Source organism: Streptomyces sp. NPDC003016, from assembly GCF_053591455.1.
In genome coordinates, this window is record NZ_JBSFTV010000018.1 from 110,784 (window position 1) to 154,346 (window position 43,563).

A 43,563-nucleotide genomic window follows, 5' to 3' on the forward strand; every position below is an offset into this window, starting at 1 on the left:
CGGACGTGCCCCGCGGTCGGCTCCGCACTGAAGTACGGGCGGCCGGGCGCGATGGCGACGCCCGCCCGGAGCGCCGCCGAGACCACGGCGTTCTCGTCCGCGCCGTCGGGCAGGCGCAGCCACAGGTGGTAGCCGCCCGCCGGGATGTGCGGCAGGGCGAGTTCGGGAAGACCGAGCCGCAGGGCGGCGGCCATGGTGTCGCGGCGGCCCCTCAACTCGGCCGCCACGGTACGCAGATGGCGCGGCCAGGCCGGGGAGCCGACGAGTTCCACGGCGGCCTCCTGGAGGGGCCGGGGCACGAAGAAGCTCTCGACGACCTGGATGGCGCGCAGCCGCTCCAGCACCGGGCCGCGCGCCGCCAGTGCGCACACCCGGAAGCTGGGCGAGGTCGCCTTGGTGAGCGAACCGACGTGCACGACGACGCCGTCGTGGTCGTCGGTGGCGAGCGGCCGGGGCAGCGGCCCCGCGTCGTCGTGCACGAGGCGCCGTACGAAGTCGTCCTCGACGACGAAGGCCCCGGCCTCACGGGCGATCCGCAGCACCTCGGGCCGGCGCTCGGCCGAGAGCACCGCGCCGGTCGGGTTCTGGAAGAGCGGCTGGCAGACGAAGACGCGGGCGCCGGTGGCCCTGAAGGCCGCGGCGAGGAGTTCGGGGCGCACCCCGTCCGAGTCGGCCGGTACCGGTACCGGCCGCAGTCCCGCCGCGCGGGCGATCGCCAGCATGCCGGGGTACGTCGGTGACTCGACCAGTACCGGCGCGCCGGGCGGGGCGAGGGCGCGCAGGGCCGTCGTCAGCGCGCTCTGGCCGCCGGCGGCGACGAGAACCTCGGCGGCGGTGATGGCGCCGCCGATCCCCCGGGCGAACCATTCGCGCAGTTCGGGGATGCCGTCGGTGGGCGGCCGTCCCCAGGCACCGGGGCGCCGCCCGGCCCGGGCGAGGGCGGCCGCCATGGCCCGCTCGGGCTGGAGGGAGGCGTGGAGGTAACCGCTGTTGAACTCGATGACGCCGGGCGGCGGGGCGGCGAGGGTGACCAGGACACCGGAGGCGTCGACCGAGCGCGGCACGAGTTCGGTGGCTCCGTCGGCGCTGAGCGCGACCTCCTGCCAGGAGGTGTCGCCCGGCGCCGCCGTGTCCGTACGGGGCCGCGTCCGGAAGGCGCCCGCGCCGGGCCGGGTGACGACCAGGCCCTCGGCGGCGAGCTGGGCGAGGGCCCGCGAGACCGTCACCGGGCTCACCCGGTAGCGCTCCACCAGTACCCGGCTCGACGGCAGCTTTCCACCGGGCGAGTAGCGGTCGAGCTCCCGCTTAAGGGATTGGGCCAGTTCGGCAACGCTGCTACGCTCGTGCATGACAGCACAGAATAGCGCTACTCGCGATAGGGCAGTAGCAGTCAGCAGCGGCAGCGGCCCGAACGTGGCACAGGGGTCCGGCCCGGCGGTCAGGGCCGGCACCGCCCGCAGCGGAACGCTCCTCGCCGCGCTCGGTGTCATCGCCTTCTCGCTCACGTTCCCGGCCACCGCCTGGGGCCTCGAAGGCTTCGGCCCCTGGTCGCTCGTCGCCGTACGCAGCGTCCTCGCGGCGCTCGTCGCGGGCGCCGCGCTGCTCGCCCTGCGCATACCCGTACCGGCCCGCGGTCACTGGGCGGGGCTCGCCGTGGTCGGCGGCGGCGTGGTCCTCGGCTTCCCGATGCTCACCACGCTCGCCCTCCAGACCTCCACCACCTCGCACGCCGCCGTGGTGGTCGGCCTCCTGCCGCTGACCACCGCCGCCCTCTCGGCGCTGCGCACCGGGGCCCGCCCCTCCCGGGCGTTCTGGATCGCGGCCCTCGCCGGCGCCGCCGTGGTGATCGCCTTCACGGTGCAGCAGAGCGGCGGCGCCCTGTCCACCGGCGACCTGTACCTCTTCGGCGCGCTGCTGGTCTGTGCCGCGGGCTACACCGAGGGCGGCAGGCTCGCGCGGGTGATGCCCGGCTGGCAGGTCATCGGCTGGGCCCTGGTCCTCTGCCTCCCGCTCACCGTGCCGACGGCCGCCGTGGCGCTCGCCTTCGAGCCGGTGCACCTCACGGGTCACAGCGTCGCGGGGCTCCTCTGGGTCGCGGTCGGCTCGCAGTTCCTGGGCCTGGTCGTCTGGTACCGCGGCATGGCCGAGATCGGCGTGTCCAAGGCCAGCCAGCTCCAGCTCGCCCAGCCCCTGCTGACCCTGGTCTGGTCGGTCGCCCTGCTCGGCGAGCACCTCTCCCCCGCGGCCCCGCTGGCGGCCGCCGGCGTGCTCGTCTGCATCGCGGTCACCCAGCGCGCGCGGACCTGAAGCGGACCTGAAGCGGACCTGAAGCGGACCTCGAGCGGGCCTCGAGCGGGCCTCGAGCGGGCCTCGAGCGGGCCTGGGCGAGAGCGCGAGAACGGGTCGACCGCCGCCCCCGGCCGTAGACTGGCCGTACACGACACCAGCCTCAAGGAGGTCACTCCCGATGCAAGCAAGCGTGGGCGACCGGCTGCTGATGCACGGCAGGACCGTCGGGCACGAGGACCGGGTCGCCGAGATCGTCGAGGTCCTGGGATCCGAAGGCACACCCCCGTACCGCGTCCGCTTCGACGACGGGCACGAGGCACTGATGTCGCCGGGCCCCGACTCCGTCGTACGGCACACGGACACGGACCCGGCGAAATAGCGCGAAGCAGCCCCGACCAGCCCCAGCCCCCAGCCCCAGCTCCCCGCTCCAGCCCCTGAGAAGCCGAGCCGGTACACCCCGGTCCGGGCAAGGCCGTCAGCGGGGCGTCCGTACCCGGGCCGGGTAGTGGTCCGCCACCACCCGGTCCATCGCCCCGATACGGTCGGCCGCGACCTCCTTCGCCGAGAAGAAGACGTGGCCGCGCACCTCGGCGAAGTCCTTGGCGAGGGTCAGGTGACGGGAGAGTTCGGCCGGGTCCTGCCAGGCCGCGGGCTGGGCCGGGTCCCCCGCCTTGTAGAGCGCCTCCCCGGCGTACAGATCGACGCCCGTGCCGCGCACGGTCTCCGCCCACCAGGGCAGCAGCTTGGCGTAGTCGGCGGCCTCGAAGCCGATGTTCCAGTAGAGCTGGGGCACGATGTGGTCGATCCAGCCCTCCTTCACCCACTTGCGGGTGTCGGCGTGCAGATCGTCGTACGTCTGCACCCCGGCCCGCGTCGGCGAGCCCAGCGGGTCGGTGGCGGCGTTGCGCCACACCCCGAAGGGGCTGATCCCGAAGCGGACCTTCTTGCCGCCCTTCTCCGCGACCGCCTTGATCCGGTCGGACATCTCCCGCACCAGCCGGTCGGTGTTGTCGCGCCGCCAGGCGGCCCGGTCCGGGAATCCGGCGCCGTGGCGCGCGAACGCCTCGTCGTCGGCGAACTCCTGCCCCGCCACCGGGTACGGGTAGAAGTAGTCGTCCCAGTGCACGGCGTCGACGTCGTACCGCTCCACCGCGTCCATCATCGCGTCCTGCACGAAGCTCCTGACCTCCGGCAGCCCCGGGTTGTAGTAGAGCTTCCCGCCGTACGGCAGCACCCACTCCGGGTGCACGCGCGCCGGATGCGCCGCCACCAGCCGGGACGGGTCCGTGTGGTTCGCCACCCGGTACGGGTTGAACCAGGCGTGCAGTTCGAGGTCCCGCCGGTGCGCCTCCTCCACCGCGGTCCCCAGCGGGTCCCAGCCCGGGTCCTTGCCCTGTACGCCGGTGAGGTACTGGGACCACGGCTCGTGCGGCGAGGGCCACAGCGCGTCGGCGGTCGGCCGCACCTGGAACACCACCGTGTTCAGCCTGCGCCGCACCGCCGTGTCCAGATGGGCCAGGAGCTCGGCCTTCTGCTGGTCGGCGGTCAGCCCCGCCTTGGACGGCCAGTCGCGGTTGGCCACGCTCGCCAGCCACATCCCCCGCACCGCGCGTTCCGGGGCGCGGCGGCGCCGCCGGCCGGCCGCGGCGGCGTCCCCGGAGACCGCCAGCGCGGACAGCGCCCCGGCCGCTCCCGCCAACAACCCTCTTCGACCGATCTGACCCATATGTCGACCCCTGTTCCGTGGTGACGTGCGTACGTCCTGTCGTGTCCGCAGAGCATGCCCGCCCCGGCCCGTCACGTACCCGCGGGTCGGGAGTAACGTCGGGGCCGAGGCGGGCACCGGCAACGGCCGGGGGCCTGCCGAACTGTTGATCAGCGAAAGGCACGATGTGACGGACTCCATGGCGGATGTGCAGCGCGTCGGAGTAGTGGGCTGCGGCCAGATGGGCGCAGGCATCGCCGAGGTGTGTGCCCGCAGCGGCCTCGAGGTGAAGGTTGCCGAGACCACGGGCGAGGCCCTGGAGATCGGCCGCACCCGGCTCTACAACTCCCTCTCGAAGGCCGCCGAGCGCGGCAAGATCACCGAGGAGGAGCGCGACGAGACGCTCGCCCGTCTCAGCTTCACGACCGACCTCGGCGAGTTCGCCGACCGCGACCTCGTGATCGAAGCCGTCGTCGAGAACGAGTCGATCAAGACCGAGATCTTCCAGGTCCTCGACCAGGTGGTGACCCGCCGGGACGCGATCCTCGCCTCCAACACCTCCTCGATCCCGCTGGTGAAACTGGCCGTCGCCACCTCCCGGCCGGACCAGGTCATCGGCATCCACTTCTTCAACCCGGCCCCGGTCCAGAAGCTCGTCGAGCTGATCCCGGCGCTGACCACGTCCGAAGAGACGGTCAAGCGCGCCGAGGCCGTGGTGCAGAACGTGCTGGGCAAGCACCCGATCCGCGCCCAGGACCGCTCGGGCTTCGTGGTCAACGCGCTCCTCATCCCGTACCTGCTCTCGGCGATCCGGATGTTCGAGTCGGGCATCGCGAGCCGCGAGGACATCGACAACGGCATGGAGCTGGGCTGCGCCCACCCGATGGGGCCGCTCAAGCTCGCGGACCTCATCGGCCTCGACACGGTCGCCTCGGTCGCCGACTCGATGTACGCCGAGTACAAGGAGCCGCTGTACGCCGCTCCCCCGCTGCTCCAGCGCATGGTGGACGCGGGCAGGCTGGGACGCAAGACGGGCTCCGGTTTCTACCCGTACGCCTGAGCCTTCTGATCCGCGATTCGCCATTCGCGGTCCGCGATTCGCACGGAGTGTGCGGGGCGTACCCGCATATGCCCCGCACACACGCTCCCGCCATGGGCACAGGGCGAGTTGGCTCTGTGTCACATGCACGGGGTCGTCGGACGGCCCCGTCGGAAGAAGGAGCGGACCGTGAGTATCGACCCCGACCAGACCGTGGTCGCAGAGGAGTACGCCGAGTTACGTCGCTGCCTCGACGTGGGGCTCACCAGGATCGAAGGGCATCTGGCGCTGCTGGCCCACCGGGGCGACCAGGCCGGCAGTGACCTGGCCGACCTGGCCGCGCGGGTGACGGCCCTGGAGCACAACCGCTGGCCGCTGCCCACCGTCTCGGCGCTCACCGCGGCCGGAGCGCTCGCGGTGACCGTCTGGCAGGCCGTCGGCCGCTAGAGCCGCCGGCCCTGGTGCCCGGACCGGCGGTTCCGGCCCGGGCGCTAGCCCAGGTGCAGGTGGTGGAGCATCAGCAGCCCGGCCGCCATGTTGGCGGCCGGGACCTCACCGCGGGCCACCATGTCGGGAACCAGTTTGAGCGGGACCCACTCGCGCCGTGAGGACTCGAAGTCGTCCTCGGGGTGACCGGTGTACGTCGCCTCCTCGGCCCAGTAGAGGTGGTGCCGGGCGTCGGTGAGGCCGTTGGACGGCTCGACGGTGAGGAGGGGGCGCAGCGGTCCGGGCCGCCAGCCGGTCTCCTCCTCCATCTCACGCGCCGCGGCGGCCTCGATGTCCTCGCCGTCCTCGACGACTCCGGCCGCGAGTTCCCAGCCCCAGCTGTCGGTGATGAAGCGGTGCCTCCAGAGCATCAGCACCTCGTTGGCCTCGTTGACCACCGTCGCCACGGCCACCGGGCGCAGCCGTATGACGAAGTGGTCGAGGTGCCGGCCGTCGGGGAGTTCGACATCCGCGAGGTTGACCCGGAACCAGCGGTTCTTGTAGACGTTCTGTTCGCTTAAGTTCGTCCACTGCACTGTTGTGCCACCTTTCGACAAGTAGGTGACAACATCGCAGCAGGAGCACGGTCACAGCGGAACGCGCAGAGCCCCGTCGATCAGTTCGGCCGCCTCGTCGGCGCCCGCGCATCCGCTTCCCACCAGATGCTCGCGCACCGCCCGCAACCGGTCGCGCAACCGCTGCGACTCCATTCCCCGCGCCCGTTCGGCCATCTCCGTCGCGATCTCCACGGCCCGGTCCGCCCTGCCCTGGCGCAGCTCGATGTGGGTGAGCATGGCGAGCCGGTGCACCCGTCCCCGGTCGTGGGTCGCGGGAGAGCCGACCGCCGCCGTCGCGTGCTCCCGTGCGGCGGGCAGATCACCCAGGCTGAGCAGGGCCTCGGCCACCTGGACGTTCACCAGGCCCGGCTGGACGTACCCCGTCTCGTCCGGTTCGCTGCCCGGTCTGATGCACTCGGCCTCGCTCTCCGCGCGCCGGATGCAGGACAGGGCGCCCTTGCCGTCGCCGAGATGGGCGTACGCCTTGGCCTGCATCGCGTGCAGATCGGCGGCCAGCGCCGGGGTGATCTGCGTGCCCGCCGTGCGCAGCGCCGCCTCCGCGAAGGCCACCGCCTGCCGGTACTCGGCCATGAACAGGGACTGGTTGACGAGCAGCGCGATGATGTACGCGCCGAGCCCCCGGTCCCCGCTGGCCTTGGCGAGCCGCAGGGCCTGGTGGAAGTAGCGCTGGGCGAGCCCCTGGGCGTCCGAGTCGTACGCGCAGATGCCGGCCACCGCCACCAGGCCGCCCGTCGCCCGGTGCAGCTGGCGCCCCATGGCGTTGGAGTAACTGCCGCGCAGCAGGGGGGCGGTCTCGGCGTTGAGGAAGCCGACGACCCGTGCCCGCGTCGCGATGCCGCCCGCCTTGCGGTACATCAGCTCGTAGTGCGCCCGGGCCGCGCGCAGCATCTGTATGTCGGCGACGCTGACGCGCGTCTGTCCCTTGCGCGAGACGTCCGCGTCCTCCGGCGGGTTCTCCCACTCCCACACGGGCATCACGGCCGGTGTCCCGGTCACCGCGGGCGCGCCGAGGACGTGGGGCCGCTGCTGTTCGTCGGAGCGCCACAGCGCGGTGGCGCGCTCCACGAAGCCCGTCAGCGGGGAGCCGTGCGGCATGCCCGTTTCGCCCGGCGAGCCGAACCCGATGTCGTCCAGCGTTATCGGCCGGTGCAGCCGGGCCGCGAGGACCTCGCAGATCAGGTCGGGCACCTGGCCGCGCGGGCGCTGGCCCTTCAGCCACCGCGCCACGGCCGTGTGTTCGTATCTCAGCGCCAGACCTCTCGCGCTGCCCGCCTGGTTCACATGGGCGGCGAGCCCCGCGTGGGAGATGCCCGCCTCGTCGAGCAGGGCGTCGAGCAGAGTATTGGGCTGCATGGCCTCTCCGGTGGCTCGGTGCGGGCGCAATAGGCCAGCGTAGTGGAGCCGCGTTCACACGGGGTGTGAACCGAATGCCCGCGTTCGTGCCCCGCGTGCTCTCCCGCGCGCACGCTGCGACCGCTTGACTTCACACGCCTCTCCAGGAGGCGGCCGGGCCGCCTGCTCCCCCCTCGTTACAGCGCGGCGGCCCGGCCCCGCTCCGTCCGTCCTGCCGGTCTGCCCGACACTCCACGGCACGGCGGACGGAGCGGACCCCGGGCTCCGGGGCGACGGCCGGTCAGCGGTGGGCGGATCGCGGGCGCGAGGGGCACGGCTCCTGGTCCCCGGGGGGCGCCGGTGACCGCCAGCGGTCATTGCGCAGGACGAGCAGGGCCACGTCGTCGGTGAGCCGCCCGCCCGTGTGCCGCAGTAGCGCCGTGTGCACGCGCCGCACCAGCGCGGCGGGCGAGACCGGCGGGCCCGGAGCGGCGGCCTCGGTGAGCGCCGTACGCAGGCAGAAGAACGTCCCGTCGCCGTCGCGGGCGTCCTCGGCACCGTCGGTGTGCAGGACCAGCACGTCGCCGGGGAGCAGGCGCGTACAGCGGTGCGCGGCCAGGCCGTCGGGCAGCGGGAACGGACCGAGCGGCGGCAGCGGGTCCCCGCCCGCGAGCGGTTCGGCGGACTCGCGCAGCCGGTAGGGCCACGGGTGGCCGCAGTTGACCGCCAGTACCTCGCCGTCCTCGTGGATCTCCAGCAGGAGTACGGTGACGAACTCCTCGGCCAGCGGACTGTCCGGGTCGGTGCTGCTCACCGACGGGTGCTCGGACCGCGACCGCTCCCGCAGGTGCCGTTGCAGCGCCCGCTCCAGTTTGCGCATGACGCCCGCGAGGTCGGCCTCGTCGTGCGCCGCCTCCCGGAAGCTGCCGAGCAGCGCGGCGACCGCCCCGATCGCGGCCAGCCCGTGGCCCCGTACGTCACCGATGACGACCCGCACGCCCCCGGGGGTGGCCACGGCCTCGTACAGATCGCCGCCGACCGTCGCGCCACGGCTCGCGGAGAGCTGGCCCGCGGCGACGGCGAGCCCGTCGAGCCGGGGCGGCAGCGGGCGCAGCAGCACCTGCTGGGCGGCGTGCGCGACCTCGCGGACCCGGCGCAGCTCCCGGACCGGACCGAGCCTCATGCCCGTCAGCAGATAGGCGACCAGCGCCAGGAAGGCGGCGCACGTCACGAAGCGGGGCGCCATTCCTCCGTGCGAGCCGAACGGGCAGGCCAGCTCCCAGACGGTCGCGGCGACGAGCCAGACGGCGGGAAGCCCGAAGACGAGGACGCGCCGCACGGAGAACACCCCCGCGCACGCGCCCCGCCAGGTCTTGGTACGGATCATCCCGACGGCCCCCTAGGCCCTGGCCCTGTACGACGTACGACGCGTGGCCCTCGCAGCCGGAATGATTGTGCCGACCGGCCGTACCGGTTTGCGCACCCTGCCCCTACTTCTCACCCAAATGAGTGAGGGGCGTATCCGTAACCTCGAATACGCCCCTCAGCACTGCTCCACCGGGTGTTACGCCCCGCGCAGCACCGCGCCCGTGCGCTCGCCGGCGAGCGCGACGGCGGCGTCGCGGGCGGCCGTGGCCTCCTCGACGGTCAGCGTGCGGTCGGCGGCGCGGAAGCGCAGCGCGTACGCGAGCGACTTCCTGCCCGCGCCGAGCTGCTCACCCGTGAACACGTCGAACAGCCGCAGCGATTCGAGGAGTCCGCCGGCGCCTTCGCGCAGCGCGGCCTCGACGTCCGCCGAGGGCACACCGTCGGAGACGACCAGTGCCACGTCCTGGGTCGCCACCGGGAAGGCGGAGATCCGGGGCGCCTGGAGGACTCCGGCACCGGCCCGCTCCAGTACGTCGGTCTCGATCTCCATCGCGCAGGTGCGCTCCGGGAGGTGGAGCGCCTTGATGACACGCGGGTGCAGCTCACCGGCGTGCCCGGCGAGGATCTCCTCGCCGTTCACCGTGACGTACAGCGCGGCGCAGCGGCCGGGGTGCCACGGCGCGTGCTGGTCGGCGCGCACGGTCAGCTCGGCGCCGGCCTCGCGGGCGAGCGTACGGGCGGCCTCGACGGCGTCCGCCCAGGTGCCCGGGCGGCCCTTGCCCCACCAGCCGGCCTGCTCGCGGGCGCCCGCGAGGACGACGGCGGCGTGGTGCGGCTGACGCGGCAGTGTGGCGTCGAGGCCGGCGATCTCCTCGTCGGTCGGCCGGCGGTCGACGGGCAGCCGCGCGGCCTTGTGCTCCTCCCCGGTCGGCCGGAAGACGAGACCGGTCTCGAAGAGCGCCAGGTCGTGCGAGCCGCGGCCGTCGTTGCGGCGCAGCGCGCCGAGGAGGCCGGGCAGCAGCGTGGTGCGCAGCGCCGGCTCCTCGTCGGAGAGCGGGTTGACCAGCTCGACCGTACGGCGGCGGGCGTCGTCGGCGTCCAGGCCCAGCTGGTCGAGCACGGCCCCGCCGAGGAACGGGTAGTTCAGCGCCTCGACGTAACCCGCGCCGGCCAGCGCCCGGCCGATGCGGCGGTGCAGCCGCTGCCGGTCGGTGAGCCCGCGGCCCGAGGGCGGCGTCGGCAGGGTCGACGGGAGGTTCTCGTACCCCTCCAGCCGGATGACCTCTTCGGCCAGGTCGTTCGGGAAGGCCAGGTCGGGGCGCCAGGACGGCACGGTCACGACCAGTTCGTCCTGCCCGTACACGTCGCAGCCGACCTCCTGGAGGCGGCGTACGACGGTCTCGCGGCCGTAGTCGACGCCCGCCACCCGGTCGGGGTGGTTCGCGGGCATCGGGATCGTGCGGGGTGCGGAGGGTGCGACGACCTCGGTGACGCCGGCCTCGGCGGTGCCGCCCGCGAGCAGCACGAGGAGGTCGACGGTCCGCTGCGCGGCGGCGGAGGCGGCCTCGGGGTCGGTGCCCCGCTCGAAGCGCCGGGACGCCTCGGACGACAGCTTGTGCCGGCGCGCGGTACGGGCGACGGAGAGCGCGTCGAAGTGCGCGGCCTCGATGACGACCTCGGTGGTGCCCGTGACGGCGCCGGTCTCGGGGTCGGTCTCGGAGTCGGCGATCTCGGTGTTGGCGCCACCCATGACACCCGCGAGGCCGATGGGGCCGCGGTTGTCGGTGATCACCAGGTCCTCGGCGTCGAGGACACGCAACGCGCCGTCGAGCGTCGTGAACTTCTCGCCCTGCTCGGCGCGGCGCACCCCGATCGGTCCGTCGATGCGGGACCGGTCGTAGGTGTGCAGCGGCTGGCCGAGCTCCAGCATCACGTAGTTGGCGACGTCGACCGCGAGCGAGACCGGACGCATCCCGGCCTTCTGCAGCCGGCGCCGCAGCCAGATCGGGGAGCGGGCCTCGGGCTGGAGACCGACGACCGTGCGGGCGGTGAAGCGGTCGCAGCCCCGCGGGTCGTCGACCTTCACGAGGTAGCCGTACGCGTTGGGGGCCGGCACGTCGAGCAGCGCCGGGTCGCGCAGCGGCAGCCCGTACGCGGTGGCGACCTCGCGGGCGACGCCGCGCATCGACAGGCAGTAGCCGCGGTCGGGCGTGACGGCGATGTCGAGGACCTCGTCGACGAGTTCGAGCAGCTCGACGGCGTCGGTGCCCGGCTCGTACTCGGGCGGCAGCACGATGATGCCGTTGGAGCCGTCGTCGCCCATGCCCAGCTCGTCGCCGGAGCAGATCATGCCGTGCGAGGTCCTGCCGTACGTCTTGCGCGCGGCGATCGCGAAGTCGCCGGGCAGGACCGCGCCGGGCAGGACCACGACGACCTTGTCGCCGACGGCGAAGTTGCGGGCGCCGCAGACGATCTCCTGCGGCTCGCCGGTGCCGTTGGCCGTGCCGACGTCGACGGTGCAGAAGCGGATGGGCTTCTTGAACTCCGTCAGTTCCTCGATGGTGAGGACCTTGCCGACGACCAGGGGGCCCTTGAGGCCGGCGCCGAGCTGCTCGACCCTCTCGACCTCCAGGCCGGCGGACACCAGCTTGGCCTGTACGTCACGGCCGGTCTCGGTGGCGGGGAGATCGACGTACTCCCGCAGCCAGGAAAGCGGGACCCGCATCAGATCTCCATCCCGAAGGGCCGGGTGAACCGGACGTCACCCTCGACCATGTCTCGCATGTCTTCAACGTTGTGGCGGAACATGAGCATTCGCTCGATGCCGAACCCGAAGGCGAATCCGCTGTACTTCGCGGGGTCGACGCCGCAGGCGGTGAGCACCTTCGGGTTGACCATGCCGCAGCCGCCCAGCTCGATCCAGCCCTCGCTGCCGCAGGTGCGGCAGGGACGGTCCGGGTCGCCGACGGACTCGCCGCGGCAGACGTAGCAGACCATGTCCATCTCGGCGGACGGCTCGGTGAACGGGAAGTAGTTCGGGCGCAGCCGGGTCTTCATGCCCTCGCCGAAGAGCGCCTGGACCATGTGGTCGAGGGTGCCCTTGAGGTCGGCCATGGTGAGGCCCTCGTCGACGGCGAGCAGCTCGATCTGGTGGAAGACCGGGGTGTGCGTGGCGTCGAGCTCGTCGGTGCGGTAGACGCGGCCGGGGCAGACGACGTACACGGGCGGCTCACGGTCGAGCAGCGCGCGGGCCTGGACCGGGGAGGTGTGCGTGCGCAGCACGACACCGGACTCGTCGCTCCTCGCGCCGTCTGCGCCCTGGACGAAGAAGGTGTCCTGCATCTGGCGCGCCGGGTGGTCGGGCACGAAGTTGAGGGCGTCGAAGTTGAACCACTCCGCCTCCACCTCGGGGCCCTCGGCGACCTCGTAGCCCATGGCCACGAAGACGTCGGCGACGCGCTCCATCAGCGTGGTCAGCGGGTGCCGGGCGCCGGCCGGGACGCGGTCGTACGGCAGCGTGACGTCCACCGCCTCCTCGACCAGCACGCGCTCGTCGCGCTCCGTCTCCAGGGCGGCGAGGCGGGCGGCGAGGGCCTTGTTCACGGCGCCGCGGGCCATGCCGACGCGCTTGCCGGCCTCGGCCTTGGCGGCCGGCGGCAGCGCGCCGATCTCACGGTTGGCGAGCGAGAGCGGCGAAGCGGGGCCGGTGTGCGCGGTCTTCGCGTGGGCGAGCGCGTCGAGATCCGCCGCGGCGTCGAAGGCGGCGAGCGCCTCGTCCCGCATGCGCTCGATCTCTTCCGGTTTCAGCGCCTCGACCTCGACAGGGTCGTACGACTTATTGGGTGCGGACATCTCTTCCCGTACTTCCGATTGGCTGGTACTGCCTTTGCCGGGGGAGGCCCCCGGACCCCCGTGGCCCCCGCTCGACGACTGAGGACGCAAAGGTGCCAAAGGTCGAGTCTAAAGGCCGTGAAGGGTGAAGAAGCCCGTGGGCTGCTCAGGCCCGCCCGTCGCCCGCCACCGGTCTACCTGATTGCTTCGCAAACTTGTCTATTTCAGGTAGGCCGGGGCGCCGACGGGCAGGATAAATCGGAACTCGGCGCCGCCGCCGGGACCGCGGCCGACAGTGATCGAACCACCGTGCGCCTCGACGATGCCCTTGACGATGTAGAGACCGAGACCGGTGCCACCGCGCTTGCTGCCCCGCCAGAAACGGGTGAAGACGCGGCCCATCGACTCCTCGGGAATGCCGGTGCCTTCGTCGCTCACGGTCACGGCTGTTCCCTTCGCTGGATTGTCTCCGGTCTTCATCAGGGCCGCCCCCACCTCGATGGTGACCGTTCCCGCCCCGTGCCGCACCGCATTTTCCAGCAGGTTGCCCAGCACCTGGTCGATCTTGTCCGGGTCTGCCCAGAGATCGGGCAGCGGCTGCTGGATACGGACGAGGAAGCGGTCCGGCGGCTGGCCGTTGGAGATGTGCGCCTGGATGTGGCGGCCGACCGCCGTCGGGACGTCCACGGGCTGCCTGCGGACCTCAAGGCGCCCGGAGTCGATGCGGGAGATGTCGAGCAGCTCGGCGATCAGCCGGGTGATCCGGCTCGCGTCGGCGTCGACGGTCTCCAGCATCAGCTTCTTCTGGTCGTCGGTGAAGCGTTCCCATTTGGCGAGCAGCGTCGCCGTGAACCCCTTGACCGAGGTCAGCGGGGAGCGCAGCTCGTGGGCGACGGTGGCGATCAGCTCCGCGTGGCTGCGCTCGGTGCGGCGCCTGGCCTCCGTACCGCGCAGACAGACGACGACCCGCCGGACGGGTCCGGTGGGTTCGTGGCGTACGTACCGGGCGGAGACCAGGACCTCGCGGCCGCCGGGCAGCAGCAGGTTGCGCTCGGGCTGCCCGGCCCGGATGGCGAGTCCGCCGTACGGATCGGTCAGGCTCCACCAGCGGCGGCCTTCGAGGTCCTCGAGGGGCAGCGCGGTCTCCAGGGGCCTGCCGAGCGCGGCGTCCTTCGGGATGGCGGTGATCCGCGACGCGGCGGCGTTGAAGCAGATGACGCGGCCGCTCTCGTCGGCGACGGCGAGGCCGTCGGGGAGGTCGTCGGGATCGATCCCGTGACCGTCCGTCCCCGCGGGCGGACGCGGCAAGGAACCGCTCGCCTTCGACGGACCGCTCGTGCGGACAGCCATCCCCGTATCCCACCTCTTCCGAATGGCGGAGGGGGTACCTCCCTGCTCAGGGGGTCCCTCTCCGCTCGGGCGAAGCCGAGAGCCCGGAGGAGAAGCCGAGAGCTTGGGGGAGGGCCCCCGAACCCGTCACCCTACTAGCTGGAGGTGACGCTGCGGCACCCTCCGGAAGCACGCTGCGCACGCGCGGAGGCGTAGAGGCACACGGCGGCGGCCGTGGCGAGGTTGAGGCTCTCGGCCCTGCCGTGGATCGGGACGCGCACCACGGCGTCCGCGAGAGCGCGGGTCTCCTCCGGGAGGCCCCACGCCTCGTTGCCGAAGACCCAGGCGGAGGGCCCGCCCATGGTGCCCGCGTCGAGTTCGCCGTCGAGGTCGTCGTCGCCCGCGCCGTCGGCCGCCAGGATGCGTACGCCCGCGCTCTTCAGCCCGCTGACGGCCTGCTCGACGGGGACGCCGACGGCGACCGGCAGGTGGAAGAGCGAGCCGACCGAGGCGCGCACGGACTTGGGGTTGTAGAGGTCGACGGAGGCGTCGGTGAGGACGACCGCGTCGGCGCCGGCGGCGTCCGCGCAGCGCAGCACCGTACCGGCGTTCCCGGGGTCGCGGACGTGCGCCAGGACGGCGACCAGCCGGGGCTTCGCCGCGAGGATCTCCTCGAAGGGCGAGTCCAGGAAGCGGCAGACACCGACGATGCCCTGCGGGGTGACGGTCTGCGAGACCTCGGCGAGCACCTCGTCGGGGGCCAGGTGCACGCGGGCGCCGGCGGCGCGGGCGGCGTCGACGATGTCGGCGTACCGCCCGGCGGCCTCGACGGTGGCGAAGAGCTCGATCAGGGTCGCCTCGCCGCTGTCGCCGCGGTGCTCGACGGCCTCGCGCACGGCCTGCGGCCCCTCGGCGATGAACCGGCGCTCCTTGCCGCGGAAGCTCCGCCTGGCCAGCCGCTTGGCGGCGGCGACGCGCGGGGATCGCGGGGAGATCAGCTCGGGGGTGCCCATGGTCGGCGGCTCACTTCTCTGCGTATCTCTGCGTACGCGTCTGCGCGTACGCAAGGGGTCGTGCACGTGGGTACAACGCACCGGACCCGCAGGCGGCGAACGCCTGCGGGTCCGGTGGACGAAGAGATGCTGCCTGAGATCAGGCGGCGGTCTTCGGGGCGTTGACGTCGCTCGGGAGCGCCTTCTGGGCGACCTCGACGAGCGCGGCGAACGCGTTGGCGTCGTTGACCGCGAGCTCGGCCAGGATCTTGCGGTCCACCTCGATGTTGGCGGCCTTCAGACCCTGGATGAGGCGGTTGTACGTCATGCCGTTCTGGCGGGCAGCGGCGTTGATGCGCTGGATCCACAGCTGACGGAAGTCGCCCTTGCGCTTCTTGCGGTCGTTGTAGTTGTAGACCAGGGAATGGGTGACCTGCTCCTTGGCCTTGCGGTACAGGCGCGAACGCTGACCGCGGTAGCCCTTGGCCGCCTCGAGGATTGCCCGGCGCTTCTTGTGGGCGTTGACTGCCCGCTTGACGCGTGCCACTTGTTAACTCCTTGTAGCGGGGCCGCGGGTGAACTCACACGGCCCGGAAACGAATTGGTCTCGGTCGCCCGGAGGTCGCGCTCCGGTCGCCCGGAGCCGCGACATCACTTGCCGAGAAGCTTCTTGATCTTCGGGGCGTCCGCCGGGGACACCACGACAGCGCCGGTCAGCGAGCGGGTCTTCTTGGAGGACTTGTGCTCCAGGAGGTGGCGCTTGCCGGCCTTCTCGCGCATGACCTTGCCGGAGCCGGTGAGCTTGAAGCGCTTGCTGGCACCGCTGTGCGTCTTGTTCTTCGGCATGGCGCCGTTCTCTCCTCGTCAGTGGCGTTCCCCCGGCGGGTGGGCCGGACAGCGGGAGCGTCAGATCGTTGGTGTGGATCTCCGGGCGGAAGCCGGGGCCGCCTGGATGGCAGCCCCGTGAATCACGCTTCGGAAGGGGTTTCGGGCTGGACCTCGTCGACCGGCTCGGCCGGCTCGGCCTCGTCGGTGGCGTTGCCCTGGCGTTCGGCCTTGCGGGCCGCCTGGGCCTCGCGAGCCTCGGCCATGGCCTCGGTCTTCTTCTTGTGCGGGCCGAGAACCATGATCATGTTTCGGCCGTCCTGCTTGGGGCTCGACTCAATGAAGCCAAGGTCCTCGACGTCCGAAGCCAGACGCTGAAGCAGTCGGAAACCAAGTTCGGGGCGGGACTGCTCACGACCACGGAACATGATCGTGATCTTGACCTTGTCGCCCTGCTTGAGGAACCGGACGACATGACCCTTCTTGGTGTCATAGTCGTGCGGGTCGATCTTCGGCCGGAGCTTCATTTCCTTGATGACCGTGTGCGCCTGGTTCTTGCGCGCCTCACGGGCCTTCATGGCCGACTCGTACTTGAACTTCCCGTAGTCCATGAGCTTGCACACGGGCGGACGGGCGGTCGCCGCGACCTCGACCAGGTCGAGGTCGTACTCCTGCGCAAGCTCCAGGGCCTTCGCAAGAGGCACAATGCCGACCTGCTCGCCGCTGGGTCCGACGAGTCGCACCTCGGGAACGCGAATCCGGTCGTTAATGCGGGGCTCAGCGCTGATGGATCCTCCTCAGTAGCACCACACGACTGTCTGGCAGACAGCCGCGCAACGTCTGTTTCGTGAGACCAACCGAAGGGAGCCATGAAAAATGCCCCGGACGGGAACACAGGCGGGGCTCCTGGAAATACCGGAACACCACCGTGCATCTACCACCACGGGGCGCATCGAGCGACTCCATCGTCCGTACGGAACGATGGGGACCGCCTGACCGGTGACCCGCAGTCCGCGAGGACAGTCGGGTGGGAGATCGGAGCCTCCACTTGTGGGCCGGGCACACAAGTGTCCGGCCGGTCATTACACAAGGTTAGCAGCTCTCCGCGGAACGGGCGACCTCGGTCGGACCGGAGCCGGGGCGCTGCCGACCGGGGCATATCGTGTGCGTCATGAGTGACGCGACCTCCCCCAGTGAATCCCCCGACTTCGACGCCATGACGCGCGACATCGCGGAAGTCCCGGCAGTCGAGGTGATCGTGACGGTGGCGGTCAACCTGATGAGCGCCGCCGCCGTGAAGCTCGGCCTCACCGAGGACGGCGACGCCCACAAGGACCTCGACGAGGCCCGCAAGCTGGTGCACGCGCTGGCCGGTCTGCTGGACGCGAGCGCGACCGAGATCAGCTCCTTCCACGCGGCGCCGCTGCGGGACGGGCTGAAGTCCCTGCAGCTGGCCTTCCGCGAGGCGTCGTCCGTGCCGGACGAGGCCGGCCAGGGGCCCGGCGAGAAGTACACCGGTCCGGTCTACGGCTGACCCCGGACGCCGGCGGACAGGAACGCCGAGGCCCCGGTCCCCCCGCTCGTGGGGGCCGGGGCCTCGGCGCGTACGGCCTCAGCGCGTGAAGAGGGGCTCGCCCGGCGGGGTCGCGCCGGGCGGCAGCAGGGCCAGGTCGAGGCCGCGCACCAGGCGGGCCCTCAGCGTCTCGTCGGCGGCCAGCGCTCCGGCGAGGCGGCGGGCCGCCGCGGCCGGTTCGGCGCCGGGGTCGAGGACCAGGGCCAGGGTGCCGTCCGCGCTGCCCGGGCCGAGGTGGGCGCGCAGTACGGCGGGCTCCGCGGCCACCGCGACGCGTACCGCCTCGGTGACGGCCGGGTCGTCGAGCGGCGCCGCGCTGCTGCGGCCCTCGGCGGCGGCAAGCAGCGCGGATCCGGTGAGCTGGTACGGGACGGGACCGGCCAGGTCGAGGACCAGCGTGTCGGCCCGCTCGTGGGCGAGGGCCTGGAGCGCCTGGCCCAGGGGTACGGCGACGGGGCGCGCCTCGGGGTTCCAGCGGGCCAGGGTCTCGGTGGAGGTGAAGGCGGGCAGGGCGCGGCGCTCGCCGGCCTGGAGGGTCGGCACGGCCATGTCGCTGGTCTTCTCGCGGCGCAGGCCGTTCTCGTCCGTCTCCACCTCGCCGAGTACGGCGACGACGGGAACCAGGAGGCGGGCGCCGGCCAGCGCTTCGAGCACCCGCGGTTCCGCCGCCGGGTCCTCGGCCCAGGCGGCGAGCGCCGCGGTCAGCCGCGGGTCGGCGGTGCCGTCGTCTTCGGAGAAACCGGGGTCCGGAATGTTCTTGAGCGCCACGCCACGAGCCTAGCCGCCGGCCGGCGGGGTTTTCCCACGGGGCCCGCGGGCACCGCTCCTGCCATGGAGGTGTCCTTCGCCGTGTCCGGACCGGGGAGCGGGGGCGGGAGCGGATGGTGCGCCGCGTACGGGGAGGGCCGCTTCCCCGCCGCGAGCGTCGTCAAGGTGGGCATCCTCGCGGCGCTGCTGCTCCGGGCGCGGGACGAGGGGCGGGCTCTGGCCCGGGAGGAGCGGCGGTACGCCGAGGCCATGATCCGGCGCAGTGACAACGACGCGGCATCGGCGCTGTGGGCGGTGATCGGCGGTGCGGCGGGGCTGGACGCGGCGCAGGGGCGCCTCGGGCTCACGCGGACGGCGGCGGACCTGGCGTGGGGGCGCACGCGGACCACCGCGAGGGATCAGGTGGCGCTGCTGCGGGCGGTGTTCGGGGCCGGGCCGGGTGTGCTGGACGAGGAGTCCCGTACGTACATCGGGGCCTTGATGGGGCAGGTCGTCGCCGGTCAGGACTGGGGGGTGTCCGCGGCCGGTTCCGGCGCCGCGCTCAAGAACGGGTGGATGCCGCGGGACGCCACCGGGCTGTGGGCCGTGCACAGCATCGGGCGGGTGGAGGTGGACGGGCGGGGTGTGCTGGTCGCCGTGCTGTCGGAGGGGCACACCACCAAGGAGGCGGGCATCGCGGTGGTGGAGGCGGTGGCGCGGGCGGCCGTCGGGGCGGCCTTCAGGCGAACCGGCGGGCGCCTCAGGAGAACCGGCGGGTGCCCGTGACGCGGCCGGCGCGCCACAGGACGACCGTCGCGGCCAGCAGCAGCACGCCTGCGCCGGCGGCGGCGGGGGCGAGCCAGCCGGCCGGTCCGTCGTCCTCGGGCTCCGGGTCGGGGCCCGTGCCGAAGAACTTCCTGCCGTACGGGGCGGAGACCGGGCGGAGGTCCGCGGGGCGCAGCGCGCCGGCGGCCTCGAGCGCGGCGGCCGGATCGACGAAGCCGTAGCCGCGGGCGTCGTCGCGGCCGCCCTCGGGCGCGTCCCGGGCGGTGTCGGCGAGGAGCTTCTTGACCTGGGCGGGGGTCAGCTGCGGGTACGCGGAGCGGACGAGGGCGGCCGCGCCGGAGACGAAGGCCGAGGCGGCGCTGGTGCCCCAGCCCTCGTAGTAGCGGCGGTCGGGGTCGGCGATGATCACGTCGACGCCGGGGGCGCTGACGGTCGCGTACCAGCGGCGGGTGGAGAAGGAGGCGTGCGTGCCGGCGCTGTCGACGGCGGCCGCCGCGATCACGCCGGGATAGGCGGCGGGGTACGAGATGTGGTCGCCCTCCTCGCCGCTGTTGCCGGCGGAGGCGACGACGACGGCGCCCTTGGCGAGGGCGTACTGGACGGCGGCGTCCTCGGCGGCTTCGGGGTGGGCGGACTCGCTGTCGTCGCCGAGGGAGAGGTTGATGACGTCGGCGCCGTGGTCGGCCGCCCAGCGGATGCCCTCGGCGAGGGCGTGGCCGCGGGTGGACCGGGACCTCTTGCGGGCGGGGTCGGCGCCTTCGAGGATCACGCGGACCGGGAGGATCTTCGCCTCGGGTGCGATGCCGACCACGCCGTCGGCGCGGCCGGGGCCGTTTCCGTGGCCGGCGATGATCCCGGCCATGGCGGTGCCGTGGCGGGCCCAGGCGCGGTCGCCCTTGCGGGCGCCGAACCCTATGAGGTCCTTGCCCTCCAGCACCCGGCCTTCGAGGTCGGGGTGGCTGCCGTCCACTCCGGTGTCCAGTACGGCGACGGTGACGCCCTTGCCCTTGGTCGTACGCCAGGCCCGGTCGGTGTGCATCGCGTCGAGCGCCCACTGCTGGGCCCGGATGGTGTCGGCGCGGGCGGGGGCGGGGGGCAGCAGGGCGAGGGCGGTGGCCGCGAGGGTGGCGGCGACGGCGCGGCGGGCCGTGCGGGGCAGGCGGTTCTGTCGGGTCGGTCGGCTCGGTCGGGTCATCGGGGGGTCTCCGGGGCCGGTCGTGCGGTCTTGCGGAGGCGGCGTTCGACGCGGTCGGCGACGCCCTTCGCCTCGTGGCCCAGGCCCGCCTGGGCGGGGGCGGTCGTCGCGCCGCTCGCGATGGCCCGGCGGGCGGGCTGCGGGTCGGGGACGGTGCGGCCGTCGGCGAAGCCGGACACGGCGTACACGACGGCGGGGACGTCGGTGAGCACGCTCACCGTCCAGCTCGCGCGCTGCCGGTCGCCGAATCCCTCGGCGACGGTGCCTTCGGCCGGGTAGGTGCGGGGCATCAGGTCGGTGCGGTCGGCGAGGCCCTCGTGGGTGAAGCGGGCGCGCAGGGCCTTCATGGCCGGTGCGTCGGCTTCGGTGAAGACCATGCCGACCGTGGTGACGCTGCTGGTGGTGGCGTCGGTGTAGGTGGCGCGCAGGAGGCGCAGGCAGCCGACCGGCTGGACTGCCCTGAGCAGCAGCGGGTCGAGGGCTTTCGCGCAGCCGCTGTCGGGGGCGACGGCCACGCGCGTCCAGACGCGGTCGGCGCCGCCGGGGCCCGCGCCGTTGCCGTCGAGGGTGCGCGGGAAGAGCGTGTCGACGGGCGCGCTGTGCCAGAGGTCCCGCGCCTCGGCGTATCCGGAGGGGGTGCCGTCCTCGGCGTCCGCGCCGCCGGTGAGCCAGCTCCCGGTGGCGGCACCGCCGATGAGCCCGAGCCCGAGTACGAGGCAGGCCGCGGCGGCCACGACGCGGGCGGGGCGGCGGGTACGGACGGGTCCCAGCCGGGCGGTGGTCTCGGCCGGTGCCTCCGGCGCCCCCCAGTACCGGGACGCCGCGAACCGGGCGGGCCGGGGCGCGCCGGGCCCGGGGGGCAGGCCGGCGGCGGCCACGGCTCCGCGCCGTGCGGCGTGGGCGGCGCCGGCCGCCGGGGGCGCGGGCGGGGGGACCTCGGGCGGCAGGGCTCCGGGCGGGACGGTGGGACGGGAGGCGGGCGTGGCGGCGGGCACGGGGCGCAACCGCGCGGTGGTCTCGGCCGGCCTGCCGTCGCCCCCGGCCGGCGGACGCCCGGCACCCGAGTCGCGGGCGGCAGGCACGGATTCCGGCCCGGGGCGCAGCGGCCCGTCGCCGGGACGGCCCCCGGCCGGGCCGCTGACGGCGCCCGGGGCACCGGAGCGGTCCGGCGCGGATGCGGGGCGGGGCGGTGCGGTCGGCGCAGCGGGCCCGGCCTGGCCGCCCGCGCCGGGGGCCTGCGCCGGGGCGGGGGCAGGGTGGCCGGCTGTGCCGGGAGCGGGGTGGCGCGGCGCGGGGGCGGTCCGGCCGGCTGTGCCGGGAGCGGGGGCCGGAGCAGGGTGGCGCGGCGCGGGAGGAGAGGCCGGGGCGGCGGGTTCCGGCACGGCCGGGGCCTGGGCCGGGGGCGGCGGGGTGTGCCAGGCGGCGGGGAGCGGGGGTGGCGTGGTGGGGCGGGGGGGAAGGGGGGCACGGTGTGCCTCGGTGCTCATCCGCCCCCCTGTTCGTGCTTCACCCGGCCTGTTACCCCGCAGTGCACGATCGCCTTTCGGGGCAGGCCCGTTCGTGTCCTCACCGCGTGGGCGTCACTCTACGGGCTGGTGCGGGCCGGGTGGGAATCAGCCCCCGGGCCCGCGGGGACTCCCGTGGGGACTCGTAGGGACTCGTAGGGGCTCGTGGGGATCTGACCGGATGACGATTCCTCTACCCAGCGGTAATCCGCTCTGGCAAGCTCTGGCCATGACACCGCGCGCTGCCGACCGGGCCAGGTACGACCGGGCCACCGCCCACCTCGACGCCCCCCTCGCCGTCGTCGACCTGGAGGCGTTCGACGCCAACGCCGCCGACCTGGTCCGCCGGGCGGCGGGCAAGCCGATCCGGGTGGCGAGCAAGTCCGTACGCTGCCGGGCGCTGCTGGAACGGGTGCTGGCGCGGGACGGGTTCGCGGGACTCATGTCGTTCACGCTGGCCGAGTCGCTGTGGCTCGCGCGGTCGGGGTTCGAGGACGTGCTGCTCGCTTATCCGTCGGCGGACCGCGCGGCGTTCGCCGAGCTGGCCGGGGACGCGAAGCTGGCCGCCGCCGTGACCGTGATGGTCGACGATCCGGCGCAGCTGGAGCTGATCGACCGGGCCAGGGAGGGCGGCCGGGAGGAGATCCGGGTCTGTCTGGAGCTGGACACGTCGTTGCGGATGCTCGGGGGCCGCGTCCGGATAGGCGCGTTGCGGTCGCCGCTGCGCGAGCCCGCCCAACTGGCCGAGCTGGCCCGGTCGGTGGTCCGCCGGCCCGGCTTCCGGCTGGTGGGCGTCATGGCGTACGAGGGGCATGTGGCCGGGGTCGGGGACGCGGTCGCGGGGCGGCCGGTGCGTTCCCGGGCGATCAGGGTGATGCAGGGGGCGGCGCGCCGGGAACTGGCGGTGCGGCGGGCGGCCGTCGTGCGGGCGGTGCGGGCCGTGGCGCCGGACCTGGAGTTCGTCAACGGCGGCGGCACCGGCAGCGTCCAGCACACCGCCGCGGAGCGCGCGGTGACCGAGATCGCGGCGGGTTCCGGGCTGTACGTACCGCGCCTCTTCGACCACTACACCTCGTTCACCGGACGGCCGGCCGCGCTCTTCGCGCAGCCCGTCGTGCGCAGGCCCGGCGTGGGTGTGGTGACGGTGCTCGGTGGCGGCTACCCCGCTTCGGGGGCCGCGGGCCCCGACCGGGTGCCCGTCCCGTACCTCCCGGAGGGGCTGCGGTACGACCCGCAGGAGGGGGCCGGTGAGGTGCAGACACCGCTGCTCGGCTCGCCCGCCGACGACCTGCTGATCGGCGACAAGGTGTGGTTCCGGCACGCGAAGGCGGGCGAGATGTGCGAGCGGTTCGACGTGCTCCATCTGATCGAGGGCGACGCGGTGACGGCGGCCGTACCGACGTACCGGGGCGAGGGCCGCACGTTCTTGTAGGGCGCGGAGGCCGGGGCGAGGTCATCGGCCCGGCCTCCGTCCTTCGGCCACCGGTTTCAGAGAGGGGTCACGTACGCGCCCGCGATGCCTCCGTCGACCAGGAAGTCGGTGGCGTTGACGAACGACGAGTCGTCGCTGGCCAGGAAGGCCACCGCCGCCGCGATCTCGTGCGCCTGCGCGAAGCGGCCGACCGGGATGTGCACGAGCCGGCGCGCCGCCCGCTCCGGGTCTTTGGCGAACAGCTCCTGGAGGAGGGGCGTGTTGACCGGGCCCGGACAGAGCGCGTTCACGCGGATGCCCTCGCGGGCGAACTGCACGCCCAGTTCGCGCGACATGGCGAGGACGCCGCCCTTGGACGCCGTGTACGAGATCTGGGAGGTGGCCGCGCCCATGATCGCGACGAACGACGCGGTGTTGATGATGGAGCCGCGGCCCTGGCGCCGCATGTAGGGGATGGCGGCCTTGCAGCAGAGGTAGACGGAGGTGAGGTTGACGTCCTGGACGCGCTTCCACGCCTCCAGGCCGGTGGTCAGGATCGAGTCGTCCTCGGGCGGCGAGATGCCGGCGTTGTTGAAGGCGATGTCGACCGAGCCGTAGGTGTCGTACGCCGTCCGGAAGAGCGCCTCGACCTGTTCTGCGTCGGTGACGTCGACCCGTACGAACGTGCCGCCCACCTCGTCGGCCGCGGCCTTGCCCGCGCTCTCGTCGATGTCGCCGCAGACGACGTGCGCGCCCTCGGAGGCCAGGCGGCGCGCGGTCGCGAGACCGATGCCACTGCCGGCGCCGGTGATGACGGCGGTGCGTCCGACCAGGCGGCGGCAGACGGCGGAGCCGGCCGCGGCGCTGTCAACAGTGTCGGTCATGATCTCAGGCCTCCGTGCTGATGAAGACGTTCTTGGTTTCGGTGAAAGCGGTGAGGGCGTCGGGGCCCAGCTCGCGGCCGAGTCCCGACTGCTTGTAGCCGCCGAAGGGGGTCGAGTAGCGGACGCTGCTGTGGGAGTTGACGGACAGGTTGCCCGCCCTGACCGCCTGGGACACGCGCAGGGCGCGGCCCACGTCCCGGGTCCAGATGGAGCCGGACAGGCCGTATTCGGTGGCGTTGGCGAGGCGGACCGCGTCGGCCTCGCCGTCGAAGGGGAGGACGACGGCGACGGGGCCGAAGACCTCCTCCGTCGCGGCGGGCGCGTCCGGGCCGAGGCCCGTGAGGACGGTCGGCGCGAACCAGAAGCCGGGGCCTTCGGGCGCGTTGCCGCGGATCGCCGCCGCGCCCTCGGGGACGTACGAACGTACCCGCTCCAGCTGGGACCTGGAGATCAGCGGGCCCATCTGGGTCTTGTCGTCCGACGGGTCGCCGACCACCACGCTCTCGACGGCGGGCGCGAGGAGCTCCAGGAAGCGGTCGTACGCCGTGCGCTGGACGAGGATGCGCGTACGGGCGCAGCAGTCCTGGCCGGAGTTGTCCAGGAAGGACATCGGGGTGGCGGCGACGGCGGCCTCGATGTCGGCGTCGGCGAAGACGATGTTGGGGCTCTTGCCGCCGAGTTCGAGGGTCACGCGCTTCACCCGGTCGGCGCACTTGGCCATGATCCGCTTGCCGACGGGGGTGGAGCCGGTGAAGACGATCTTCGCCACGCCGGGGTGCTCGACCAGGGCGTCGCCCGCGACGGCGCCCGCTCCCGGCAGGACCTGGAAGAGGCCGTCGGGGAGTCCGGCTTCGAGGGCGAGTACGGCGAGGCGCAGGGCGGTGAGCGGGGTCGTCTCGGCGGGTTTGAGGACGACGGCGTTGCCGGCGGCGAGCGCGGGGGCCGTGCCCCAGGCGGCGATCGGCATGGGGAAGTTCCAGGGCGCGATGACCCCGATGACACCGAGCGGTTCGAGGAGGGTGATGTCGAGGCCGCCCGCGACGGGGATCTGGCGGCCGCTGAGGCGTTCCACTCCCCCGGCGGCGAAGTCGAGCAGGTCGCGTACGTTGCCCGCCTCCCAGCGGGCGTTGCCGAGGGTGTGGCCGGCCTCGCGGACCTCCAGCCGGGCGAGTTCCTCGATGTGTTCGTCGACGGTGGCGGCGAAGCGGCGCAGGAGGCGGGCGCGGTCGGCGGGGGTGGCGGCCGACCAGGTGCGCTGCGCCGCGGCGGCCCGTACGACCGCCGCGTCGACGTCGGCGGCGGTGGAGGCCGCGACGGTGGCGATGACCTCTTCGGTGGCCGGGTTCAGGATCTGGTGTTCGAGGGGGAAGGAGGGCAAGGCGGGCCTCACAGGCGTTCGAAGGAGCGGCGGAGCTCCCAGTCGGTCACCGCGGAGTCGAACGCTTCGAGTTCGACCCGCGCCATGTTGCGGTAGTGCGCGACGACTTCGTCGCCGAAGGCGGCCCGGGCGATGGGGCTGTTCTCCCACAGCTCGGCGGCCTCGCGCAGCGACGTGGGCACGTGTTCGTGGTCGCCGGTGTACGCGTTGCCCGTGCAGGGGTCGGGGAGTTCGAGCTTGTGCTCGATGCCGTACAGGCCGGCCGCGACCAGGCCGGCAACCGCGAGGTGCGGGTTGACGTCGCCGCCGGGGAGCCGGTTCTCGAAGCGCATCGAGCGGCTGCGGCCGACCACGCGCAGCGAGCAGGTGCGGTTGTCGTGGCCCCAGGCGACGGCGGTCGGGGCGAAGGAGCCGGGCTGGAAGCGCTTGTAGGAGTTGATGTTGGGGGCGTAGAGGAGCGAGAAGTCGCGGAGGGCGGCCAGCTGGCCGGCGAGGAAGTGGCGCATGACGGAGGACATCCCGTCGGAGGTGTCGTCGTCCGCCATGACGTTGCGGCCGTCCGCGTTCTGCAGGGAGAGGTGGATGTGGCAGGAGTTGCCTTCGCGCTCGTTGTACTTGGCCATGAAGGTGAGCGAGACGCCCTCCTGGGCCGCGATCTCCTTGGCGCCGGTCTTGTAGACGGCGTGCTGGTCGCAGGTGACGAGGGCTTCGTCGTACTTGAAGACGATCTCGTGCTGGCCCGGATTGCACTCGCCCTTGGCGGACTCGACGGTCAGGCCCGCCGCGGTCATCTCGTTGCGGATGCGGCGCAGGAGGGGTTCGATGCGGCCGGTGCCGAGGACCGAGTAGTCGATGTTGTACTGGTTCGCCGGCACGAGGTCCTTGTAGCCGCGGTCCCAGGCCTGCTCGTAACTGTCCTTGAAGACGATGAATTCGAGCTCGGTGCCGACGTGCGCGGTGTAGCCGAGCCCGGCGAGGCGCTCCAGCTGGCGGCGCAGGATCTGGCGGGGCGCGGCGACGACGGGGGAACCGTCGTTCCAGGCCAGGTCGGCGACGAGCAGGGCCGTTCCGTCGTTCCAGGGGACGCGGCGCAGCGTGGAGAGGTCGGGATGCATGGCGAAGTCGCCGTAGCCGCGGTCCCAGGAGGCCATCGCGTACCCGTCGGCGGTGTTCATCTCGGTGTCGACCGCGAGGAGGTAGTTGCAGCCCTCGGTGCCGTGGTCCAGGACGTCGTCGAGGAAGAACCGGGCGGCGAACCGCTTGCCCTGGAGACGCCCCTGCATGTCGGGGAAGGCCAGGACGACTGTGTCGATCTCACCGCTCGCCACGAGGGCGCGGAGCTCCTCGAGAGAGAGCGGGGGTGTGCGGTCTGCCACGGAAATTTCCTCCTTCGGTCAGCCGGAAGCCATAAGGTATTGCTGAAGACCATTGCTTGGGAAGGGGGAACCGCGCGTGGCGGATGGAATCGGTTCGGTGGACCGCCTGACGCCCGTCCTGCGGCCCGTGCGGGCGGGGAACGGGTTCGAGGAGGCGCTGGAGCAGATCCTCCAGGTGCTGCGCCTGGGGCTGGTGCCCGTCGGGGAGCGGCTGCCCGCCGAGCGCGAGCTCGCCGACCGCCTGCGGATCAGCCGGGTCACGCTGCGCGAGGTCCTGAAGGTCCTCCAGGACCAGGGCCTCGTCGAGAGCAGGCGGGGCAGGTACGGCGGTACGTTCGTGCTGCCGCACCCGGACGCCTCCGGGGAGGGCGAACTGCGCCGGCGCGTCGAGTCGGTCGACGTCGAGGACGCGCTGCGCTTCCGTGAGGTGCTGGAGGTGGGCGCGGCCGGGCTGTGCGCGGCGCACGGGCTGGCGGAGGACGGCGCACGGCGGCTGCGGACGGCGCTCGCCGCGACGCACGACGCGCCGTTGGCCGACTACCGCAGGCGGGACACCCTGCTGCACCTCACGCTCGCCGAACTGTCCGGATCGCCGTCCCTGACCGCGCAGTACGCCGCCGTGCGGGCCACGGTCAACGGCCTGCTCGACTGCATCCCGCTGCTCGTACGGAACCTGGAGCATTCGCAGCAGCAGCACACCGCGCTGGTCGAGGCGGTGCTCGACGGCGACGCGGACGGGGCCCGCGAGGTGATGCGCGAGCACTGCGCGGGCACGGCCGCCCTGCTGCGCGGCTTCCTCATGTGACGCCGGGGGCGGGAGATCCGTAACACCGGCTTCACGCACAGGTCTTGCGCCGGGACCGACCGCACCACAAAGGTATGGCATCCCACCATTGACCCGAGGCAGGAGCGGCTCATGGCCGACAGCACCGACTCGCGCACCCCACCGCCGACGCCCGCGGCCCCGTCCGCCGACGCCGGTTATCTGCAACGGCGCACCCTGCGCCGCGGCAGCGCCGGCTGGCTGCTGCTCACCGGACTCGGCGTCGCGTACGTCGTCTCCGGCGACTTCTCCGGCTGGAACATCGGCCTGTCCGAGGGCGGCTTCGGCGGGCTCGCGATCGCCACCCTCCTGATGGGCGTGATGTACGCCTGCCTGGTCTTCGCACTCGCCGAGCTGTCCGCCATCCTGCCCACGGCGGGCGGCGGCTACGGCTTCGCCCGGCGCGCGCTCGGCACCTGGGGCGGTTTCCTGACCGGCACCGCGATCCTCATCGAGTACATCCTGGCGCCCGCCGCGATCTCCATCTTCATCGGCGACTACGTCCAGTCGCTGGGCCTGTTCGGGCTCACCGCAGGCTGGCCGGTCTACCTGGCCTGCTTCGCCGTCTTCATCGGCATCCACCTGTGGGGCGTCGGTGAGGCGCTGCGCTTCAGCCTCGTCGTGACCGCGATCGCGGTGGCGGCGCTGCTGATCTTCGCGGTCGGCGCGTTCACGGAGTTCGGCGCGGACGGCCTCGACGACATCCCGGTCGACAAGGAGGCGTTCGGTGCCAACTCCTGGCTGCCGTTCGGACTCCTGGGCATCTGGGCCGCCTTCCCCTTCGGCATGTGGTTCTTCCTCGGCGTCGAGGGGGTGCCGCTGGCCGCCGAGGAGGCCAAGGACCCCGTGCGCTCCATGCCGCGCGCCCTGGCCACCTCCATGGCCGTCCTCGCGCTCCTCGCCCTGGTCACCTTCTTCGCGGCCACCGGCGCACGCGGCTCGGCCGCCGTGCAGGACGCGGGCAACCCGCTGGTCGTGGCGCTCCAGGGCGACGGCGGCCCGACGCCGCTCAGCCGCTTCGTCAACTACGCGGGCCTGGCCGGGCTCGTCGCGTCGTTCTTCTCGCTCATCTACGCCGGATCGCGCCAGCTCTTCGCGCTCTCACGGGCCGGCTACCTGCCGCGCTTCCTGTCGCTGACGAGCCGCCGCAAGGCCCCGTACCTCGGGCTGCTCATCCCCGGCGCGATCGGCTTCGCGCTGGCGGCGGGGACCGGCGACGGCGCCCGGATGCTGAACATCGCGGTCTTCGGCGCCACCATCTCGTACGCCCTGATGGCGCTCTCGCACATCGTGCTGCGCCGCCGCGAGCCCGGACTCCACCGGCCCTACCGCACGCCGGGCGGTGTTCTCACCTCGTCCGTGGCCTTCGTGCTGGCGCTGTCCGCGCTGGTGGCGACGTTCCTGGTGGACCAGGACGCGGCGTTCATCGCACTGGGGGTGTACGCCGTCGCTCTCGCCTACTTCGCGCTCTACAGCCGGCACCGGCTGGTCGCCGCGGCTCCCGAGGAGGAGTTCGCCGCGCTCGCCGAGGCCGAGGCCGAACTGGAACGCGACCGTTCCTGAAAGCGACCGTTCCTGAACGCGACCGTTCCTGAACGCGACCGGCCCCGAGTACGACCGACCCTGAGCACGAACCGACCGGAGGATCTGTGTCCAAGCCGCTCATCGGCATCAGTACCTACCTGGAGCACGCCCGGTGGGGTGTCTGGGACATCCCCGCCGCACTGCTCCCGGCCGCCTATCCGCGCCTCGTGCAGGCGGCGGGCGGCCTCGCGGCGATGGTGCCGCCCGACGCGCCGTCGTGCGCCGCCGGTGTGGTGGCCCGCCTCGACGGCCTGGTCGTCGCGGGCGGCGCCGATGTCGAGCCCGTACGGTACGGAGCCGAACCGGATGCCCGCACCGGGCCGCCGGCCCGGGAGCGGGACGCCTGGGAACTCGCCCTGATCGAGGCCGCTCTGGCGTCCGGTACGCCGCTGCTCGGCATCTGCCGGGGCATGCAGCTGCTGAACGTCGCACTCGGCGGCACCCTCGTCCAGCATCTGGACGGCCACACCGCGGGGCCCGGAGTCCTCGGCGAGCACGCGGTGGAGCCGGTGCCCGGCACGCGCTACGCGTCGGTGGTACCGGAGGAGAGCTGCGTACCGACGTACCACCACCAGGCGGTCGACCGGCTCGGCGACGGCCTGGTCGTGTCGGCGTACGCCGCCGACGGGACGCCGGAGGCCGTCGAACTGCCCGGCGGGCCCTGGGTGCTCGGCGTCCAGTGGCACCCGGAGATGGGCACCGATCTCCGGGTGATGGAGGCACTGGTGGCGGCCGCCGCCGGCTGGCCGTCGCTCCGTGAGCCACAGCTGCGGGTCTGACGGCGGCGGGCCTTCGCGGGGGCGCGCACGTGAAGCGGGCGGCGGAGCGGGGTCGTTGGCGCCCAGGGCTGTGCGCGGGACCTTCCGGGACGGTTGGCGCCCAGAGTGGCGGGGCCTTCCGGGGCCGTTGCCCGGCCCTTTCTCCGGCCCGGCGGCCCAAGTGGCCCCGCCTGCGGACGAATGCCCCGGCCGGGCTCAGATGCGGCCGGCCAGCATGCGGCTGATCGGGCCCAGGCTGCGCTGTTCGACCTTGCGGCCCGCCATGAACGAGGCGGCGCCGAGGGCCACCGCGCCCGCGCCGGCGCCCGCGATGACGGCCTTGCGCGCGTTGAGCAGCACCCATGCGGTGGACGCGGTCGACGCGACCTTGCCGGCCGTGGACTCCAGAGCCTGGCGGCTCACTTCGACCCCCTTGACGCCGGCCGCCTTCGCGGACCCGGCCACCTGCGCGGCCTTGCCCGTGACGTCGCCGGCGCCCGCCTTCGCGGCACCCGCGGTGTCCGCCGCCCTGCCGGCGGCGCCGGTGGCGGCGGTCTTGGCGGAACCGGCGGCGCCGGTTGCCTTTCCGGTGGCGCCGTCGGCCGTGCGGGCCGTGGTCGCCTTGGTCTTCGTGTTCTTGTCCTGTTCAGTCATGGCTCTCGGGTATCCGCTCACAGCCGTGACAAACGGTCAGCCCTTGCCCGGAGCGGGTCGCGCCAGCACCAGCAGGTCCCGCGCGGGCCCCGTGGGCCGGGGGCCCGTCGGCCAGACCGCGCGCAGATCCCGACGCATCGGGACGCCCTCGACCGGGACCTCGACGAGGCGGCGGGAGGCCAGCTCCTCACCCACGGCCAGCTCGCTGAGCACGCTGGGACCCGCGCCGCTGACGGCCGCCGCCTTCACCGCCGTGGTGGAGGCGAGTTCGAGGAGGGGTACGGCGAGGCCGCCGTACCCGGCGAGCGCCGCGTCCAGGACCTGTCGGGTGCCGGAGCCCTGCTCGCGCAGGATGAGGGGGGCCTCGGCCAGTTCCCGCGCGCCCACCGCCCGGCGCCTGCGCGCCCAGGGGTGGCCCGGGGCCGTGACCACGATGAGCCGGTCGTGGCCGATGACGACGCCGTCGAGCCCGTCCGGTACCGCAAGGCCCTCCACGAATCCCAGGTCGGCCTCACCGGTGAGCAGCCGCTGCGCGACGGCGGCGGAGTTGCCGGCGAGCAGCGAGACCGCCGTACCGGGGCGCTGTCCGCGCAGCGCGACCAGCCAGCCCGGCAGCAGGTACTCGGCGATCGTCATGCTGGCCGCGACCCGCAGCCGCGAGTCCCGTCGGCCGCGCAGTGCCTGCGCCCCCGCGTCGAAGGCCTCGGCCGCCTCCACGACCCGGCGCGCCCAGTCGGTGACGAGCGTGCCCGCTTCGGTGAGGCGCGAGCCGCGCGGCGAGCGGTCGACGAGGGCGACACCGAGCTGCCGTTCCATGGAGCGGATACGGCTGCTCGCGGCGGGCTGGCTGATGCCGAGCTCCCGCGCCGCGCGCCCCAGGCTGCCGAGCCGGGCGACGGCGAGCAGCAGCTCCATGGCCCCGAGGTCGGGCACCCGGTGGGCGAGCGGTGGTCTGTCGCCGGGGGCGGGGGCGTGAGCGCTCATCACCTCAGTTTATGGCCTCATAGGCTTGTCGTCCCTGGTGGGGGCCGTACCGTACGGTCAGGCTGGGCGCATGGCCACCTGTGCGCAGCCCCGTCCCCTCCTCGCCGCCCCACGCCTGCCGGCGCTGCGCCATCTCGGCCCCAACTGGTACGCCACGGTGATGGGCACCGCCGTGGTCGCCAACGCCGGAGCCGCCCTGCCCCTCGCCGTCCCCGGCCTGCGCCCGGCCTGCACCCTCGTCTGGGGGGTGTCCGCGGTGTTGCTCGGTGCGCTGCTCGTCGCGCGCGCCGGCCACTGGGCGTACCACCGCGACCAGGCGGGGGCCCATCTCCTCGACCCCGCCGTCGCCCCCTTCTACGGCTGTCTGTCCATGGCGCTGCTCGCGGTCGGCGGCGCCACCGTGGCGGTCGGCGGGGACGTCGTCGGCGCCGGAGCCGCCCTGTCCGCCGGAGCGGCGCTGTGGTGCGTGGGGACGGCCGTCGGCCTGGCGGCCGCCGTCGTGATCCCGTATCTGATGGTCGTACGCCACCGGGTCGATCCCGGCAGCGCCTCTCCCGTGTGGCTGCTGCCGGTGGTGGCACCGATGGTCTCGGCGGCGCTCGGCCCGCAGCTGATACCGCGTCTGCCCGAGGGGCAGTGGCGGGAGGCGATGCTGCTCGCCTGCTACGCGATGTTCGGACTCAGCCTGCTCGCCACGCTGCTGATGCTGCCGCTGATCTTCGCCCGCCTCCTCCACCACGGTCCGCTGCCGCTCGCCCTGACGCCGACGCTGTTCCTCGCCCTCGGCCCGCTCGGGCAGTCCACCACGGCGGTCGACTCGCTCGCGGACGTGGCCCCGGGCGCGATCGGAGCACCGTACGCCCGCGCGCTCGGCGCCTTCGCCGTGCTCTACGGCGTGCCCGTCATGGGCTTCGCGCTGCTGTGGCTGGCGCTCGCCGCGGCGATGGTGGTCAGGGCGGTCCGCGGCGGCATGCCGTTCGCCATGACGTGGTGGGCGTTCACCTTCCCCGTCGGTACGTGCGTGACGGGCGCCGCCGGGCTCGCCCGCCGCACCGGGCTCGACGCCCTCGGCTGGCTGGCGGCCGCCCTGTACGCGGCGCTCGTCGTCGCCTGGGCGGTGGCCGGAGTCCGCACGCTGCGCGGTCTGGTCAGCGGAGCGCTGCTCGCAGCACCCGGGGCGCCTCGGCCAACGACGGCCCGTACCAGGTGAGATGGCGCCCGCTGACGAGCGCGGCGGGCAGCCCGGGAAAGGCCTCGGGCCCGTCGTCGGCCGTGAAGCGGTAGGGCTCGTCCGGCAGGACGACCACGTCGGCCCCGGACGCGCGTAGTTCGTGGAGGGGGACGCGCGGATAGCGCTCGGGGTGGCCGGCGTGGAGGTGGTCGACGCCGAGCCGGGCCAGCAGGTCTCCGGCGAAGGTGTCGCGGCCGAGGACCATCCAGGGCCTGCGCCAGACGGGCACGACCGCCTTTCGGCGCGGGGCCTCGGGGCGGACCGCGTCCCACGCCTCCCGCGCCGCGTCGAGCCAGGCGGGGCGGACGCCCAGCCCGCATCCGTCGACCAGTACGCGCTCCAGCTCGGCGAGGGCCCCGGGCAGGTCCCGGACCACGGTGACCATGACGGTGAGCCCGGCCTGCCGCAGGGCGGCGAGGTCGGGCTCGCGGTTCTCCTCCTCGTTGGCGACGACGAGGTCGGGGCGCAGGCGCAGGATCGCGTCGGTGTCCGGGTTCTTGGTGCCGCCGATCCGTACGACGTCGAGGTCCGCCGGGTGGCTGCACCAGTCGGTCGCCCCGACGAGCAGACCGGGCGCGCTGACGGCCACGGCTTCCGTGAGGGACGGCACGAGGGAGACGACGCGCATGGGGGGCGCTCTCCGTCAGCCGTCGTGGCTGTCGCTGTCGTGGCCGGGTTCGTCGGATCGGCCGGACTGGCCCGACTGGCCGTCGCCCTCGTGTCCGACGGTGCCGGCCGCCGCGACGACGAGGATCCGGGTGCCCGGCTCGGTCGCCCGCCACCGGTGCGGTACGCCACCGGACAGGAACAGCGTGTCACCGCGCTCCAGCCGGTACGCCCGGCCCTCCGCCTCCACCTCGGCGGCGCCCTCCGCGATGTACATCAGCTCGTCGCCGTGGTGCTGGAACTCGCGCCCGGTGTCCTGCTCCCCGGTGTACTCGGTGGCGCGCAGCTGGTGCCTGCCGCGCACCACGCACCGCACGCCCGCGCCGCCGTCGTCCTCCCCGGCCCGTACGACATCGACCGTACGTCCCAGATCGGCGGCGGCGGTCAGCTCGGCCGCCGTGGTCTCCAGCGCCTCGGCCACCCGCTCCAGGGAGCGGGTGCTGGGTCTGGCGCGCTCGTTCTCGATCTGGCTGAGGAACGGCACCGAGAGCCCGCTGCGGGCCGCGACCGTGGCCAGGGTGAGGGCCAGGGACTTGCGACGCCTCCGGACGGCCGTACCGACCCGAAGAGTTTCCTTGTCGTCCATCGCTCCGGCTCCCTCCCTGTCTCGTGGCTGTTCGACACTGGGTGCAGCCTACGCAGCTTCACCCGCCGGTTTCGTCCATACGTCAGACAAGGCCCTCTGTCCAGGACAGCACCAAGGGGTGGGCTTCGCCACAAGGCGATGCCCACCCCTCGATGGTATGGCCGGCGCGGATCAGCCCGCGGTCGGCGCCATGTCCAGGCCGTAGCCGGGCAGGACGTTCTCCTTGAGGTTCTCCATCGTCGCCGTGCCCGGCTCGATGCCGATGACGCGGCCCTTGAACTTCTCGCCCTTGCCCTTGAGGTCCTCAAGGGTCCTGACGTCCTTGACGTACGAGGGGACCGCGACCTCGATCGACGTCGGCCCGTACCAGGAACCGGTGTCGGTCAGCTGGTCGCCGTACTTGTCCCAGTAGTTCTTCCGCGTGTACGGCAGCCGGCCGTCGAGCTGCACGTCGACCTGGCCACGGGCCATCGCGGCGTGCATCGGGCCGACCTCGAACCGCTTGAGGCTGACCGTGCAGCCGCGCTCTTCGAGGACCTCCTTCCACAGGTACGTGGCGGCGATGTCCTCCTCCCACGGGAACCAGGCCATCTCGATCGCGCGGTCGCGCTAATCCTTGCCGTCGGCGGCCTTGGAGGTCCTGGCGACGGGCGCCCACCGGTCGGCGAGGCCCGGGTTCTCCTCGAGCCAGGCGCGTACGGCGTCCTGCTCCTTGCCCTTGCCGCCCGCCTGGATCGCCGCTTCGAGACCGGTGAGCTGCTCCTCCGTCATCCTGAAGTCCTTGAGCCACTTGCCGACGGCCGGGTTCTCGTCGGAGAAGCCCTCGCGGGTCAGCGTGTGCACGCCGTCGCCCTTGCCCCAGGCGCCCTTCGGGTCCTCGAGCTTCTTCAGGTCGTAGGTGCTGTACGCCCAGTGCGGGGACCACAGCGTGGTGACGACCGGCTCCTTCTTGGCGTACGCGCGCTTGAGCTCGGCCAGCATGCCGGGCGTGGAGCCGTCGACGACCTCGTACTCGCCCTCCAGGCCGTACTCCCCCAGGACCTTGTCCTTGAGGAGGCCCATCATTCCGGCGCTGGGCTCGATGCCGATGATGCGGCCCCTGAACTTCCCGCCCTCGCCCTTGAGGTCTTCCAGGGAGTCGATGCCCTTCATGTACGAGGGGACGGACAGCTCCAGGGAGGTCGGGCCGTACCAGGAGCCCATGTCCTCCAGCGTGTCCTGGTACTTCGCCCAGTACTTCTCGTGGGTGACCGGCAGCCAGGCGTCGGTCTGGATGTCGATCTGGCCGGTGGACTGGCCGGTGTAGAGCGAGCCCGCCTCGTACTGCTGGGCGTCGACCTCGTAACCGCGCCGCTCCAGCAGTTCCTTCCAGAGGAAGGTGGAGGCGATGCCTTCGTCCCACGGGATGTAGCCCATGGAGATCCTCTTGCCCTTGCCGACGTTCGTGGGGTCGTCGTCGGCGGTGGCGGACTTCGTGCCGCCGAACATGCTCAGGCCGCCCGCGACGAGGGCGAGGACGACGACACCGGTGATCGCGACGACCGGCTGCGGGCGGTAGTTCCAGATCTTCGGCCCGCCCCTCACGGCCCTGGCCTTGGCGAGCGCGCGGCGGCCGAGCGGGGAGACCTGGTGGCCCAGGGCGCCGGTCATCCGGTCGAGGTACATGGCCAGGACGACGATGGACAGACCGGCCTCGAAACCGAGACCGACGTCGATGTTGCCGAGCGCGCGGTAGACCGCGCCGCCCAGGCCGCCCGCGCCGACCATGCCGGCGATGACCACCATGGACAGGCCCAGCATGATGACCTGGTTGACACCGGCCATGATCGTCGGCAGCGCGAGCGGGAGCTGCACGCGCAGCAGGGTGTTGCGCGGGCTCGTGCCGAACGCCTCGGCGGCCTCGACGAGGTCGCCGTCGACCTGGCGGATGCCGAGCTCGGTCATCCGGACGCCCGGGGGCAGCGCGAAGATGATCGTCGCGATGATGCCGGGGACCGCGCCGACGCCGAAGAAGAGCACGCCGGGGATCAGGTAGACCATCGCCGGCATGGTCTGCATGAAGTCCATGACGGGACGCGTCACGGCGCTGACCGTCTTGGAACGCGCGGACCAGACGCCCAGGGGGACGGCGATCACGAGCGTGATGATGGTCGCGACGAGCATGAGCGACAGGGTCGACATGGCGTCGTCCCACATTTCGATCGAGTCGATCAGCGCGAAGCCGGCGAAGGCGAGGACGCCGGCGGTCAGACCGCGCAGCCAGCACGCGACGACGGCGAGGATGCCGACGAGCAGCAGTGGTTCGGGGGCGGCGAGAACGGAGTAGATGCCGTCCTGCATGCCGCTGATGACGGTGCCGGCCGCGTCGAAGACCGGGGAGAGGTGGGTCTGGAGCCAGTCGACGGCGCTGTTGACCCACTCGCCCATGGGGATCCTAGGCACCGGCGATCACCTTGCTCGTGGAGTCGCTCGTCGAACCGGTTGCCGAACCGGTTGCCGAACCGGCTGTCGAACCGCTCGTGGAGTCGGCTGTCGAGCCGCCGGGCGCCGTGCCCCCGGAGGGTTCCGCCGACGCCATGGGCTCGCCGAGCGCCGCGAGCAGCCTGGCGGGCGGTACGACGCCCACGAGCTTGCCGTCGGCGCCGGTCACGGCGACGGGCGCACCACTGGTGGAGCAGGGGGTGAAGAGTTCGACGACCGGGGTGTCCTCGGAGACGGTCGCGGGGGCGGCGTCCAGCACGTCCTGCGCGTCGCGCAGCTGCCGGCCGTCGGCCGTCTGCGTACCGAAGACGGTCTCGGGGGCGTCCATGACGGCGCCCGCGGTGAGCACCCGGGAGCGGTCCACGTCCTGGGTGAAGGAGGCGACGTAGTCGTTGGCGGGGGTGACGAGGATGTCCTCGGCGGTGCCCAGCTGGACTATGCGTCCGTCGCGCATGACGGCGATGCGGTCGCCGAGGCGCATGGCTTCGTTGAGGTCGTGGGTGATGAAGACGATGGTCTTCTTCAGCCGCTTCTGGAGTTCGAGGAGCTGGTCCTGCATGTCGCGGCGGATCAGCGGGTCGAGGGCGCTGAACGACTCGTCCATCAGCAGGAGGTCGGCGTCGGTGGCGAGCGCGCGGGCCAGGCCGACGCGCTGCTGCATGCCGCCGGACAGCTCGTCGGGCCAGGACTTCTCCCAGCCCTTGAGGCCGGCGAGCTCCAGGGCCCCGGTGGCGCGCTTCTCGCGCTCGGCGCGCGGGACGCCCTGCACTTCGAGGCCGTATCCGGCGTTCTCGAGAACGCTCCGGTGCGGGAAGAGCGCGAAGTGCTGGAACACCATGCTGATCTTCGAGGAGCGCACCGCGCGCAGGGCGGCGGGGCTCAGTGCGGTGAGGTCCTGACCGTCGAAGAGGACCTTGCCCGCCGTCGGCTCCAGCAGCCCGTTGAGCATCCGCAGCAGCGTGGACTTGCCGGATCCGGACAGTCCCATGACCACGAAGATCTGTCCCGGTTCGACGGTGAACGAGGCGTCGATCACGGCGGCCGTCGTCCCGTCGGCGCGCAGCTCGTCACGGCCGGCTCCGCCTTCGAGCTTGCGTACCGCCTCTTCGGGTCGGGTGCCGAACACTTTGTACAAGTGATCGGCCTGCAGCCTGGACACATGTACCTCACGCGTTGAACCGAGAACGGCCCACCACTCCCCCGGCCGGTGAGCCGTGGAGCAGTAGGGATCCGGCCCGTTTCACCCCTCAAGAAGTTGAATTCGAAATAGGGTCTGCTCCGAGCCGGCCCCTGCCCCTCGTTGCATAATGCAAACACAGGAGTGATCCAGGTCACTTCCGGCCGCTTTCGCGGCGTGCGGCATGATCGGGGTGTGACGCGACGCCTGATGCTCCTCGACACCGCTTCCCTCTACTACCGCGCCTACTTCGGAGTCCCGGATTCCGTCCGGGCCCCGGACGGTACGCCGGTCAACGCCGTACGCGGTCTGCTCGACTTCGTCGCACGGCTGGTCCAGGACCACCGGCCCGACGAACTCGTCGCCTGCATGGACGCCGACTGGCGGCCGCACTGGCGGGTCGAGCTGATCCCCTCCTACAAGGCGCACCGCGTCGCGCAGGAGGTCGCCGCCGGACCCGACGCGGAGGAGACCCCGGACACGCTCGCGCCCCAGGTGCCGGTCATCGAGGAGGTGCTCGACGCGGTCGGCATCGCCCGGGTGGGCGTCGATCCGTACGAGGCCGACGACGTGATCGGGACGCTCGCGGGCCTCGCCACCGGGCCCGTCGACGTCGTCACCGGCGACCGCGACCTCTACCAGCTGGTCGACGACGCCCGCGGGGTGCGGGTGCTGTACCCGCTGAAAGGCGTCGGTTCGCTCCAGGTCACCGACGAGGCGTGGCTGCGCGGGAAGTACGCCGTGGACGGCCCCGGGTACGTCGATCTGGCGCTCCTGCGCGGCGACCCGAGCGACGGTCTGCCGGGCGTCCCCGGGATCGGTGAGAAGACGGCCGCCAAGCTCCTCGACGCGTACGGCGACCTGGCCGGGATCATGGCCGCCGTCGACGACCCGGCGTCGAAGCTGACGCCCTCGCAGCGCAAGCGGCTGGACGAGGCGCGGGACTACATCACCGTGGCGCCGAAGGTGGTGCGCGTCGCCACCGACGTACCGCTGCCGGACTTCGACCCGGCGCTGCCGGCCGAACCGCGGGATCCGGCGACACTCGACGGGCTGGCGGCGCGGTGGGGACTGGGCGGCTCGCTGCAGCGGTTGCTCGGCGCCCTCCACGGCTAGAGTGGTAACTTAGGTAAGCCTAAGCACCGACAGTCAGGGAGAGCGCCGTGGCGGAACGACCGGCCCGTAGGACACCGCAGGCCCGTGAGGCCCGGGTGGTGCGCACCGAGCGGATCACACCACACATGGTGCGCGTCGTTCTGGGCGGCGACGGGCTGACCGGCTTCGCGGCCGACGAGTTCACCGACCACTACATCAAGGTGCTGTTCCCCGCGGCGGGCGTGACGTACCCGGAGCCGTTCGACATGGCCCGCATCCGGGAGGAGTTCCCGGCGGAGCAGTGGCCGGTCACCCGGACGTACACGGTGCGCGCCTGGGACGCCGTACAGCGCGAACTGACCGTCGACTTCGTGGTGCACGGCGACGAGGGCCTGGCCGGCCCGTGGGCGGCGCGGGTGCGGCCCGGCGAGACGGTGCGTTTCCTCGGTCCCGGTGGCGGCTACGCGCCGGACCCGACGGCCGGCTGGCATCTGCTGGTGGGCGACGAAAGCGCGCTTCCCGCGATCGCCGCCTCCCTGGAGCGGATGCCGGAGGGCGCCGTCGTGCACGCCTTCGTCGAGGTGGCGGGGCCCGAGGAGGAGCAGAAGATCGCCACGCCCGACGGGGTGACGGTGACCTGGCTGCACCGCGGCGGCAACCCGGTGGGCGAGGCCCTGATCGGCGCCGTGCGCGGCCTCGACTTCCCCTCGGGCGACGTCCACGCCTTCGTCCACGGTGAGGCGGGTTTCGTGAAGGACCTCCGCCGCCACCTGCGCATGGACCGCGGGATCGCGCGCGAGCGGCTCTCCGTCTCGGGCTACTGGCGGCTCGGCCAGGACGACGACGCCTGGCGCGCGGTCAAGCGCGAGTGGAACGAGCAGGTCGAGCGCGAGCAGGAGCCCGCCGCCTGACCCCGCTCCTTTCCCCCGGTCCGTACGGACGCGCCCCGGCCCCCTGCTGACACCGGTCAGCAGGGGGCCTCACGGGTCCCCCTCGCCCTGATCGCCCTCCTCGGCCCTCCTCGCCCTGCGAACGGTGAGGGCCGAGGCGATCATGAGGAAAGAAACTTTCTGCGCACCGGACCAATCCGGCGGGACGGCGGCTCCGAATGTGCGATGAAGCCTGCCCCGGGCCCGGTTCGGTCCGGCCCGGCCCGCACCGTGGAGGAAAGCCGCGTGAACGAAGTCGTGCACATCGGGGGAATCGCCCCGGCGCCACCCGACCTCCAGAAGTTGCTGGGGAAGGTGGCCCGGGGTGACCAGGATGCCTTCAGCCAGGTCTACGACGCGGTCTGCGGGCCCGTACTGGGCCTGGTGCGCGCGGTGCTCCGCGACCCGGCCCAGTCGGAGGAGGTCACCCAGGAGGTGCTGATCGAGGTCTGGCGGGGCGCCTCGCGCTTCCAGCCGTCCCGCGGTTCGGCCATGACGTGGGTCCTCACGCTGGCGCACCGGCGGGCGGTGGACCGGGTACGGTCCGCCCAGGCCTCGTCGGACCGCGAGCGGAAGGCGGCGCTGCTGGAGCACACGCCCGCCTTCGACGAGGTGACCGAGGAGGTGGAGAGCCGGCTCGAACGCGAGCAGGTACGGCGCTGCCTGCGCACCCTCACCGAACTGCAGCGGCAGTCGGTGACGCTCGCCTACTACCGGGGGCTTGCCTACCGCGAGGTGGCCGAACTGCTGGCCGTACCGCTCGGCACGGTCAAAACACGCCTGCGCGACGGACTGATCCGGCTGCGCGACTGTCTGGGGGTCGGCGCATGAGCACCGCGGAGCTGCACATGCTGACCGGGGCGTACGCCCTGCACGCCCTGACCGCCGAGGAGCGTGCCGAGTTCGAGCTGCACCTCAAGGACTGCCCGTCCTGCACGCAGGAAGTGCGTGAACTCACCGCCACCGCGGCGCGGCTGGGGCTCGCGATGACCGTGACACCGCCCGCCGTCCTCAAGGAGCAGGTGATGCGACGGATCCCCACCGAACGCCAGGACCCGCCCAAGGTTCCCCTGCCCACCCAGATACCGTCCCCCAGGCGCCGGAGCCGCGCCCTGCCACGCCTCGTGCTCGCCGCCTGCCTGGCCGCGGCCGCCGCCTTCGGCGGGGCCGCGGTGTGGCAGCACCAGGAGGCGCAGGACGCCCAGGAGCAGGCGCAGCGTGCGCAGCAGCAGTCCGAGACGCTTGCCTCGGTGCTCGCCGCGCCCGATGCCAAGGCCACCACGGGAAAGATCGCGGACGGCGCGACCGGCACGGTGATCGTCTCGCGTGAGCGCGACAAGGCGGCCTTCCTCGCGTCCGGGATGCCGGAGCCGCCGAGCGGCAAGGTCTACCAGCTGTGGTTCGACGACGGCGGCACGATGCGGTCCGCCGGACTCGTGGACCGGTCCGCGCTCTCGGGGCCCGCGGCGGCGGTGCTGATGGACGGCCCGGTCGGCACGGCCCGCGGGATGGGCATCACCGTCGAACCGGCGGGCGGCTCGGCGCAGCCGACCACGGACCCTCTGGCCCTGATGAACTTCCGGACCGCGTAGGAGCACCGTCCGCCAGGAAGACGCAAGGACGGGCAAAGGCACGCAAGGCACACAAGAGCACGCAAGAACGCGCAGGATGAGGACAGGGAACACCCGCATGAGCGCTGTTGCCGTCGTGCTGTTCACCTCGGATCTGCGGCTGTACGACCAGCCGGTGCTCCGCGCGGCGCTGCGCCGGGCCGACGAGGTGGTGCCCCTGTTCGTCCTGGACCGGGGTGTGGCCCGGGCCGGCTTCGACGCGCCCAACCGCCGCGCGTTCCTGGCCGACTGCCTGGCCGGCCTGGACGCCGGATTGCGGGGTCGGGGCGGGCGCCTGGTGGTCCGTACCGGTGACGTGGTGGAAGAGGTCGGCCGGGTGGTGGCCCAGACCGGGGCCCAGGAGGTGCACCTGGCGGGCGGCGTGAGCCACTACGCGGCGCGCAGGGAGGAGCGGCTGCGCGCCGCTCTCGGGAGCGTGCGATGCGCGCTGCACGTCCACGACGCCGTGATCACCGCGGTTCCCCCCGGGCAGGTCACACCGGCCGGCAAGGACCACTTCGCTGTCTTCACGCCGTACTTGCGCAAGTGGGAAGCGGCCGGTGTGCGCGATGTGATGGCGGCGCCCCGGTCGGTGCGGGTTCCGGACGCGGCCACCGGCGATCCGCTGCCGTCGCGCCGGGCTGTCACGGGAACGTCGCCCGGCCTCGCCAGGGGCGGTGAACAGGAAGGCCGTGAGCGGCTGCGCGCCTGGCTGGCGGACGGCGTCGAAGCGTACGGGGAACGCCAGGACGACCTGTCGGGGGACGCCACTTCACGGCTTTCCGCACATCTGCACTTCGGTTCTCTCTCCGCGACCGAACTGATCCACCACGCACGGCACAAGGGCGGCCCGGGCGGGGACGCGTTCGTACGCCAACTGGCCTGGCGGGACTTCCACTACCAGGTCCTCGCGGCCCGCCCCGCCGCGTCGTGGGCCGACTACCGCACGCGCGGCGACCACTGGCGCACGGACCAGCAGGAGATCACCGCCTGGCAGGAGGGCCGTACCGGATATCCCGTGGTGGACGCGGCCATGCGCCAGCTGCTGCACGAGGGGTGGATGCACAACCGCGGCCGGCTGCTGGTGGCGAGCTTCCTGACCAAGACGCTGTACGCCGACTGGCGTGTGGGCGCCCGGCACTTCCTGGACCTGCTGGTCGACGGAGACGTCGCCAACAACCAGTTGAACTGGCAGTGGATGGCCGGTACCGGGACCGACACGCGCCCCAACCGGCTGCTCAACCCGCTGGCGCAGGCCGGCCGCTTCGACGCCAGGGGCGACTACGTGCGGCGCTGGGTGCCCGAACTCGCCGGCCTCGCGGGGGCGGCCGTCCACCGGCCGTGGACGGTGACGGGTCCGGAACGGGCCCGCATCGACTACCCGGAGCCGGTCGTGGACCTCACTGACGCCCGCACGCGCTTCGAGCGGGCACGCGGTCTGAACTGACCGGCGCCGCTCCCCCGTAAATCGGCTGTCCGCACGAGAATGAATCAGATCGGGCGAACGACCAATCCGCAGCCCCCGTGGCACCGAATACCGGGTGTGAGCAGAGATCAGGGAGCAACGGCAGCGCGCGACCGAGGTCCGCGTGGGGCAGCGCGCCCAGTGCGTGTCCGCCTCGCCGCTCCCGGCGGGCTGCGCTCAGGGTTCCCGCCGCTGTACGTAGCGGAACTCGCCCCGGCGGGCCGTACGGCCGGAAGCGGGTCCTGTCCCAGCCGTCGGCGGCGCGGTCACCGGCCGCGCCCCCGGCCGCGAAGGACCGCGTCGTACGGGCCTCCCGGACCGCCGGCGAACCGGTGCTCCAGCCCGGCACTCCGCGACCCCGCCCCTCTTCACCACCCTTGCTTCCTCACCCCCCCTGTGTACGTATCCCTTGAAGGAGAGCACCATGAACACTTCCCGCTTCCAGCGCATCGCCGTCGTCGTCGCGGGCGCGGCGCTGCTGCCCCTTTCGCTGACCGCGTGCTCCAGCGACGACGGCAAGGACAGTGACGCCGCCGCCACGTCGGCCGCCGAGCAGAAGTCCTCCGACTCGCCGGACTCCGCGACGAGCAGCAACGCGTCGACCATGGACAAGCCGTTCGGCCCGGGGTGTGCTTCGGTCCCGGAGGACGGTGCGGGCAGCTTCGACGGCATGGCCAAGGACCCGGTGGCGACAGCCGCGTCGAACAACCCGGCACTGTCGACACTGGTGACCGCGGTCAAGAAGGCCGGTCTGGTCGACACGCTCAACAACGCCGAGAACATCACGGTGTTCGCACCGACCAACGACGCCTTCGCGAAGATCCCCAAGGCCGACCTCGACAAGGTCCTCAACGACAAGGCCACCCTCACCAAGATCCTGACCTACCACGT

The 43,563-nt window shown here is 72.9% G+C and carries 40 protein-coding genes and 1 pseudogene (1 of these 41 cut by a window edge); 17 read left to right on the forward strand and 24 right to left on the reverse strand.

Annotation, left to right across the window (positions count from 1 at the left end):
- Nucleotides 1–1,442, reverse strand: partial view of an aminotransferase-like domain-containing protein gene (locus ACWDZ4_RS17730; protein ID WP_451509349.1) — the 5' portion only. Its footprint begins 88 nt before the window's first position; only the first 1,442 of its 1,530 coding nucleotides appear in the window; the start codon lies at nt 1,440–1,442; its stop codon lies beyond the left edge, outside the window.
- Here ACWDZ4_RS17730 and ACWDZ4_RS17735 point away from each other — a divergent pair.
- On the forward strand, nt 1,348–2,307 hold the full coding sequence (locus tag ACWDZ4_RS17735; RefSeq protein ID WP_451509312.1) for a DMT family transporter: 960 nt from the start codon (nt 1,348–1,350) through the stop codon (nt 2,305–2,307). The genes ACWDZ4_RS17730 and ACWDZ4_RS17735 overlap by 95 nt on opposite strands.
- Nucleotides 2,308–2,467: 160 nt before the next feature.
- Nucleotides 2,468–2,668, forward strand: a complete 201-nt coding sequence (locus ACWDZ4_RS17740; RefSeq protein ID WP_451509313.1) for a DUF1918 domain-containing protein — start codon at nt 2,468–2,470, stop codon at nt 2,666–2,668.
- 96 nt (nt 2,669–2,764) lie between these two features.
- Here ACWDZ4_RS17740 and ACWDZ4_RS17745 read toward each other — a convergent pair whose 3' ends face one another.
- Nucleotides 2,765–4,015: a glycoside hydrolase family 10 protein gene (locus ACWDZ4_RS17745; RefSeq protein WP_451509314.1), complete on the reverse strand. Its 1,251-nt coding sequence runs from the start codon at nt 4,013–4,015 to the stop codon at nt 2,765–2,767.
- A 178-nt stretch (nt 4,016–4,193) separates the two neighbouring features.
- On the opposite strand from ACWDZ4_RS17745, the gene ACWDZ4_RS17750 reads away from it, so the two are divergent.
- Nucleotides 4,194–5,054 (forward strand): 3-hydroxybutyryl-CoA dehydrogenase, encoded by an 861-nt coding sequence (locus tag ACWDZ4_RS17750; protein ID WP_451509315.1) that lies wholly within the window; start codon nt 4,194–4,196, stop codon nt 5,052–5,054.
- A gap of 168 nt (nt 5,055–5,222) precedes the next feature.
- Entirely contained in the window at nt 5,223–5,480 is a 258-nt protein-coding gene (locus ACWDZ4_RS17755; protein ID WP_451509316.1) for a hypothetical protein, read from the forward strand.
- 44 nt (nt 5,481–5,524) lie between these two features.
- Here the strand turns inward: ACWDZ4_RS17755 and ACWDZ4_RS17760 are convergent, their stop codons facing one another.
- The 10 genes from ACWDZ4_RS17760 to infC all read right to left on the reverse strand — a co-directional run bounded on the left by ACWDZ4_RS17760 (nt 5,525) and on the right by infC (nt 16,562).
- Nucleotides 5,525–6,055, reverse strand: a complete 531-nt coding sequence (locus ACWDZ4_RS17760) for an NUDIX domain-containing protein (RefSeq protein WP_451509317.1) — start codon at nt 6,053–6,055, stop codon at nt 5,525–5,527.
- Nucleotides 6,056–6,106: 51 nt separating this feature from the next.
- Entirely contained in the window at nt 6,107–7,450 is a 1,344-nt protein-coding gene (locus ACWDZ4_RS17765; RefSeq protein WP_451509318.1) for a tetratricopeptide repeat protein, read from the reverse strand.
- Between the two features lie 280 nt (nt 7,451–7,730).
- Nucleotides 7,731–8,816, reverse strand: coding sequence for a PP2C family protein-serine/threonine phosphatase (locus ACWDZ4_RS17770; protein ID WP_451509319.1), 1,086 nt, complete (start codon nt 8,814–8,816; stop codon nt 7,731–7,733).
- A gap of 177 nt (nt 8,817–8,993) precedes the next feature.
- The gene (gene pheT, locus ACWDZ4_RS17775; protein WP_451509320.1) at nt 8,994–11,522 is read right to left on the reverse strand and encodes a phenylalanine--tRNA ligase subunit beta; all 2,529 of its coding nucleotides are present in this window, start codon (nt 11,520–11,522) and stop codon (nt 8,994–8,996) included.
- Complete coding sequence (pheS, locus tag ACWDZ4_RS17780) at nt 11,522–12,649, reverse strand: phenylalanine--tRNA ligase subunit alpha (protein ID WP_451509321.1); 1,128 nt, start codon at nt 12,647–12,649, stop codon at nt 11,522–11,524. The genes pheT and pheS overlap by 1 nt, the downstream gene beginning before the upstream one ends.
- Before the next feature lie 198 nt (nt 12,650–12,847).
- Complete coding sequence (locus ACWDZ4_RS17785; protein WP_451509322.1) at nt 12,848–13,978, reverse strand: ATP-binding protein; 1,131 nt, start codon at nt 13,976–13,978, stop codon at nt 12,848–12,850.
- Nucleotides 13,979–14,112: 134 nt separating this feature from the next.
- The gene (locus ACWDZ4_RS17790) at nt 14,113–14,970 is read right to left on the reverse strand and encodes a TrmH family RNA methyltransferase (RefSeq protein ID WP_451509323.1); all 858 of its coding nucleotides are present in this window, start codon (nt 14,968–14,970) and stop codon (nt 14,113–14,115) included.
- A gap of 139 nt (nt 14,971–15,109) precedes the next feature.
- Complete coding sequence (rplT, locus tag ACWDZ4_RS17795; protein ID WP_028815427.1) at nt 15,110–15,496, reverse strand: 50S ribosomal protein L20; 387 nt, start codon at nt 15,494–15,496, stop codon at nt 15,110–15,112.
- 104 nt (nt 15,497–15,600) lie between these two features.
- Entirely contained in the window at nt 15,601–15,795 is a 195-nt protein-coding gene (gene rpmI / locus ACWDZ4_RS17800) for a 50S ribosomal protein L35 (protein WP_344496357.1), read from the reverse strand.
- A 122-nt stretch (nt 15,796–15,917) separates the two neighbouring features.
- The gene (gene infC / locus ACWDZ4_RS17805; protein ID WP_451509350.1) at nt 15,918–16,562 is read right to left on the reverse strand and encodes a translation initiation factor IF-3; all 645 of its coding nucleotides are present in this window, start codon (nt 16,560–16,562) and stop codon (nt 15,918–15,920) included.
- Between the two features lie 383 nt (nt 16,563–16,945).
- On the opposite strand from infC, the gene ACWDZ4_RS17810 reads away from it, so the two are divergent.
- The gene (locus ACWDZ4_RS17810; protein ID WP_451509324.1) at nt 16,946–17,308 is read left to right on the forward strand and encodes a DUF1844 domain-containing protein; all 363 of its coding nucleotides are present in this window, start codon (nt 16,946–16,948) and stop codon (nt 17,306–17,308) included.
- A gap of 78 nt (nt 17,309–17,386) precedes the next feature.
- On the opposite strand, the gene ACWDZ4_RS17815 is transcribed toward ACWDZ4_RS17810, so the two are convergent.
- Nucleotides 17,387–18,115, reverse strand: a complete 729-nt coding sequence (locus ACWDZ4_RS17815) for an SseB family protein (protein WP_451509325.1) — start codon at nt 18,113–18,115, stop codon at nt 17,387–17,389.
- Nucleotides 18,116–18,196: 81 nt separating this feature from the next.
- On the opposite strand from ACWDZ4_RS17815, the gene ACWDZ4_RS17820 reads away from it, so the two are divergent.
- On the forward strand, nt 18,197–18,880 hold the full coding sequence (locus tag ACWDZ4_RS17820; RefSeq protein ID WP_451509326.1) for a serine hydrolase: 684 nt from the start codon (nt 18,197–18,199) through the stop codon (nt 18,878–18,880).
- On the opposite strand, the gene mycP is transcribed toward ACWDZ4_RS17820, so the two are convergent.
- Both mycP and ACWDZ4_RS17830 read right to left on the reverse strand, forming a co-directional pair.
- Complete coding sequence (gene mycP, locus ACWDZ4_RS17825; RefSeq protein ID WP_451509327.1) at nt 18,855–20,075, reverse strand: type VII secretion-associated serine protease mycosin; 1,221 nt, start codon at nt 20,073–20,075, stop codon at nt 18,855–18,857. The two genes, ACWDZ4_RS17820 and mycP, sit on opposite strands and share 26 nt — an antisense overlap.
- Nucleotides 20,072–21,562: a hypothetical protein gene (locus tag ACWDZ4_RS17830; RefSeq protein WP_451509328.1), complete on the reverse strand. Its 1,491-nt coding sequence runs from the start codon at nt 21,560–21,562 to the stop codon at nt 20,072–20,074. Before ACWDZ4_RS17830 ends, mycP begins: the two co-directional genes overlap by 4 nt.
- A 247-nt stretch (nt 21,563–21,809) precedes the next feature.
- Between ACWDZ4_RS17830 and ACWDZ4_RS17835 the strand changes: the two genes are divergently transcribed.
- Nucleotides 21,810–23,012, forward strand: a complete 1,203-nt coding sequence (locus tag ACWDZ4_RS17835) for an amino acid deaminase/aldolase (protein ID WP_451509329.1) — start codon at nt 21,810–21,812, stop codon at nt 23,010–23,012.
- A gap of 56 nt (nt 23,013–23,068) precedes the next feature.
- On the opposite strand, the gene ACWDZ4_RS17840 is transcribed toward ACWDZ4_RS17835, so the two are convergent.
- The 3 genes from ACWDZ4_RS17840 to ACWDZ4_RS17850 are packed head-to-tail and all read right to left on the reverse strand — an operon-like array spanning nt 23,069 to nt 26,629.
- Nucleotides 23,069–23,875, reverse strand: coding sequence for a 3-oxoacyl-ACP reductase (locus ACWDZ4_RS17840; RefSeq protein ID WP_451509330.1), 807 nt, complete (start codon nt 23,873–23,875; stop codon nt 23,069–23,071).
- 4 nt (nt 23,876–23,879) lie between these two features.
- Nucleotides 23,880–25,253, reverse strand: a complete 1,374-nt coding sequence (locus tag ACWDZ4_RS17845) for an aldehyde dehydrogenase family protein (protein ID WP_451509331.1) — start codon at nt 25,251–25,253, stop codon at nt 23,880–23,882.
- An 8-nt stretch (nt 25,254–25,261) separates the two neighbouring features.
- Nucleotides 25,262–26,629, reverse strand: a complete 1,368-nt coding sequence (locus ACWDZ4_RS17850) for a glutamine synthetase family protein (protein ID WP_451509332.1) — start codon at nt 26,627–26,629, stop codon at nt 25,262–25,264.
- A gap of 76 nt (nt 26,630–26,705) precedes the next feature.
- On the opposite strand from ACWDZ4_RS17850, the gene ACWDZ4_RS17855 reads away from it, so the two are divergent.
- From ACWDZ4_RS17855 to ACWDZ4_RS17865, 3 genes are all read left to right on the forward strand, one after another.
- A complete protein-coding gene (locus ACWDZ4_RS17855) occupies nt 26,706–27,434 on the forward strand; it encodes a FadR/GntR family transcriptional regulator (protein ID WP_451509333.1) in 729 nt (242 codons plus the stop codon).
- Between the two features lie 111 nt (nt 27,435–27,545).
- Nucleotides 27,546–29,015 carry an ethanolamine permease gene (eat, locus tag ACWDZ4_RS17860; protein ID WP_451509334.1) on the forward strand — a complete coding sequence of 490 codons (1,470 nt, stop codon included), beginning with the start codon at nt 27,546–27,548 and terminating at the stop codon, nt 29,013–29,015.
- An 86-nt stretch (nt 29,016–29,101) separates the two neighbouring features.
- A complete protein-coding gene (locus ACWDZ4_RS17865) occupies nt 29,102–29,815 on the forward strand; it encodes a gamma-glutamyl-gamma-aminobutyrate hydrolase family protein (RefSeq protein WP_451509335.1) in 714 nt (237 codons plus the stop codon).
- Between the two features lie 195 nt (nt 29,816–30,010).
- Here ACWDZ4_RS17865 and ACWDZ4_RS17870 read toward each other — a convergent pair whose 3' ends face one another.
- Nucleotides 30,011–30,448, reverse strand: coding sequence for a hypothetical protein (locus ACWDZ4_RS17870; RefSeq protein WP_451509336.1), 438 nt, complete (start codon nt 30,446–30,448; stop codon nt 30,011–30,013).
- 36 nt (nt 30,449–30,484) lie between these two features.
- Nucleotides 30,485–31,432, reverse strand: coding sequence for a LysR family transcriptional regulator (locus tag ACWDZ4_RS17875; protein ID WP_451509337.1), 948 nt, complete (start codon nt 31,430–31,432; stop codon nt 30,485–30,487).
- Between the two features lie 70 nt (nt 31,433–31,502).
- On the opposite strand from ACWDZ4_RS17875, the gene ACWDZ4_RS17880 reads away from it, so the two are divergent.
- Nucleotides 31,503–32,642, forward strand: a complete 1,140-nt coding sequence (locus ACWDZ4_RS17880) for a TDT family transporter (protein WP_451509338.1) — start codon at nt 31,503–31,505, stop codon at nt 32,640–32,642.
- Here ACWDZ4_RS17880 and ACWDZ4_RS17885 read toward each other — a convergent pair.
- The 4 genes and pseudogenes from ACWDZ4_RS17885 to ACWDZ4_RS17900 all read right to left on the reverse strand — a co-directional run bounded on the left by ACWDZ4_RS17885 (nt 32,581) and on the right by ACWDZ4_RS17900 (nt 37,555).
- Nucleotides 32,581–33,291: a helical backbone metal receptor gene (locus tag ACWDZ4_RS17885; RefSeq protein ID WP_451509339.1), complete on the reverse strand. Its 711-nt coding sequence runs from the start codon at nt 33,289–33,291 to the stop codon at nt 32,581–32,583. The genes ACWDZ4_RS17880 and ACWDZ4_RS17885 overlap by 62 nt on opposite strands.
- Before the next feature lie 15 nt (nt 33,292–33,306).
- Nucleotides 33,307–33,915 (reverse strand): helix-turn-helix domain-containing protein, encoded by a 609-nt coding sequence (locus tag ACWDZ4_RS17890; RefSeq protein WP_451509340.1) that lies wholly within the window; start codon nt 33,913–33,915, stop codon nt 33,307–33,309.
- Between the two features lie 192 nt (nt 33,916–34,107).
- A pseudogene (locus ACWDZ4_RS17895) lies at nt 34,108–36,357 on the reverse strand (glycine betaine ABC transporter substrate-binding protein); the annotation flags it as partial.
- Nucleotides 36,350–37,555 carry a quaternary amine ABC transporter ATP-binding protein gene (locus ACWDZ4_RS17900; protein WP_451509341.1) on the reverse strand — a complete coding sequence of 402 codons (1,206 nt, stop codon included), beginning with the start codon at nt 37,553–37,555 and terminating at the stop codon, nt 36,350–36,352. The pseudogene ACWDZ4_RS17895 and the gene ACWDZ4_RS17900, both read right to left, overlap by 8 nt.
- Nucleotides 37,556–37,783: 228 nt before the next feature.
- Here ACWDZ4_RS17900 and ACWDZ4_RS17905 point away from each other — a divergent pair, with 228 nt between their 5' ends.
- From ACWDZ4_RS17905 to ACWDZ4_RS17930, 6 genes are all read left to right on the forward strand, one after another.
- A complete protein-coding gene (locus tag ACWDZ4_RS17905) occupies nt 37,784–38,689 on the forward strand; it encodes a 5'-3' exonuclease (protein ID WP_451509351.1) in 906 nt (301 codons plus the stop codon).
- Between the two features lie 47 nt (nt 38,690–38,736).
- Complete coding sequence (locus ACWDZ4_RS17910) at nt 38,737–39,579, forward strand: siderophore-interacting protein (protein WP_451509342.1); 843 nt, start codon at nt 38,737–38,739, stop codon at nt 39,577–39,579.
- 264 nt (nt 39,580–39,843) lie between these two features.
- Nucleotides 39,844–40,428, forward strand: coding sequence for a sigma-70 family RNA polymerase sigma factor (locus ACWDZ4_RS17915; RefSeq protein WP_451509343.1), 585 nt, complete (start codon nt 39,844–39,846; stop codon nt 40,426–40,428).
- The gene (locus ACWDZ4_RS17920) at nt 40,425–41,189 is read left to right on the forward strand and encodes an anti-sigma factor (RefSeq protein WP_451509344.1); all 765 of its coding nucleotides are present in this window, start codon (nt 40,425–40,427) and stop codon (nt 41,187–41,189) included. Before ACWDZ4_RS17915 ends, ACWDZ4_RS17920 begins: the two co-directional genes overlap by 4 nt.
- 97 nt (nt 41,190–41,286) lie before the next feature.
- Entirely contained in the window at nt 41,287–42,654 is a 1,368-nt protein-coding gene (locus tag ACWDZ4_RS17925) for a cryptochrome/photolyase family protein (RefSeq protein ID WP_451509345.1), read from the forward strand.
- A 442-nt stretch (nt 42,655–43,096) separates the two neighbouring features.
- Nucleotides 43,097–43,563 (forward strand): fasciclin domain-containing protein (locus tag ACWDZ4_RS17930; protein ID WP_451509346.1); only part of this gene is annotated, 467 nt, incomplete at its 3' end.

Excerpts from the sequence above, each read along its gene's own strand:
- ACWDZ4_RS17735 (WP_451509312.1), top strand. The coding sequence starts at position 1,348 with ATGACAGCACAGAATAGCGCTACTCGCGATAGGGCAGTAGCAGTCAGC.
- ACWDZ4_RS17740 (WP_451509313.1), top strand. The coding sequence starts at position 2,468 with ATGCAAGCAAGCGTGGGCGACCGGCTGCTGATGCACGGCAGGACCGTC.
- ACWDZ4_RS17745 (WP_451509314.1), bottom strand. The coding sequence starts at position 4,015 with ATGGGTCAGATCGGTCGAAGAGGGTTGTTGGCGGGAGCGGCCGGGGCG.
- ACWDZ4_RS17750 (WP_451509315.1), top strand. The coding sequence starts at position 4,194 with ATGGCGGATGTGCAGCGCGTCGGAGTAGTGGGCTGCGGCCAGATGGGC.
- ACWDZ4_RS17765 (WP_451509318.1), bottom strand. The coding sequence starts at position 7,450 with ATGCAGCCCAATACTCTGCTCGACGCCCTGCTCGACGAGGCGGGCATC.
- ACWDZ4_RS17770 (WP_451509319.1), bottom strand. The coding sequence starts at position 8,816 with ATGATCCGTACCAAGACCTGGCGGGGCGCGTGCGCGGGGGTGTTCTCC.
- pheT (WP_451509320.1), bottom strand. The coding sequence starts at position 11,522 with ATGCGGGTCCCGCTTTCCTGGCTGCGGGAGTACGTCGATCTCCCCGCC.
- pheS (WP_451509321.1), bottom strand. The coding sequence starts at position 12,649 with ATGTCCGCACCCAATAAGTCGTACGACCCTGTCGAGGTCGAGGCGCTG.
- ACWDZ4_RS17785 (WP_451509322.1), bottom strand. The coding sequence starts at position 13,978 with ATGGCTGTCCGCACGAGCGGTCCGTCGAAGGCGAGCGGTTCCTTGCCG.
- ACWDZ4_RS17790 (WP_451509323.1), bottom strand. The coding sequence starts at position 14,970 with ATGGGCACCCCCGAGCTGATCTCCCCGCGATCCCCGCGCGTCGCCGCC.
- rpmI (WP_344496357.1), bottom strand. The coding sequence starts at position 15,795 with ATGCCGAAGAACAAGACGCACAGCGGTGCCAGCAAGCGCTTCAAGCTC.
- ACWDZ4_RS17810 (WP_451509324.1), top strand. The coding sequence starts at position 16,946 with ATGAGTGACGCGACCTCCCCCAGTGAATCCCCCGACTTCGACGCCATG.
- mycP (WP_451509327.1), bottom strand. The coding sequence starts at position 20,075 with ATGACCCGACCGAGCCGACCGACCCGACAGAACCGCCTGCCCCGCACG.
- ACWDZ4_RS17830 (WP_451509328.1), bottom strand. The coding sequence starts at position 21,562 with ATGAGCACCGAGGCACACCGTGCCCCCCTTCCCCCCCGCCCCACCACG.
- ACWDZ4_RS17835 (WP_451509329.1), top strand. The coding sequence starts at position 21,810 with ATGACACCGCGCGCTGCCGACCGGGCCAGGTACGACCGGGCCACCGCC.
- ACWDZ4_RS17840 (WP_451509330.1), bottom strand. The coding sequence starts at position 23,875 with ATGACCGACACTGTTGACAGCGCCGCGGCCGGCTCCGCCGTCTGCCGC.
- eat (WP_451509334.1), top strand. The coding sequence starts at position 27,546 with ATGGCCGACAGCACCGACTCGCGCACCCCACCGCCGACGCCCGCGGCC.
- ACWDZ4_RS17870 (WP_451509336.1), bottom strand. The coding sequence starts at position 30,448 with ATGACTGAACAGGACAAGAACACGAAGACCAAGGCGACCACGGCCCGC.
- ACWDZ4_RS17875 (WP_451509337.1), bottom strand. The coding sequence starts at position 31,432 with ATGAGCGCTCACGCCCCCGCCCCCGGCGACAGACCACCGCTCGCCCAC.
- ACWDZ4_RS17880 (WP_451509338.1), top strand. The coding sequence starts at position 31,503 with ATGGCCACCTGTGCGCAGCCCCGTCCCCTCCTCGCCGCCCCACGCCTG.
- ACWDZ4_RS17885 (WP_451509339.1), bottom strand. The coding sequence starts at position 33,291 with ATGCGCGTCGTCTCCCTCGTGCCGTCCCTCACGGAAGCCGTGGCCGTC.
- ACWDZ4_RS17890 (WP_451509340.1), bottom strand. The coding sequence starts at position 33,915 with ATGGACGACAAGGAAACTCTTCGGGTCGGTACGGCCGTCCGGAGGCGT.
- ACWDZ4_RS17905 (WP_451509351.1), top strand. The coding sequence starts at position 37,784 with ATGCTCCTCGACACCGCTTCCCTCTACTACCGCGCCTACTTCGGAGTC.
- ACWDZ4_RS17920 (WP_451509344.1), top strand. The coding sequence starts at position 40,425 with ATGAGCACCGCGGAGCTGCACATGCTGACCGGGGCGTACGCCCTGCAC.
- ACWDZ4_RS17925 (WP_451509345.1), top strand. The coding sequence starts at position 41,287 with ATGAGCGCTGTTGCCGTCGTGCTGTTCACCTCGGATCTGCGGCTGTAC.